Below are 57,671 nucleotides of genomic sequence, written 5' to 3'. Positions count from 1 at the left end.
GCCCAGACGCCGCCCGCCTCGATCCAGGCGATGGCGTTGGGCGAGTACCACGGGGCGAGCGAGATGTTGAAGCCGCCGTAGCCGTACAGGACGGTCGGGCGGGGTCCGGCCGCGCGGCCGGGCGCCGACACCACGAACATGTGCACGTCGGTGCCGTCGGCCGAGGTGTAGGTGACCTGCGTGGTGGTCAGCTGGGGCGCGCACGGCGCCCCGGGCGGACCGGCCCACCGGGACACCGACGAGTCCCGGGCGTCGAACCGGTAGACCGTGCCGGGGCTGGCGTAGTCGCTGTAGCTGAACCAGGCCTGGTCGGCCGGGTCCGGGCGGGCGCTCAGCGGGCCGATGCTGCCCAGGCCCGGCAGGGCGACCTTGGACAGTTCGACCCCGGTCTCCAGGTCGTGCACGGTCAGCTCGTCGATGGCGTGCCGGGTGGTGTTGACGAGCAGGACCGGCTGGTCCAGCGAGTCGCCGTCGAGGATCTCGTACCCGTTGAGCACCGCGTCCGGATCCTGGCCGACCAGGTCGGTCCAGTGCGCGTAGTCCAGGTGCGCCGGGTCGGTGGTGCACAGCCGCCAGCGCGGGGCGTCGCGGTTGGTACGCAGGTAGACCCGGTCGCCGTGGAAGTACGGGAAGGTCAGCGCGTCGACGCCGACCTGCAGCGGCCGCAGGTCCGGCGCGTCGGCGGGGCAGGCGGCCAGGTCGGCGATCCACACGTCGTTGCGCGGGTCGGTGCCCTGGTTCTCCTGCACCCACAGCCAGCGGCCGTCGGGGGAGACGCTGGGGTAGAAGTAGCGTCCGCGCGGCGATCCGTCGCCGAGGATCAGCGCGTCGGTGTCCGGGTCGGTGCCCAGGCGGTGCAGGTACACCCGGCGGTGCAGTTTCGGGTCGTCGCCGGGCACCGAGCCCGGCGCCAGGAAGCGCGAGTAGTAGAACGCCGAGCCGCCGGGCAGCCAGGCGATGTGGGTGTGCCGCATCCGGCCGATCGGCCCGTCGACGACCTCGCCGGTGGCGACGTCGAGCACGCGCAGCTGCGGCTCCTCGGTGCCGCCGACGCTCAGCGCGTACGCCAGCAGGGTGCCCTCCCAGGACGGGTAGAACCAGTCCAGGGTGGTGGCGCCGGACGGGTCCAGCGCGCCGGGGTCGATGAGCACGCGTTCGGTGCCGTCGGGCTCGATCACGTGCAGCACGGCGTGGTCCTGCGCGGCGGTGCGGCGCAGGAAGAAGCCTCGTTCGCCGTACCAGCGAGGGGCCGTCACGGCGCCGACGGCCAGCAGCTGCGCCAGCCGCTCGCGCAGCGTGTCCCGGTCGGGCCAGCCGGACCGCGCGGCGGCGAGCAGCTCGTCCTGCCCGGCCGACCAGGCCTGGGTGCGGGGGTCCGCCGGATCCTCCAGCCACCGGTACGGATCGGCGACCGACCGACCGTGCAGCTGTTCGACCAGGTCAAGCCGCGGCGCGGGGGGCGGATTGACGGAGGGTGTCGTGGGGGTGGACATAACGTCAAGTCTGCCCGACAGATGCCACGGTCTCGCGTGCCCATTTCGCGTGTGCGAACGGTGGCTCAGCGCGTGCGCGAACGGTGGCTCAGCGCGTGCGCGAACGGTGGTCCGGTCCCGGGGCGAATGGGCGATCAGCGCGCGGGGCCCGCGTGCGGCCCTTAGATTCAGACCTATGCGTGGACTCATCGTCGAGGCAGGACAGGCGGACTCGGCCCAGCTCGTCGACGACCTGCCCGAGCCTGACCCGGCTGAGGGCCAGGTCCTGGTAAGGGCACTGGCCGTGGGCATCTGCGGCACCGACCGCGAGATCATCGCCGGGGAGTACGGCGAGGCGCCCGGCCCCGACGGCCGCCTCGTCCTCGGGCACGAGTCGCTGGGCCGGGTGCTGTCCGACGACTCCGGCCGCTGGCAGCCCGGCGACCTGGTCGCGGGCATCGTCCGGCGCCCCGACCCGCAGCCGTGCCGCAACTGCGCGGCCGGCGAGTGGGACATGTGCCGCAACGGCCGCTACGTCGAGTGCGGGATCAAGCAGCGGCACGGTTTCGCCCGCGAACGCTGGCGTACCGAACCGGACTTCGCCGTCGGCCTGGACGAGTCCCTGGCCGAGGTGGGCGTGCTGCTCGAACCGGCCAGCGTGGTGGCCAAGGCATGGGAGCACATCGAGCGCATCGGCGCCCGCGCGGCCTGGGCGCCGGAGTCGGTCCTGGTCACCGGCGCCGGTCCGATCGGGCTGCTCGCCGCGCTGCTCGGCAGCCAGCGCGGGCTGGACGTGCACGTGCTCGACCGGGCCGAGAGCGGACCGAAGCCCGATCTGGTACGGCGGCTCGGCGGCACGTACCACACCGGCTCGGTGTGCGCCCTGCCGTTCGAGCCGGACATCGCGCTGGAGTGCACCGGCGCGCCCGTGGTCATCGCCAACGTGATCAGCCAGGTGGGGCCGAACGGCGTCGTCTGCCTGGCCGGGGTGTCCAGCGGCGGCCGCCCGCTGAGCCTGGACGTGGCGGAGCTGAACAAGGAGGTGGTGCTGGAGAACAACGTCACCTTCGGTTCGGTCAACGCCAACCTGCGCCACTGGGAGGCCGCCGCGGCCGCCCTGGCCGCGGCCGACCACGACTGGCTCTCGTCGCTGATCACCCGCCGCGTCCCCCTCACCGACTGGCGCGACGCCCTCACCCACCGCCCCGACGACATCAAAGTCACCCTCACCTTCTGAACGAAGGAAGGGCCCCTTCTTAACCGCCGTCTCGCGGGGCGCTCGCCATCGCGGGCGAGTTGATCAGGAAGCCGTGCATGCGACACGCCGTCGAACCGTGCCATAGGTTCATGATCAACGGGGTGGGGCGGTGGTGGTGGACAGGATGGTGCGGGTTACCAGGGTGGGGTTGTCGGACATGGGGACGTGGCCGCAGCGGGGGAGGGTGAGGTGGGTGGCTGTGGGGAGGCGGTGGCGGGCGGTGGTGGCCTGCCGGGGGAGCAGGATGCGGTCGCGGTCGCCCCAGGCGATGGTGACCGGGCAGGTGGGCTCGCCCCGGTACTGGTAGCCGGGGGCGGAGCGGGCCACGGCGCGGAAGCCCGCGCCGTCGCGCATCGCCAGGGCGTCGGCGGTGGCCCGTTCGGCGGTCAGCCGGCCGGGGCGGTGCATCAGCATGCCGAAGGCCAGGCTGCGGCCGGGCCGGGCGCTGAGGTGCGCGCGTACCAGCGTCGGCGGCAGCATCGTCCCGGCGCGCAGGGTGTGCAGCACGGTCAGGGCGTACCGGCGCTGCCAGGGCTGCCAGAAGCCGGCCGGGGCGAACGCGGTGGCCGACGCCGCCAGCCCGGCGGCGGCCAGCTCCAGCGCGATCGAGCCGCCGAGGCTGTTGCCCGCCACGTGCGGCCGGTTCAGGCCCTCCCGGCGCAGCCACTTCGCGATCAGCGCCACCAGCGGGGCCATGCCGTCGGGCATGCCGCCGTCGGGGACGGGCGAGCGACCGAAGCCGGGCAGGTCGATCGCGATCACCTCATGTACGGCGGCCAGCGGGTCCAGCACCGGCTCCCAGGCGCGCCAGTGGTGGCCGATGCCGTGGACCAGCACCAGCGGGCTGCCGCTGCCCCGGCGCTCGTACGCGATCCTCACCGTCGGCCCTCCTCCGCGCTGTGCGCCCCGAACGCCCGCCCCAGCGCGGCGACCTCGGCCTCCATCCGGGGCACAAGCTCGCCCGAGTGCCGGGTGACGGCGGCCCCGCCCAGCCGACTGTTGAGCACCGTACGCAGCGCCTGCACCGCCGCGATCGAGCGCGGCACGTACACCCGCCGCCGTCGCCGCTCCAGTCCGCGCACGAACGCCCGCGCGCACCGCTCCACCGAGGTGATCGACCCGACCGGCCACGGCATCCGCCCCAGCGCGGCCCGGAACGACGGCAGGTCGTCGCGGGCGTCGCGGACCAGGTCGGTGTCGATCCACCCCGGATGCGCGGTGCCGACGGTGACCCCGTGGTGGGCCAGCTCCAGCCGCAGCGCGTTGCCGAAGTGCTCCACCCCCGCCTTGGCGGCGCAGTACGCGGCCAGCCCCGGCAGCGCCGCGAACGCCGCCGTCGACGACACCAGCAGGTAGTGCCCGCGCGCGGCGATCACCGGCGCCGCCGTCGCGGCGACCGTGCGCATCACCCCGATCAGGTTCACCTGCACGGTACGGGCCAGCGCCTCGATGTCGCCGGTGGCGACCGTGCCGAAGCTGGCCACCCCGGCGTTGGCGACCACGGCGTCGATGCGCCCGAACCGCGCCAGCGTGCCGGCGACCGCCCCGGCCAGCGCGGCCGAGTCGGTCACGTCCGCCTCGTACCAGGCCGCCTCGTACCCGCCGCCGGTCAGCTCGGCGGCGAGCTCGCGCAGCAGCGCGGGCTCCAGCCCGACCAGGGCCAGCCGGGCCCCGCGGGCGGCGGCCAGCCTGGCCGTGTGCGCCCCGATGCCCCGGGCGGCCCCGGTGATGAGCACGGTCCGGCCCGCCAGCGGCCCGCTCATCGGCCACCGCCCGCGGTCGCGCCGACCGCCCGGTACGCCCCGGCGTCGAACCGGCGGGTGCGCAGCCAGTACGACCAGGTGTAGCCCGGCCACAGGGTGGAGTTGCGACCGCTGCCGTCCAGGTACCAGCTGCGGCAGCCGCCGGTGGTCCACACGGTCCCGCGCATGCGCCGGTCCAGCGCCGCGTTGTACTCCCGCTGCGCCCGCTCGGTCGGCTCGATCGGCACGCCGGTGCGGTCGAGGTGGCGCAGCGCGCCGAGCAGGTAGTCCAGCTGCGCCTCGATCATGAAGACGACCGAGTTGTGGCCCAGGCCGGTGTTCGGGCCCAGCAGCAGGAACAGGTTCGGGAAGCCGCTGACGGTGAGGCCGCGGTAGGCGTACATGCTGCCGCCCCAGTGCTCGGCCAGGGTGCGGCCGTCGGCGCCCCGGACCGTACGGGCCAGCGGCAGGTTGGTGACGTGGAAGCCGGTACCGAAGATGATCGTGTCGACCGGGTGCTCGCGCCCGTCGGCGGTGACCACGCCGCTCGGGGTGACCCGCGTGACCGCCTCGGTCACCACCTCGACGTTGTCGCGGGTCAGCGCCGGGTAGTAGTCGTCGGAGAGCAGCACCCGCTTGCAGCCCATGGTGTAGCGCGGGGTGAGCTTGGCGCGCAGCACCGGGTCCGCGACGGCGCGGCGCAGGTGGCGGCGGGCCATCGCCTGCCCGAACCGCATCAGCGCGGGCCGCAGGAAGGCGGTGCCCTGCGCCTCGCGGGCCCAGTAGACCGCGGCGCGGGCCAGCCGCTGCGCGCCGGGCACGTGCCGGAACAGGGCGCGTTCGAGCGCGGTGATGGGCCGGTCGCGGCGCGGCAGCACCCAGGCCGGGGTGCGCTGCAGCAGCGTCAGGTGGGCCACCTCGGGCGCGATCCGCGGCACGAACTGGATCGCCGAGGCGCCGGTGCCGACCACGGCGACCCGCCGCCCGGTCAGGTCCAGGTCGTGGCGCCAGCGCGCGGAGTGGAACAGCTCGCCCTGGAAGCCGGCCAGGCCGGGCAGGTCGGGGACGCTGGGCTCGGTGAGCGGCCCGCCGGCGGCCACCAGCACATCCGCCGTGTACGCCCCGTGCGAGGTCGCCAGCCGCCACACCCGCCGCTCGGCGTCCCACGCCGCCGAGTGCACCTCGTGCGCCAGCCGCAGGTGCGGGCGCACCCCGTGCTCGTCGGCGACCCGCCGCAGGTACGCCCAGATCTCCGGCTGCGGCGAGAAGCTGCGCGACCAGTCGGGGTTGGGCGCGAACGACAGCGAGTACAGGTGCGACGGCACGTCGCAGGCGCAGCCGGGGTACGTGTTGTCGCGCCAGGTGCCGCCGACGTCGGCGCCCCGGTCGAACACCAGGAAGTCGCGGTACCCCGCGCGGCGCAGCCGGATCGCCGCCCCGAGCCCGCCGAACCCGGCCCCCACCAGCGCGATCGCGGTATGGGTGGCGCTGCCGTCCACGGCTCACCCCCTCTCTCGAAGTCTGGCTCAGCCGTTGGTACCAGCCAGTACCACCGTCGCCGCCGAAATTACCACCAGGTAACAGAGCGCGGAAGGGGATGGGCGGCAGCATCGCCCCGGTACAGTCGGCAACCGTTCCAGCACCTCCGGAGGAGCCGTGGCCGCACCCACGAGAACGGCCGAGACCATCCGTCGCGACCTCACCGGCGCGCTCGCGACCTGTGTATCCGAGAAGGGGTACTCCGCCACCACCATCGCCGACGTCGTCGCGCTGGCCAGGGTGTCCAAACGCACCTTCTACGAGCACTTCACCGACAAGGAAGAGTGCCTGATGGCGCTCTACGAGCACGTCTGCGACCGGCTGATGCTGATCATCCGGGCGGCGGCCAGCGGCGACCAGCCGTGGCCCCAGCGCATCAGCGACGGCGCGGCGGCCTACCTCGGCGCGCTGGAGACGATGCCGTCGTTCACCCGGACCATGCTGATCGAGGTGCAGGCCGCCGGGCAGCGCGCGTTCATGCTGCGGCAGCGCACGCTGCAGGGGTTCGCGCAGACGCTGGTCGACATGGTCGAGATCGGCCGGCAGTACGATCCGCGGCTGGAGCCGCTGGCCCCGGCGCAGGCGCTGGCGATCGTGGGCGGCATCAACGAGCTGCTGCTGCACGCGATCGACCCGTACGCCCCCGTGGCGGAGCTGGACGACGGCCGCGACGGCCGGTTCGCGGCCCTGCACGCCGACGTGGTCCGCCTCATCGCGGCAGTCCTCAGCTTCCGCCCTGAAACCTCCACCGCCGCCCCCGGCTTCCGCCTCTGAAACTTCCACCGCCGCGCCTCGGATCGCCCCGCTCGCGGCCCAGCCGCCCGCCTTTTATCGACGCTGGCCTATCCAGGAGACGAATCTTGGAAATCCGTCTTCTAGATAGGCCAGCGTCAATTTCGGGCGGGGACGGACACCCGCTCGATCTGGGCCGGCCGGCTCCACCGTCGACGACGCCGAGGCCGGGCGCGCGCCTGCCGGCGGCCGGTGTGTCGTCCGTGGACGAGCCGCACGTGGCGCATCGCGACGGGGTGACCGAGCTGTGGATGTCCTTCTGCGCGACCCTGACGGGCGTCCTCTCGCCCTGATGCGGCAGCGTTCCGGCGCGCGAGGCGGTGCCGCCGGGGGCTACCGCAGGGCGGCATTCGTCGCTTTTGGGTGCCCGGAAACGGGGTCCATGGGAGCGCGACCACTGCTGGTCAAGGCTTTTTGCTCGAGTGCCGTGGAAATCGACGGACAGTGTTGTGTCGGCCATGTTTCCTGTGCGAGTATGAAGCCCGTTCGTGGGGAGCCGAACACGCGAACTCATCGCCGAGGGCAGCCCGATGTCTCATCGGGACGGCGGTGGCACGGACCGTGATGCGGTCGCGTGCGTCACCTAGCAACGCCCGGCCGGGCCGGGCACATCTGATCCATCCCGTGCTCTCGTGTGCGGCCATCCTCCCGGCCGTCCGTGGGAGCGCTACCGCGATCTCGTCCGGGATCGCGGGACCTGCCCAAGGAGATGGCAATGAAGTTCCCGATCAGGCTTGCCGGAAGGCGCAAGGTAGCCGCGCTGACCGGTGCGGGCGCCCTCGTGGTCGCCAGCCTCGTCACCCTCCCCGCGACCCTGGCGCACGCCGCGCCCGGTTGCGACATCACGTACACCACGAACGACTGGACCGAGGGCACCAACCAGGGTGGCTTCACCGGCACGGTCGTCGTCAAGAACACCGGTGACGCGATCACCAACTGGACGCTGAAGTTCGCCTTCCCGGGCGGTCAGACGTTCACCCAGGGCTGGTCGGCGACCTGGTCGGCCTCCGGCGCCAACGTCACCGCGGTGGCGCTGGACTGGAACAAGAACCTGGCGACCGGCGCCTCGACCAGCCTCGGCTTCAACGGCAAGTGGACCGGCAGCAACCCGAAGCCGACCTCGTTCACCCTGAACGGCGTCACCTGCACGGGCGGCACCACCACCAGCCCGTCGCCGAGCACCCCGCCGAGCCCGAGCGCCAGCGCGAGCCCCAGCGCCAGCCCGAGCCCGAGCGGCGGCACCAAGCAGATCATCTTCTCGCCGACCTCGACGGTCGTCGCCGAGGGTGCGAGCAGCGCGGTCACGGTCAAGCTGAGCTCGGCCCCCACCTCGAACGTGACGGTGGCGCTGGCCCGTACCGGTGACAGCGACATCTCCGCGCCTGCGTCGGTCACGCTGACCCCGTCCAACGCCGTCGCCGGCGTGTCCGTGGCAGTCGCCGCGGCCGAGGACGCCGACCAGACCAACGGCACCGCGACGATCACCGCGTCGTCCTCCGGTTACACCAGCGCCACGCTGGCCGTGACCGAGTCCGACAACGACTCGATCGGCAAGGTCGACAACCCGTACTCCGGCTCGACCGGTTACGTGAACCCGGAGTGGAAGGCCAAGGCCACCGCGGAGCCCGGCGGCAGCCGCGTCGCCAACACCTCCACCGCCGTGTGGCTGGACCGGATCGCCGCGATCGCCGGCAGCTCGACCAGCATGGGCCTGCGGGCGCACCTGGACGCCGCTGTGGCGCAGGACGCCGCCAACGGCGCCACCCCGCTGACGGTCATGTTCGTGATCTACGACCTGCCCGGCCGTGACTGCTCGGCGCTGGCCTCCAACGGTGAGCTGGGCGTCGACGAGCTGCCCCGCTACAAGACGGAGTACATCGACCCGATCGCCGCGATCCAGGCCGACTCGAAGTACTCGGCGCTGCGGATCGTCAACATCATCGAGATCGACTCGATCCCGAACCTGGTGACGAACCTGAACGTGGCGAAGTGCTCGACCATGAACCAGAACGGCGGCTACGTCAAGGGCATCGGCTACGCGCTGTCCAAGCTCGGCCCGATCGCCAACACCTACAACTACATCGACTCCGCCCACCACGGCTGGATCGGCTGGGACACCAACTTCGGCCCCACCGCCACCAAGCTGAAGGAGGCGGCGACCGCCGAGGGCAGCAACGTCAACTACGTCCACGGCTTCATCACCAACACCGCCAACTACTCGGCCCTGACCGAGCCGTACTTCACCATCAACACCTCGGTGAACGGCACCTCGGTCCGCCAGGCCAAGTGGGTCGACTGGAACTTCTACGTCGACGAGCTCACCTTCGCGCAGGCGTTCCGCGGTCAGCTGGTCTCGGCCGGCTTCAACTCGAACATCGGCATGCTGATCGACACCTCGCGCAACGGCTGGGGCAACTGCGTGCAGACCCCGTGCCAGTCGATCCAGACGACCCGGCCCACGGCCCCGTCGACCTCGACCAACGTGGACACGTTCGTCAACCAGTCCCGCATCGACCGCCGCATCCACGCCGGTAACTGGTGCAACCAGGCCGGCGCCGGCATGGGCGAGCGTCCGAAGGCCGCCCCGGCCACCGGTATCGACGCGTACGTGTGGGTGAAGCCCCCGGGCGAGTCCGACGGTTCCAGCAGCCTGATCCCGAACAACGAGGGCAAGGGCTTCGACCGGATGTGCGACCCGACCTACACCGGTAACGAGCGCAACGGCAACAGCATGACCGGCTCGCTGCCCAACGCCCCGATCTCGGGGCAGTGGTTCTCGGCTCAGTTCCAGCAGCTGATGGCGAACGCCTACCCGCCGCTGTCCTGATTCACTGACTTGGCGGTGGGAAGCCACTGACAGGTGAACGAAGGCCCCCTCTTCCGCTCGCGCGGGGGAGGGGGCCTTTCGTCGTACCCGATGGATCAGTGGCGCCGGCTGCGGCTCGGCCGCGGGCTGGGCGAATTCTCGGTGTCCGAAGGGCTCGGCTCCGCCGACGGCGTCGGCTTGGGCGTGGGCTTGGCGGTCGGCTTGGCCGAGGGCTTCGGCGTCGGCTTGGCGGGCTTGGGCTTGTCGTCCTTGCCGCCGCTCGGCTTGTCCTCGTTCTTGTCCTCGTTCTTGCCGTGATCCTTCTTGCCGTCGCTCCGGTCGTCGGAGTGCTCGTCGGGGCTCGGCGAGGGCACCGCGCTCGGCGACGGCGAGGCCGGCACCGGTTCGAGGCCGGGTTCGTCGCCGCGGTCGCGGTGGTCGGCGACGACCAGCGTCCGGGTCGGCGCCACGAACTGCTTGACCTCCAGCGGCCCGGAGCCGGTGGCCAGGGTGGCGGCCACGGCCCGGTAGACCTGCGGCAGCACCGCCGCGCCGACCTTGTCCAGCGGGCTGTCCGGGTTGGCGGCGATCGCCGCGGCGGCCAGCTGCGGCGTGTACGCCACGAACGTCTCGGTCATGTTGTCGGTGGAGCTGCCGGTCTTGCCCGCGACCGGGCGCCCGCCCAGCAGCTGCGAGACCGCCGTGGCCGTGCCGCCGTCGCAGCCGTGGTACGCGCTCTGCTGGCCCACCGGGCAGCGGGCCGCGTCGGTGGCGGCCCGCGCCACGTCGTCGGTGATCACCTGGCGGCAGTCGGGCCGCGCCACGTCCAGCTCCGCCCCGGCGGCGGTGGTCACCGAGCGCACCGGCACCGGCGTGCAGTACTTCCCGTCGGCGGCCAGGGTGGCGTATGCGTTGGCCAGGTCCAGCGGGGTGGTCAGCGAGACGCCCAGGGTGAACGAGCCCCAGCTGGCCGCGCTGCTGCGGGCCCGGTCGGCGTCGCCGGAGTCGCGGAACTGGATGCCCAGCCGCTGCGCCATCTCGACCGCCCGGTCGGCCCCGACCTGCTCCTCCAGCCACACGAAGTACGTGTTCACCGACCGGCCGAAGCCGGTCCACATGTTGCGCCTGCCGTCCATGAAGCTCGGGCTGGCGTTCTTGGGGCACCAGAAGCCGTCGCAGCTGGTGGTCTCACCCGAGTCCGGCCAGCGGGTGACCAGGCGGCTGGGCGAGTCGAAGCTGGTGTCCAGGGTCTTGCCCTGCTCCAGCGCCGCCAGCATGGTGAACATCTTGAACGTCGAGCCGGCCTGGTAGCCGTGCGCGGTGTCGGCCCCGGCGATCAGCTGGTTGACCGTGTTGCCGGGCTTGTCGACCGGGTTGTAGTGCCGGTTGACGGCCATCGCGAGCACCCGGCCGGTGCCGGGCTCGACCACGGCCATCGGCAGGGCGCGCTTGCTGGTGTACCCGTACACCTTGACGGCCTGCCGCTGCGCCTCGGTGGCGATGGCGGGGTCGAGCGTGGTGACGATGCGGTATCCGCCCAGCTTCAGCGCCTGCACCCGGGCCTCGGGCGTGTCGCCGAACGCGGGCTGCGACTTCCACCAGGTGCGGAAGTAGTCGCAGAAGAAGCCCCACTCGTTCTTCGAGGCGACGCAGTCGTTGGGGGAGGAGCCGCGCTTGAGCACCGGCGCGGTGGCCTGCGCCGCGTCGGCCTGCTGCCGGCTGATCGAGCCGGTGCCGACCATCGCGGCCAGCACGTACTCGCGGCGGGCCACGGCGCCGTCCAGGCCCTTGGTCAGCGGGTTGTCCGCCTCGGGGGCCTGCAGCAGGCCCGCCAGCAGGGACGCCTCGCCCAGGGTCAGGTCGGCGGCGTTCTTGGAGAAGTAGGTGTGCGCGGCGGCGTCGACGCCGTACGCGCCCGCGCCGAAGTAGGCGATGTTGAGGTAGCGCTCCAGGATCTCGTTCTTGGAGAGCTTCTGCTCCAGCGACAGCGCGTACCGCGCCTCGCGGATCTTGCGGGACGCGGTCTGCTCGGTGGCGGACTCGCGCTCCTCGGGGGTCAGCCCCGGGTCGTTCTTGAGCACGTTGCGGACGTACTGCATGGTCAGCGTCGAGGCGCCTTGCTCGACGCCGCCGCTGGCGCCGTTGGCGACCACCGCGCGCAGCACACCGCGCACGTCCACGCCGTGGTGGGTGAAGAAGCGGGTGTCCTCGGCGGCCACGACCGCGTCGCGCATCGCCGGGGCCACCTGGTCCAGGGGCACGTCGCGGCGGTTCTGGTCGTAGAACGTGGTGATCACGGTCTTGCCGTCGTTGGCGTACAGGTAGCTGGCCTGGGCGGTGGCGGGCTCGCGCAGCACCTGCGGCAGCGACTCGTACGAGGGCGCGGTCTGCTCGATGGCCCAGTCGGCCAGCGCGACCGCGGGGGTGGCGGCGACGGCCAGCACGGCACCCACCGCGACGGTGACCACGGCGATCTTGGTAAGTCGCTTGGCCAGGGGTTTTCGCGACATGAGAGCACCTTCGGGGGAGGGACGGGGCTGATCAAGACTGCCCCGTCCGCTCCGGTTCGCCTGGCATATGTGGTGCACATCGCATTTTTTGCATTTAGCACCCAACTCGGACTCTTCCCAGCCCAAGCCCATGTCGTCCGTCGGCGACCGCTGTTAGGAAGGGACCCTTCTACTACGGAATGCGATAAGAAGGGACCCTTCCTTACCTCAGAGCGTGACGGCGAGGCGGGGACCGCGGGTGATCGTGTGGATCACGCCGGCGGCGCGCAGGTCGGCCTCGATGGCGTCGTGCGGGGCGCCGTCGGGCAAGGTCAGCACCGACACGGGGGTACGCATCGACAGCTTCGCCTCGGACTTGGCGCGGCGCACCGCCTCGATCGCCTCGATGGCCGCGGCCAGCACCGCCGGGTCGCCCCCGGGGCCGAGTTCGTCGGGGGTGGGCCACGGGGCGCGGTGGATGCTCGCGCCGTGCCACCACGACCAGGCCTCCTCGGTCACGAACGGCAGCACCGGGGCCAGCAGCCGCAGCAGCACCGACAGGGCGGTACGCAGGGCCAGCCGGGCCGAGTCGGCGGCGGCTGCGCCGTGCTCGCCGTAGGCGCGCGCCTTCACCAGCTCCAGGTAGTCGTCGCAGAACGTCCAGAAGAAGCGCTCGGCGGCGGCCAGGGCGCGGCCCTGGTCGTACTGCTCCAGGGCCGTGGTGGCCTCGGCGAGCACCGGGCGCAGCGCGGCCAGCAGGGCTCGGTCCAGCGGCTCGGTGATCGCGGCTCCGGGTGCGGGTTCGCCCAGGCCGAGCACGAACCGGGTGGCGTTGAGGATCTTGGTCGCGAGGCGGCGGCCGATCCGCATCTGCCCGGTGTCGAACGCGGTGTCGGCGCCGGGGCGGGCAGCGGCGGCCCAGTAGCGCACGGCGTCGGAGCCGTACTCGTGCAGCAGCCCCACCGGGGTCACCACGTTCCCCACGGACTTCGACATCTTCTTGCGGTCGGGGTCCAGGATCCACCCCGCGATCGCGGCCGTACGCCACGGCAGCGCGCCGTGCTCGGCGTGGCCGCGCAGCACCGTCGCGAACAGCCAGGTACGGATGATCTCGTGCGCCTGCGGCCGCAGATCCATCGGAAACACCCGCGCGAACAGGTCGTCGTCGGCGCCCCAGCCGCCCGCGATCTGCGGGGTGAGCGAGGACGTCGCCCAGGTGTCCATCACGTCCGGGTCGCCGGTGAAGCCGCCCGGCACGTCGCGCTGGTCGGCGCTGTACCCGGGCGGGGTGTCCGAGCTGGGGTCGATCGGCAGCACGTCCTCGGCGGGGGTGATCGGGCGGCCGTGGTCGGGCTGCCCGTCGGCGTCCAGCGGGTACCACACCGGGATCGGCACCCCGAAGAAGCGCTGGCGGCTGATCAGCCAGTCCCCGGCCAGGCCCTGCACCCAGTGGTCGTAGCGGCTGCGCATGTGCGCGGGCTGCCAGTTCAGCTCCCGCCCCCGGGCCAGCAGCGCCGTACGCAGCTCAGGGTCGCGGCCGCCGTTGCGCACGTACCACTGGCGGGTCGGCACGATCTCCAGCGGCTTCTCGCCGCGCTCGTAGAACTTCACCGGATGCCTGATCGGCTCCGGGGTGCCCAGTAGCTCGCCGGTCTCGCGCAGCAGCACCGCCACCTGCTCGCGGGCCGCGGCGGGGGTCAGCCCGGCCAGCCGCGCGTACGCCGCCCGGCCGCTCTCGTCCAGGTGCGCCGGGGCCTCGGCCAGCAGCCGCCCGTCGAAGCCCAGCACCGGCCGCGTCGGCAGGTCCAGCTCGCGCCACCAGATCACGTCGGCGGCGTCGCCGAACGTGCAGATCATCGCGATGCCGGTGCCCTTGGCCGGGTCGGCCAGGGGATGCGCCAGCACCGGCACCCGGGCGCCGAAGCCGGGCGTGCGCACGCTCGTGCCGAACAGCGGCGCGTAGCGGGCGTCGTCCGGGTGCGCGACCAGCGCCACGCACGCGGGCAGCAGCTCCGGCCGCGTGGTCGCCACGATGATCGGTTCGGCGGCGGCGCCGTCGGGGTGGAAGGCGATCCGGTGGTACGCCCCCGGCCGCTCCCGGTCCTCCGTCTCCGCCTGCGCCACCGCGGTACGGAACGTGGTGTCCCACAGCGTCGGCGCCTGCGCCTGGTACGCCTCCCCGCGCGCCAGCGCCCGCAGGAACGCCCGCTGCGACACCGCCCGCGCCCGCGCGCCGATCGTCGTGTACAGCAGCGACCAGTCCACCGACAGCCCCACCAGCCGGAACAGCTCCTCGAAGGCGCGCTCGTCCAGCTCGGTCTGCCGGGCGCACAGCTCGGTGAAGTTGCGCCGCGACACCGGCACCTGCTCCCGACCGGGCTGCTCCGGCGGCGTGAAGTCCGGGTCGTACGGCAGCGACGGGTCGCAGCGCACCCCGAACCGGTGCTGCACCCGGCGCTCGGTCGGCAGGCCGTTGTCGTCCCACCCCATCGGGTAGAACACCTCGCGCCCGCGCATGCGCTGGAACCGGGCCAGCACGTCGGTCTGGGTGTACGAGAACACGTGCCCCACGTGCAGCGCGCCGCTGGCCGTCGGGGGCGGGGTGTCGATGGCGAACACGCGCTCGCGCGGCGCCGCGCGGTCGAAGCGGTACAGCTGGTCGGCGTCCCAGCGCTGGGACCACTTGGCGGCCAGCCCGTCGATCGAGGGCTTCTCCGGAAGGCTCATGACCTCACCTCGGTGGGTATGGCGCCCGTACGCGAGAGAGAGGTTGGGTGACCACCGCGCGCGTCGGGCGCGGTGATCGAAGGATTACGCGCGGCCCGGTTCGGCTACGCGTACTACCGACAGCGTCGATGCGGGGAGCGCGCGGGTCATGGCTCCTCCTTCGGCATCGGTCGGCGTTGCCCACGATGGTACCGGTGCGCCGCCGCCCGCGCACCCATGATCATGGAGGCCGCGCGTCGCGCTGGTATCCTGACTGTCTTGTGACCTCCGCTGACCTCGACTCCGCCGTGGCCGACGCCGCCGATCCGGCCGGTGTGCTGCCCGACGGCCGCCACCTGACCCGCATCACCACCTTCTACCCGCGCCGCGGGCGGGTGAGCGGGCGGCACGAGGACGCGCTGACCCGGCTGTGGCCGCGCTACGGCGTCGACATCACCGAACCGTGGACCCCCATCGACCAGGCCGCGCTGTACGGGCGGCGGGCTCCGCTCGTACTGGAGATCGGCTCCGGGATGGGCGACGCCACCGCCGCCATGGCCGCCGCCGACCCCGCCCGCGACTACCTGGCCGTCGAGGTCTTCCCGCCCGGCCTGGGCAACCTGCTGGCCGTCGCCGAGGCGCAGGACCTGCCCAACGTGCGGGTCGCCCAGGGCGACGCGCTGCACCTGGTCCGGCACATGCTCGCCGAGGGCAGCCTCGACGCCGTGCACGTCTACTTCCCCGACCCGTGGCCCAAGGCCCGCCACCACAAGCGGCGCCTGATCCAGCCCGACACCGTCGCCCTGCTGCGCTCGCGGCTGGCCGTCGGCGGCGTGCTGCACTGCGCCACCGACTGGGCCGACTACGCCGAGCAGATGGCCGAGGTGCTCGACGCCGACGAGGGCCTGGTCAACCTGTACGACGGCTTCGCACCGCGCCCCGCCCACCGGCCGCTGACCAAGTTCGAGCAGCGCGGCATCGCCGCCGGTCGGCAGATCTTCGACCTGCTCTACCGGCGCGGCTGAACCCCGTCCGGCACGCCCCGCGCGCGGGTGCGCGATCATCGTGCGGCCTGCTAGGCTCCTGGCCATGTACATGTGAGCGTGATCCAACGCGCCATCGGCTCGTCCGGACGGCCCGCCCGCGCGGCGGCCCGCCGATGACCCCCGACAGCGCCCGCGCACCCGACGCGCGCCGACCGGCGCCGCTTCGAGCCTCGCGGCCGACCCCGTACGGGGCAGCCGTGACCGCAGGGCTCGTCCTGACCCGACATTGCACGTCCGCTGCCCACCATGGCAGCCGTCGGCGTACCCGCATCCACAGGAGACACCATGCGTGAAGATCACAGCTCGCCGTCCGACGCGCCCGAGCCCGCCGAGACCGAGGAGCCCCAGCCCATGAACCGGGCCGAGCGCCGGGCCAAGGGCAAGGGCCAGGGCCAGCAGCAGGCCCAGGGCAAGCAGGCCTTCATCCCGAAGAAGACCCAGGGCGGCGGCCCCCGACTCTGGGCCAACCGCCGCGCGGGCTGACCCCCGTTCGCGCCCGTCCCGTAACGCCCCGCCCGCTTCGCGCCGGCGGGGCGTTCGTGCAGTTTCGGGGAAAGTGCGGGAATCTCGGGCGCTGTTCGTGCAGTTTCCCCGAAACTGCACGAGGGATGGGGAGGGGCGCGGGGTCGGGTCGGCGGGGATGTCGGGGGTGGTGCCTACAATCCGCCGACATGACGACACCGACCACTGTGGACGGGCCGGCAGGGGCGGCGCCCCGATGACCGCCCAGGCCACCTATGCGCAGCGCCTGGCGCGCATCGAGGCGCACATCGCCGCCCACGACCTGGCCGAGGCCGCGTCCGAACTGGTCAGTCTGCGCCGCGGCGGCGGCATGGCCGACAGCGCGGGCGCGTCCAGCCTGCCCGGCATGGCCGCGACCCTCCCACCGCCGACACTGATCGCCCTGGTGCGAGCCCTGCTGGCACACCGGGGAACCGACGGCGGCTGGCACACCGACGCCGTCCTCGGCGCGCTGTGCCCGCTGCTGCCGCCGGAGCTCCCGCCGGACCTGGTGCGCGATCTGCTGCTGTTCGCCGCCGACAGCGCCTACGACATGCCGGTGATGACCCTGGCCGGGCTCGTGGCCCAGCAACTGCGGCACGGCCCCCTCCCGCAGGCGCTGCTCGCGACCATGCACCGCCGCCAACGCGAAAGCCTCTGGCTGCGCCAACTGACCGCCCGCGCCGCCAACTCCCCCCACGACCCCACCTGAACCCCCACCAGCCGCCTCTCGCAGTCCGCAACCCCGCACCGGCAGTAGTCGGCAACCTGCACCGGCAGTAGTCGGCAACCTGCACCGGTATGAATCCGCAACCTGCACCGGTCGAACCTCAACGAACCCAGACCGGATCGCAACCGCCCCCGCCCCGCTCCCACCGCACCGCCGCCGGGCACCAGCCCGGCGGCCACCGCCTCGCTTTCCTCCGCCAGGAGCGGCTACGCCTTGCACTGTCGGCGCGAGATCGGCTTCCTGCGGGGTGAGCAGCTGCGCCCTTCTCGTCGGCGTGAGGTCGGGCTCCTGCATGGCGCGCAGCTCGGCTTCCTGCGGCGGCGAGCGGTCGGATTCCTGCGGGGTGAGCAGCCGTCAAGATCGCCGTAGTAGGTCACAACCTTCGGTGCGACGCCGCGTTGTGTCCGCAACCGTCGATCAAGCGGCGGATCAGGCTCCATGATCGGCCGTTGAGGGCGCCTCCTGGCGATCCGGGGTCAGCTCGAGCCATTCCAGGCCCGCTCAGGTCAGGTCAGCTCGGGCCGACTAGGGGCCAGGTCGCTAGCTCCCGCGCCCTGTCCGTCGGCAGTGCGGATCCTTGGTAAAGATCGGCGTTCCGCGCCGGATACTCGTGATCAGACGGGGATGATCGGTATATGGTGTCAGTCCGCGCGCTTCAGAGCGCACTTTTCACCGCACACGACGATCATCAGTGTGCTCCAGGTCATGATCGGCGTTCTCGGTCGATTCGTGGGGCAACACGCCGGGTGCGGAACGGGGACATCGCCCGAAAACAGCGATCTTCAGCCATCCCCGGCGGGCTGCGCCGTCCTCGTCCATCAGGAGCCGATACCGATGGGTTCGTGCGTCGGCCGGGTGCTCGCGGGTGACGTCGGTGGGTGGCCGGTCAGCGTTCGGTGCAGACGGCCGGGGCCATCACCATCCGGTCGGCAGCGTACGCGAGGGTGATGGTCAGGCAGTAGTCGCGGTTCGGCTCCAATCCGGGCACAGTGAACGTCTCCGTGCCCGCCGGCAGCGACTGCAGCGGTCGCATCGGCTGCCCCGCGAACGCGACCGACACGATCAGCGGAGCGGCCACGTTCGCGGGGTAGGTCCACGACAGCTGAACCTGTCGCCCTTCGTCATGCAGCGTCAGCCCGTACACGGCGGGCAGCGCGGAGGGGCCGACCGGGCCGGGTGACGACGTCGCGGCCGGTTTCTCGGAGCCGTTGACCAGGACCAGGGTGGCGACGACGGCGGCGATGGCCACCAGCGCCGCCGCCACGGCCAGCGCGGCGGCGAGGCGCCCCCGTCGGCGGGGGCCGCCGGTTCCGGCGCGGCCCGGATCATCGCGGCTGACGTCATCGCGACCCGGGCGCCGGTCGGGAAGCATCGGCTGACCGGGGAACACCCGCCGCTCGGGAAGCACCGGCTGACCGGCGGACACCCGCTGACCGGGGAACGCCGGCTGGTCGGGGAACGGGTGCCGGGCGGAGGACTCGGGCCGGTCGGTGACCGGTGGTGCGGCCGGATACCGGTCGGGTGTGACAGGCGCGGCCTGCGTGCCGAAGGCGGTGAGCACCGGCGCCGCCGCGGCGGTCGGCCCAGGGCGCGGTGACGGCCGGGAGCCCCGGCCCGAGGCCGAACGGCCGGTTCCTGGGGCGGGTTCGGGCTCGAATATCTCGTCGTCGGGCCAGTAGTCGGCGGAGACCCGGCCCACGTGCGGCGCGGCAGCCATCGGTGGCTGCGGTGGCGTTTCGGCGGCGGTCCAGTCGTGTGTGCCGCGCTCGTCCGAGTGCGGCCGCGGTGGCGCTTCGGCGGCCGTCCAACCGTGTGTTCCCCGCTCGTCGGGGTAGGGCTGGTGCGGGGTTTCGGTCCAGCCCTCCGTGTCGGTGTAGTGAGGTCGGTCGGCTGGCGCGGAGGCGTGGTACCAGGGCTCGGGTTCGCCGGTCCGGGACAGCGGCCAGGAGCCGGGCTCGGTGGCATGCCTGGAGTCGGGTCCGGTGGGCCAGGCGTCGGGCTCAGCGGGGCTGGGCGCGGCGTCCGGGTCGCCGGTGGCGGGCCAGGCGTCGGGTTCCGGGGACCGGGGTGGCGGCCAGGCGCTCGGCGGCTCGGGTGCGGCGGCGTACGCGGAGCCGGACGGCGGCGGTGGATCCTCGTCGTCGGGTCCGGCGGTGGGGTCGACGCCACAGTGGTGGTACGGATCGGCCGGGGCCCGGGTCGCCGCATGGAGCAGCCGGTGCAGGTCGTCCGCGGCGGCCAGCCCGGCGGTGTGCTCACGCGCCTGCGTCAGCAGCCGGTGCGCCTGGTCGAAGTCGCCGCAGTCGCGCCACATTCCGGCCAGCCGGACCAGCATCCGCACGGCGATCGGATGCCCGGCGCCGTGCCGGTGCTCGTACGCGGCGACGACGTCGCTGAGCTGGTCGCGGGCCTGCTCGCAGTGGCCCCGGGCGTGGTCGACCACGGCCGCGTCGGCGCGGGCGGCCAGGGTCCGGTCGCCGCGGTGCCCTTCGACCCGGGTCAGGTCCTCGACGAGCTGCGTGTAGAGCAGCCCGGCGCGGCGGAGCGCCCCGGTGCGGTGCTGGGCGAGGGCGAGCAGCCCCAGCGCGTGCAGGGTGCGCCGGTCGAACTCGCCGTGCTGGAGCCGCGCGGCGGTGTGCGCGTACGCGGCCCAGGTGCGGGCCGTGTGCGGCTCGTTGAGCTGCAGCATCACTCCGGCGTACAGCGCGGCGGAGTCCGCTTCGGATTCGTCGGCCGCGTGCGGATCGACGTGTGCGCGTGCCAGCTCGTCGCGCAGCAGCTGCTGTGCGGCGGGAAAGTCCAGCCGGGACACGAGCTGCCGGGCTTGAGCCAGCCTTCCCCCCTCAGGCATGCAGCCATCGTGCCCGCTGCGGCACTGTCTGTGAAGTAGGCTGCGTGATCGTGCGTTTCCTGGTGTACGGGGCCGGGGCCGTGGGCGGTGCCGCCGGTGCCCTGCTGCACGCGTCCGGCCACGAGACGGTGCTGCTGGCCCGGGGGGCCCATCTGGCGGCGATACAGCGGGATGGGTTGACCCTGGCCACGCCGGAGGGTCGCCGGACGATTCAGGTCGCTGCCTTCAGCGACCCCGCTGAGGTGCCGCATCCGGTGGACGCGGTGCTGCTGGCGATGAAAGGCAACGACACCGAGGCGGCGCTGCGCGCGCTGGCGGCGACGGTCGATCTGGCGACGCCGATCGCCTGCCTGCAGAACGGCGTCGCCAACGAGCGGGCCGCGCTGCGCCTGTTCCCCAACGTGTACGGGATCTGCGTCGCGTTCCCCGCCACCCACCTGGAACCGGGCGTCGTGGCGGCGCACGGCTCGCCGACCCCGGGCATCCTCGACCTGGGCCGCTACCCGTACGGCGCGGACGGCACGGCGCGGGAGATCGCGGGGGCGCTGCGTGACGCCGGGTTCGTGTCCGAGGTACGTCCGGACGTGATGCGGTGGAAGTACCGCAAGCTGCTGGTGAACCTGGCCAACGCGCTGGACGCGGTGTGCGTGCGGGACGAGCGGACGGCCGAGCTGGGGGAGCTGCTGCGGGCGGAGGCGGTCGCGGTGCTCGACGCGGCGGGGATCGACCACGCCTCGGCGGAGGAGGACCGGGTGCGCCGCGGCGACATCATCCGGCGGCACGACGTCCCGGGCACGCCCCGGGGCGGCAGTTCGTCGTGGCAGAGCCTGGCCCGGGGGACCGGCAGCATCGAGGCGGACTACCTCAACGGCGAGATCGTGCTGCTGGGGCGGTTGCACGGGGTGGCCGCGCCGTACAACGAGCACGCCCGGCGGATGGCGAACCTGTTCGCTCGGCAGGGGCGGCCGCCGGCATCGCTGCCGACGGCCGAGTGGGAGGCCCTGCTGCGGTCATGAGGTGGCGGGCCGCAGCGCGGCCGGGCGGGGTGCGGCCGGGCGGGTCGCCAGCCAGGAGCCGCCGAGGATGAGGGCGAACCCGGCCAGGGTGCTGGCGTGCATCGGCTCGCCGAGCAGCAGTACGCCGAGCAGCACGGCGACGGCGGGGCTGGTGTAGGAGACCAGCCCGGCGGTGCCGGACCCGGCCAGCGCGATCAGCCGGTAGTAGAGCAGGAACGCCGCGGCGGTGCTGAGCAGGCCGAGGACCAGCACCGCGCCGACGGCGGCGCCGCCGGGCAGCCGGGCCGGGGTGGTGACCAGGGCGAGCGGGGCCAGCAGGGCGGCGGCGATGCCGGTGGTGCCGGTGACCACGCCCAGCGACGGCACGTCGGCCAGCCGCTTCTTGACCAGGGTGGTGGCCAGCGCGTACGAGATCCCGGCCAGCAGCACCAGCCCGGCGCCCAGCAGCTGCGCGCCGCTGCCGCCGCCGAGGTCGAAGCCGACCGCCGCGGCCACCCCGAGCAGGCCCGCGAGCAGCCCGAGCAGCTTGCGCCGGTCGGTGCGCTCGGCCGGGTCGACGCGCAGCGCCAGCGCCGCGATGGCCAGCGGCTGCACGGCCAGCAGCAGCGCGGTGAGCCCGGAGCTGACGTGCAGCTCGCCGTACGTGATGAGCAGCTGCGGCGCGACCACGTGCACGACGGCGAGCAGGCTGACCGCGCCCCAGCGGCCGCGCAGCGGGGCCAGCGCCTTCGCCCGTACGGCGACGGGCAGCAGCACCGCGACGGCGATCGCGACGCGGCCGAAGGCGATCGCGCCCGGGGGCAGGTCGACGAGGGCGTACTTGATGAACAGGTACGGGATGCCCCACAGCACGGACATCGCGGCCAGCAGCAGCCAGGCTTGACGTTTCATGCGCTCAGCCTGCAAGCTCGCAGACATAAGCAGTAGTCGTCAACTGCTTCATGACCTTTAAGGAATACTGATGATCGACGTCCAGCGGCTGCGCATCCTGCGGGAGGTCGCCGCGCACGGCAGCTTCAGCCGGGCGGCGACCGCGCTGCTGCTCACCCCGTCGGCGGTCTCGCAGCACATCGCGGCGCTGGAGCGCTCGGTCGGCGCGCCGGTGGTGGCGCGCGGGGCGCGCGGCACCGAGCTGACCCCGGCGGGCCGGGTGCTGGTGGAGTCGGCCGAGGTGGTGCTGGCCGAGCTGACCCACGCCCGGGTGCGCCTGGACCGGCTCGCCGAGGCCAATCCCGACCAGCTCACGGTGGCCACGTTCATCAGCGGCGGGCAGCGCCTGCTGCCGCCCGCGCTCACCCGGCTGGCGCAGGCCCACCCCGGCGTGGAGACCACGGTGCTGGAGCACGAGCCAGAGCAGAGCCTGGCGCTGGTACGGCAGGGGAAGGCCGATCTGGCCCTGGCGTACCACTTCGACGGGCCGCCGCCGGTGCGCCCCGGCGACCGCTCCGGTCTGCGCTGGACCCCGCTGCTCGACGACCCGCTGTACGTCGTGCTGCCCCCGGGCCACCCGTTCGCCGACCGGGACCGCCTCGCCCTGGCCGACCTGGCCGAGCAGCGGTGGGTGCAGGGCTGCCAGAGCATCGCCGAGATGTTCGCCGGGTACGCCGCGATCGCCGGTTTCGCGCCCCGGATCTCCTGCCGCGCCACCGACTACGGCTTCGCCCTGTCCCTGGTCGCCGCCGGGGTCGGCATCGGCGTGGTGCCGTTCGTCGCGCTGGCCGCGGCCCCGCCGGAGGTGACCGCGCTGCCGCTGTCCGGTCCCGCCCCGACCCGCTACCTGGGCGCGGTGACCGCCACCCACCGCACCCGCCCCATCGCCGTCGACCTCCTCGACGCCCTCCAGCACGCCGCGGCGACCGTCCACCCGGCGACCGTCCACCACCTCGCGCCGCCCCGCCTCCAGCTCGCCCCGCGCCGCCAGCAATAGACGTCAGCCTATTGCATCGAATCCACGTAGATCGAAGTCGACGAGATGGGCCAACGTATATGCGAGACGAGCGGGGCAGGGGAGCGGCGCGATGGCGCGACAGGTGATCTCGGGGCTGACCGTGGCGGTGACCGGTGCGGCCCGGGGGATCGGGGCGGCCGTCGCCGCCGAGCTGGCCGTCGCCGGCGCCCGGGTGGTGCTCGGCGACCTCGACGCCACGGCCGTGGCCGCGACCGCCGCCGCCCTGCCCGGTGACGTGCTCGCCGTGCCGCTGGACGTGACCGACCCGGCCTCGGTCACCGCCTTCCTGGACCGGGCCGAGGAGGCCTTCGGCCCGGTGGACGTGCTGGTCAACAACGCGGGCGTGATGTGGGTCGGCCCGTTCGCGGCCGAGCCGCACGCGGCCGCCCGGCGCCAGTTCGACGTGAACGTGCACGGGGTGCGGCACGGCTTCCTCGCCGCCGCGCCGCGCATGCGGGCCCGGGGCCGCGGCCACATCCTGACCGTCGCCTCGGCCGCGAGCCGGATCAGCCCGCCCGGCGAGGCCACCTACGCCGCGACCAAGCACGCCGTGTACGGCTACGCCCTGGCCGCCCGGCAGGAGCTGGCCGGCACCGGGGTCCAGGTCACGGTGGTGCTGCCGTCGGTGGTGGAGACGGAGCTCGCGGTGGGCACCAGCCATGGCTCGGTACGCCGGCTGACCCCGGCCGAGGTGGCCCGTGCCGTCGCCGGGGCGATCCGGCGGCCCCGGTTCGAGGTGTTCGTGCCGGGGCGGCTGGGCCCGCTGACGCGGCTGCTGGCGCTGCTGCCGCAGGGCGGGCGCGACCTGGCGTACCGGCTGCTGGTGCCGGACCAGGTGGTGCTGCGCGACGACGCGGCCCGGGTCCGCTATCAGGACGATGCGGGACTGTCCGATCGGGATGCCCGATAGGGACGAACGTCTTGTGACCTAGGTCACCGAGATATTACCCTTCGGTAACCGTGTGCCCGCGCGGTAGCGGTACCCCGACCCGCTCCTGGTGCGTTGAGCACCGGAGACCGTACGCCCCCGTCTTCTCCGTCCCCCTGGAAGGCAGGCCCCCATGCGCCTCACGCGCCCGTCCCTCGTGCTCGCGGCCGCCGCCGCCGCAGTAATGCTGCTGGCCAGCCCGGCCGCCGCCGCCGTCACCCCGCCCAACTCCATGGCCAGCATGGGTGACTCGATCACCCGCGGCTTCAACGCCTGCGGCTGGTACGCCGACTGCACCGCCCGGTCGTTCAGCACCGGCAGCTACGCCTCGGTCAGCAGCCACTACTCGCGCATCCTGGCCAAGAACCCGACCATCAGCGGCAAGAACTACAACGACGCCAAGAGCGGCGCCAAGGCCGCCGACATGCCCGGCCAGGCGGCCACGGCGGTCAGCCAGAACGCGCAGTACGTGACGATCCTGATCGGCGCCAACGACGCCTGCACCGGCTCGGAGGCGTCGATGACGTCGGTCGCCTCGTACCGTGCCTCGATCGACTCGGCGCTGAACACGCTCAAGTCGGGGCTGCCCAACGCCAAGGTGGCGCTGATCTCCATTCCGGACGTCAAGCGGCTGTGGCAGGTCGGCAAGGACAGCTCCTCGGCCCGCTCGACCTGGTCGCTGTTCGGCATCTGCCAGTCGCTGCTGGCCAACCCGACCTCCACCGCCCAGGCCGACGTCGACCGCCGCGACCGGGTCCGCCAGCGCGTCGTCGACTTCAACGCCCAGCTCGCCCAGGCCTGCGCCGCGTACGGCCCGAACTGCGACTTCGACGACAACGCGGTGTTCAACTACCCGTTCGTGCTGTCGCAGGTCTCGACCTGGGACTACTTCCACCCCAACACCGCCGGCCAGACGGTCCTGGCCCAGGCCTCCTACGCCGCGGGCTTCGGCTTCTGACCGCGGATGGCACAAACAAAATCGACAACACTCTTTACTGTTAACTCTCTTAAACCCTAGGGTGTACCCAAGCTCATGAGCGCCTGAAGTCCCCAAGCTCGCCGTCGGGCGACGTGCTCCCCGAAGCCGTCGCCCGCCGCGCGCTACCCGACGAAAGGGCTCCCCCCGCCATGAGAAGATCCCTGCGCGCCGGTCTGGCCACCCTCAGCGTGGCCCTGATCGCCGGTGCCGCCTCCCTCATCGGATCCACCCCGGCGTACGCCGCCACCGCCGCCTTCACCAAGGTGCAGGACTGGGGCACCGGCTACGAGGGCAAGTTCACCATCACGAACAACACCTCCAGCACCATCACCAGCTGGAACGTCCAGTTCGACCTGCCCTCCGGCGCCACCATGGGCACGGCCTGGGACGCGGTCGTCACCAAGTCCGGCCAGCACGTCACGGCCGTGAACGCGGGCTGGAACGGCACCGTCAACCCCGGTGGCACCGCCTCCTTCGGCTTCAACGTCAGCGGCTCGGGCAACCCGCTGAACTGCACCGTCAACGGCGCCTCCTGCGGCGGCGGCACCCCGCCGTCCTCGCCGCCCCCGGCTGGGGTCCCCGGCAAGCCGGGCAACCCGTCGGTCGGCACGGTCACCAACACCTCGATCGCGCTGAGCTGGGGCGCCTCCACCGGCACCGTCACCGGTTACCGCGTGTACGAGGGCAGCACCGTCCGCGCCACCGTCACCGGCACCTCGGCGACCATCTCCGGCCTGGGCACCTGCACGGCGCACACGTACACCGTGAAGGCGTACAACGGCAACGGCGAGTCCGCCGCCAGCAGCGCCGCCTCGGCCACCACCACCGGCTGCACCACCAGCGGCTTCAAGGGCGCCGCGCCGTACTACTACGTCGGCTGGGGCAACCCGCCCAGCGTCAGCACGGTCATGTCGGCCACCGGCATCAAGTGGTTCACCATGGCGTTCGTGCTGTCCGGCGGCGGCTGCACCCCGGCCTGGGACGGCAGCCGCCCGCTGACCGGCGGCGCCGACCAGAGCACCATCAACGCGATCAAGGCGGCGGGCGGCGACATCGTGCCCTCGTTCGGCGGCTGGAGCGGCAACAAGCTCGGCCCGAACTGCTCCACCGCGGCCGCGCTGGCCGGGGCGTACCAGCAGGTCATCAACGCGTACAACCTGAAGGCCATCGACATCGACATCGAGAACACCGACGAGTTCGAGAACGAGGTCGTGCAGGACCGCATCCTCAACGCGCTGAAGATCGTCAAGCAGAACAACCCCGGCATCAAGACGATCATCACGTTCGGCACCTCGACCACCGGTCCGTCCTGGTGGGGCACCCGCCTGATCAACCAGTCGGCGGCGCTGGGCACCAACATCGACATCTTCACGATCATGCCGTTCGACTTCGGCGGCGGGGCGAACATGTACGCCAACACCGTCAGCGCCGCCGAAGGGCTGAAGAACGCCCTGAAGACGGCGTACGGCTGGAGCGACGCCACCGCGTACGCCCACATCGGCCTCTCCGGCATGAACGGCCTGTCCGACCAGCAGGAGCTGACCAGCACCGCGACCTGGACCCAGATCCGCGACTGGGCCAACAGCAAGGCCATCGCGCGCCTGGCGTTCTGGTCGGTCAACCGCGACCGGGGCTGCGCCGGCGGCGGCGTGGTCGCCAACTGCAGCGGCATCGCCCAGTCCGACTGGGACTTCACCCGCATCACCGCCGGCTTCACCCGCTGACGGCCCCCTAGATCCACTAAGTTGCCGGGCAGTCGGGCGTATCTCGACCCTCGATACGCCCGACTGCCCGGCAACATGAACGATCAAGGCCGGGGCGGGCCGGTTCACGGGAGATCGCCCGCGCGGGGTAAAGCGGACAATTAGTGTGAACGCATGGACCGCAGTGGCGAGCTCAGCTCGGCGCGCCGCAACGCCGTCTTCGTCACGGTCGCGCTCGGCATGCTGCTGGCCGCCCTCGACCAGACCATCGTCGGCACCGCGCTGCCCACCATCGTCGGCGACCTCGGCGGGGCGTCCCACCTCTCCTGGGTCGTCACGGCGTACCTGCTGGCCGAGACCGTCGCCACCGCGCTGGCCGGCAAGCTCGGCGACCTGTTCGGGCGCAAGACGCTGTTCCAGGTCTGCATCGCGATCTTCCTGGTGGCGTCGTTCTTCTGCGGCTTCGCCCACAACATGGCCTGGCTGATCGCCTGGCGCGGCGTGCAGGGCGCGGGCGCCGGCGGCATCCTGGTCACCGCGATGGCGCTGATCGCCGACTACATCCCGCTGCGCGAGCGCGGCAAGTACCAGGGCGCCCTGGGCGCCGTCTTCGGCGTGGTCACCGTGCTCGGCCCGCTGCTGGGCGGCCTGTTCACCGACCACGCGTCCTGGCGCTGGGCCTTCTACGTCAACATCCCGGTCGGCGTCGTCGTGATGATCGTCTGCGCGGTGTCGATGCCGAAGCTGCCGACCGTGGCCCGGCCGGTCATCGACTACCTCGGCATCGGCATGATCGCCGTCGCGTCGAGCTGCCTCATCCTGATGACGAGCTGGGGCGGCACCGAGTACCCGTGGGGGTCGGCCACCATCATCGGCCTCGGCGTCGGCGGCCTGATCGCGCTGGCCCTGTTCGTCTGGATCGAGCTGCGGGCGCGCGAGCCGATGCTGCCGATGCGCCTGTTCGCAAACCCGGTCTTCACCGTCTGCGGCATCCTCAGCTTCATCGTCGGCTTCTCCATGTTCGGCGCGCTCACCTTCCTGCCCACCTTCATGCAGTACGTCCAGGGCGCCTCGGCCACTGCGTCCGGCCTGCGCATGCTGCCGATGGTGATCGGCCTGCTGATCACGTCCATCGCCAGCGGCACCATCGTCGGCCGGACCGGCCACTACAAGTGGTTCCCGGTGGTGGGCGGCCTGGTCACCGCGCTGGGCATGTACCTGCTGTCGCTGATGGACGCCGGCACCGGCCTGGTGGCCGAGTCGGCGTTCCTGTTCGTCCTGGGCCTCGGGCTCGGCATGAGCATGCAGGTGCTCACCATCGTCGTGCAGAACACCGTCAGCTACCACGACCTGGGCGTGTCCACCTCCGGCGTGACGTTCCTGCGTACGCTGGGCGCCTCGTTCGGGGTGGCGCTGTTCGGCACCGTGTACGCCCACGCGCTCAACCAGCAGATCGAGCGGGTCGGGCCGCTGCCCGCCGGGGTGGACCTGCGCGTGCTGGAGAGCCCCGCCGGGGTGCGCTCGCTGCCCGAGCCGCTGCGGGCACTGGTCGTCGACGGGTACGCCGAGGCGCTGCAGACGGTGTTCCGGGCCGCCGTACCCATCGGGCTGCTCGCCGCCGCGGTCGCGCTGCTGCTCAAGCAGGTGCCGCTGCGCGACACCGCCCGCGCCGCCGCCACCGACCTGGGCGAGGGCTTCGGCATGCCGGACGCCGGCGACCGCGAGGAGAACCTGGAAAGGGCCATCGCCACGGTATGGCGCCACCGCGGCCCCACCGCCGCCCCCGGCGTGCTGGCCTCGGCCGGGATCTCCGGCGGCATCGGCCTGGCCTGGTGCCTGTCGCGGATCGTGCTGTTCGCCGAGCACTACGGCCGGGCCCGGGTCGACCAGATCGCCCGCCACTACCAGCTGCCGCCCCAGGTGCTGTGGCCCGCCTACCAGCGCTGCGTCGACGACGGCTACGTCACCTCGGCGGGCGGCGACGTGGCCCTCACCCCGCGCGGCGTCGCCGAGTACGACCGCATCGCCGCCGCCTGGCGCCAGTGGCTGTCCGGCGAACTCGCCGACTGGGAGGACGCCTCCGACACCGACTTCGCCGACGCGGTCCGCTCGGCGGCGCGCCAGCTGGTGTTCGAGGACCACCCCGCCCCCGCCCTGGAGTCCACCGCCCCCCACCCCCTCCGGGGGTAAGGAAGGGTCCCTTCTTATCGCTTTCCGTAGGTGAAGGGCCCCTTCTTAACGCCCGCCCCTGGTGCGGGACGGTGTGGCAGCCGTGTGGCGGAGATGTGAACCACGTCCGAACCTCGGGACGGGGCTTCGAGCAGGGCCGGGGCGCGTGCCAGGCTGACGGGATGAACTGGACCGGAGCGGTGGTGGCGGCTGTGGCGCTGGTCGCCGCGACCGCGGCCGGGCTGGTCCACCGTCGGCGCGCGGGTACCGTACGTCAGGTGTCGAACGACGACGGCCACGCGGCACTGCTCCGCGACCTCGGCGTCCCCGCGGGGACCGTCACCCTGCTGCAGTTCTCCTCCGCGTTCTGCGCGCCCTGCCGGGCCACCCGGGTGATCTGCGCGCACGTGGCCGAGGCCGTGCCCGGCGTCGCCCACGTCGAGATCGACGCTGAGAGCCGCCTGGAAGCGGTGCGGGCGCTGGACATCTGGCGTACGCCCACCGTCCTGGTCATCGACGCCACCGGCCGGATCGCCGGACGCGCCCAGGGCACCCCCACCCGCGCGCAGGTCATGGCCGCCGTGGCCCCGCTCCTTTCCGCCGCCGACATCGAGAAGAGCTCCGCATGACCGACCCGCGCGGCCCCCGCTTCGCCGCCGTCCTCACCACGATCGTGCTGGTGGCCGTCCTGCTCACCGGATCCGGCTGGCTGGTACTGGCGCAGGCGGCGGTGTTCGCGGTGACCGCCGCCTGGCCGCGCCTCGGCCCGTACGGCCTGCTGTACCGCGCGCTGGTCGCCCCGCGCCTGGCCCCGCCCACCGAGCTCGAGCCGCTGGCCCCCGTACGGTTCGCGCAGTTCGTCGGCCTCGTGTTCGCCCTGGTATCGGCCGCCGGGTACCTGTCCGGCGCCACCCTCGTCGGGGCGATCGCCGCCGGGTTCGCCCTGATCGCCGCCTGCCTCAACGGCGCGTTCGGCCTCTGCCTCGGCTGCGAGCTCTTCCTCGCCTACCGCCGCCTCACCGGCCACCCCCTAACCCCCCGCACCCCCACCCCCCAACCCCACCCCCGCCCTGCCGCACCCCCATCGCCCCGTTGATCATGAACTTATGGACGTGTTCGACGGCGTGTCCCCACCCCGGCACCGTGATCAACTAGTGCTTGACGCGGCGAGCGTCGCAGGGGCGTCTGTCCGCAATCGGTGATCTCCCCTGCGATGATCGCCCTGCGCGGCCAAACCCTGCGGTCGTAGCGCGCGAAGTGACCGCAGGCGGCGATCGGGGGCGTTGTGCGTGGGCAACCCTGCGGTCGCTGCGCGCGAAGTGACCGCAGGCGGCGATCGTTGTGCGCGGGCGAACGGTGCGATCGCAGCTTGCGAGGTGACCGCAGGCGGAGATCGCTGTGTCTGGGCAAACCCTTAGGTCGCAGCTCGTGGAGTGACCGCAGGAGGCGATCGTCAACATCGGGCGTCGCTCGATCGCTGGCGATCGTGGGCGCTTGACCGCGCATGATCGCGCTCGTAGGGCAAGCCGTGCGGTTCTGGCCGACCGACTGACCACAGGCGGCGACCATCGACGGTCGCGATCTCTCGATCCCGCTCTGCGATGGAAATGCGAACCGGCAGCGGACGAATCGGGCGCTCTGACTCCGAACCGATGCCGAATCGTCGGCGGAGCCCGGCCCGCGAAACCGCGAGGAAGTCAGCTGGCCCGCCGCACTCCGACCGAACGGCATCGATCGCCCGGCGCGATCGGCCGGCAGCGGAGCGGGGTCGGGTCGACACAGGTCTCGTTGGTCGGCTTCTCTCGATGGTCGGCGTTTGGCGTCGGGCTGTCGCCTGATGCCGCATGTTTCGGCCGGTGAGTGTGATCGTGTGCGGGTAGGTGCTCGGGATCGTCGGCGATCGGGCTGGCGCGGTTCTCGATGGTCGGCGTTTGATGTCGGGCTGTCGCCTGATACCGCACGTTTCGACCGGAGAGCGTGATCGTGCGCGGGCAAGCGCTCGCGGTCGCCAGCGATCGAGCGCTGCACGATGTCGACGATCGCCGCCTGCGGTCACTTCACGTGCTACGACCGCAGGATCTGCCCGCGCATGGCGATCATCGCAGGGAAAATCGCCCATTGCGGACAGCCGCCTCGGCAAACACGCGCCGCCAAGCCCTTGTCGATCACGGCGCCAGGGTGAGGACACGCCGTCGAACACGTCCATATGTTCATGATCAACCGGAGGCGAAGGGGCGGCCCCGCAGGCCGGAGGGCCTGCGGGGCCGGGGGTGGGGGTTAGGAGCGGCCGGGTTCGAGGCGGCGCATGGCTAGGCGGGTGAGGAGGGTGAGGACCACCAGCTGCACGCCGATGAAGATCATCGCCCGCCACCAGGTCTCGGTGCTGTGGGTGAACAGCGGGTCCTGGAACAGCTTGGGCAGCATCTTGCCCACGTCGGTCGTGGCCGCCGCAGCGCTGAAGCCCCACCGGGTCGGGAACACCCAGGCGATGATCTCCATGACCGGGCTGCCCGCGAGCAGGAACAGGCCGCCGGAGAAGACCAACTGGGCCATGACCACCACGACCATGATCGGGGTGGTCTGCTCGCTGGTCCGCGCCAGGGCGCTGATCAGCAGGCCGAGGACCGTCGACACGAGCGCGACCGCCACCATCGCGACGATGATCTCGAGGGTCTGGCTCGGGATCACCAGGAACTCCGACGGCGTGCCCTTGAACAGCGCGAGGTAGACGAAGAGCGCCACCTGCGCGGTGTTGATCAGGAAGAAGATCGTCAGCTTCGAGCTCAGGTACGCCGCGGCCGACAGGCCGACCGCGCGTTCCCGGGCGTAGATCGGCGCCTCGTTGACGATCTCGCGCATCGAGGCGGCGGTGCCGATGAAGGCCGCGCCGGTGACCAGCACCACGAGCAGCTGCATCGCCTCCAGGCTGATGATCTTCTGCATGGCCAGGCCGTGCTCGCCGGGGACGGTGTACGACAGCCCGGCCAGGATCAGCGGCATCGCGAGCAGGAACATGCTGAACCCGCGATCGGAGAAGATCACGTTCAGCATGCGCAGGCACAGCGTGAAGTACTGCCGGATCGGCGCGCTGGGGTTGCGGGCGAACAGCCGGAACGTGCGTTTGTCCATGTTCACGGTGCCCGGCTTGGCCGCGGCGACGTTGGGCCGGATGCGTACGCCGTTGGCGTCGACGGCGGTGGTGGCCGGTTCGGCGTCGTCGGCCGGGTTCACCGGCGGCAGCTCGACCGCGCCGGTGTCGAGCAGGGTGGGCTCGTCGGTGCGCTGGGCGGGGATCGACGCGACCGGGTCGGCGGCGTCGACGGCCTCGGTCGCGGCCTCGGCCTGCGCCGGGGCGGCAGGGGCCGCCGGGGCGGCGTCGCGGGTGACCGGGGCGACGGCGCTGACATAGCGGGCGTACAGCGGGGAGTTGCGGAAGGCGCGGGTCCACCGCTCCGGCTCGTCGGTGATCTTCGTGAACACGTCGGCGTAGTCCTCGGCGCCGAAGAAGTCAAGCAGCTGGTCCGGCGGGCCGAAGTAGCCCATGGTGCCGCCCAGGCACATGACCAGCACCCGGTCGCACATGTCCAGATGCAGCACACTGTGGGTGACCACGACGACGGTCTTGCCCTTGTCGGCGAGCTCGCGCAGCTCGGTCATGACGCCCTTGTCCAGCGCCGGGTCCAGGCCCGAGGTGGGCTCGTCCAGGCACAGCAGCGACGGCTCGGTGAGCAGCTCCATCGCGACCGAGGCCCGCTTGCGCTGGCCGCCGGAGAGCACGTCGATGCGTGCCTTGGCCCGGTGGGTCAGGCGCATGGTCTCCATGACCTCGTTGACCTTGGCCCAGCGGACCTTGCGCGGCACGTCGTCGGCGAAGCGCAGCGCGGCGGCGTACCGCAGGGCGGTGCGGACCTTGAGCTGCTTGTGCAGCACGTCGTCCTGGGGCACCATGCCGATGCGGTAGCGCAGCTGGGCGTAGTCGGCGTAGAGGTCGTGGCCGCCGTACCAGAGCCGGCCCTGGGTGGCCGGGCGCAGCCCGGTGAGCGCCTTGAGCAGGGTGGACTTGCCGCAGCCGCTGGGGCCGATGAGGGCCAGCAGGCTGCCCTCGCGCAGCGAGAAGCTGACGTCGTCGATGAGCACCTTCTCGCCCATGCGCACGGTCAGGTCGTCGGCGACGATCGAGGCGGGGCCGGTGTCGACGTGCTCGTGCAGCCGTACGCCGTCGAAGAGCAGCTCGTGGCGGCCGATCGACACCAGGTCGCCGGAGTGCAGCGCGGTGGCCTTGAGCACCCGGCGTCCGTTGAGGAACGTGCCGTTGCGGCTGCCCAGGTCGACGATCTGGTACGAGTTGCCGACCCGCCGCAGCTCGGCGTGGCGGCGGGAGGCCTGCAGGTCGTCGATGACTATGTCGTTGTCGCTGTCGCGTCCCAGGCGGGTGCGGGCGGCGCCGTCGGCGGCCGCCGGTCCGGAGCCGGCCGGCGCCGTGGCAGGCTGGGCGGAGGTGGAGGGGTCGTTGGACACCCGGTCATCCTTGCGGCAAGGTCAGCGCGGGGCAAGCGTCGTACGGCCGGAATAGGCCGCCGTCAGGAGCACGACCGGGGATGATCCGCCCGGGTGATTCCCGTAAGTGATCACGGCCACGATGTTCGGCAACGGCGAAGATCGGCGCTAAGGTGGTCGAGGTCGGTGCGTGGACAGTGTCCCCGGGCCTCAAATACAAAGCCTTCACGGAATACCGTACGGCTGGAGCCGTGTCGCGCCACTCGCCGCGAGGCGACCGCACGCACCGACCTTTACCTCTTCGAGCCGCGCCCTGCCCAGTGGCGCGGCTCTTTTCTCGCCGACCGCCCGCCCCGGATCCCGATCAGCTCCGGGGCGGGCGGTCTTTTCGGCACCGCCAGGCGATACTTCGGCGAGAGTACCAACAAAATAGCCCTCCATCCATACCCTGCCGAGTCGATTCCGGGGTGCCCGCCGGGGCCCCACCCAAAGATCTTGTCGATTCGCGGAACCCAACGGCATGTCTGTCGCGTGTACGCATTGCGATGCATGAGTACCTTGCGTCGTGAGTGGACAGTCTGTTTCAGACGCCGAATGGGGGAGCGCGCATGCGATCTCGACGGATGCTGGCCGGCATACTTGCCGCCGCCGTCGTCACATCGTTACTGGCCGGGGAGCCGGGCATGGCAGGGCCGGAACCGGCCGCCATCGCCAAGGGATCCGGGCAGCAGCAGGCTCAGGCAGTCGGACGCACGGTCACCCTGGTGACCGGCGACCGGATCACCACACACGGAGACGAGAGGATCAGCATCACCCCGCGCCAGGGTGTGCAGTACCTGCGCTACACCCGTGCCGGGCACCGCTACGTCATCCCGGCCGACGCGCTGCCGCTGCTGCGCGCCGACCGGCTCGACCTGCGGTTGTTCGACATCACCGGGCTGCTGGCGGCCGGCTACGACCGCCGCGAGTCGCTGCCGCTGCTGGTCTCCGGGGTCGGCAGCACCGCCGCCGCGCCCGCCGGGCTGACCGTCACGCGCCGGCTGCCGGTCCTGCGCGGGTACGCGGCCAAGGCGCCGCACGCCAAGCTCGGGTCGTACTGGAAGAACCTGAAGTCGGCCGGTTCGAAGTCCCGGGTGGCCAACCCGGGCAAGGTCTGGCTGGACGGGGTGCGCAAGCCCAGCCTCGACGTGAGCGTGCCGCAGATCGGCGCGCCCGCGGCCTGGGCCGCGGGCTTCGACGGCACCGGCGTGAAGGTGGCGGTGCTCGACACCGGCATCGACGCCACCCACCCGGACCTGGCGGGCAAGGTCGCCGCCGAGCAGAACTTCGCCGGGGAGTACGAGGACGGCCTCGACCACGTCGGCCACGGCACCCACGTCGCCTCGACCATCGCCGGTTCCGGTGCCGCGTCGGGCGGCAAGTACAAGGGTGTGGCACCCGGGGCGACCCTGCTCGACGGCAAGGTCTGCTTCGAGGGCGGCTGCGCCGAGTCGTGGATCCTCGACGGCATGCAGTGGGCCGCCGCCAACGGCGCCGACGTGGTCAACATGAGCCTCGGCGGCACCGACGGACCCGAGATCGACCCGATCGAGCAGGCCGTCAACGACCTGACCGCGTCGTCGAACATCCTGTTCGTCATCGCCGCGGGCAACGCCGGCGGCGACGAGACGGTCGGCTCGCCGGCCAGCGCCGACGCGGCGCTCGCGGTCGGCGCGGTCTACAAGAACGAGGACCTGGCCGAGTTCTCCAGCCGGGGTCCGCGCGTCGGCGACGCCGCGCTCAAGCCGGAGATCACCGGGCCGGGCGTGGACATCGTGGCCGCCAACAGCAAGGACGGCTTCCTGGGCGAGCCCGGCCAGCCGTACACCACGCTGTCGGGCACCTCGATGGCCACCCCGCACGTGGCCGGTGCCGCCGCGATCCTCACCCAGGTGCACCCCGACTGGTCGGCGGCGCAGCGCAAGACCACGCTGATCGGATCGGCGGCGCCGAACCCGGCCATCGACGGCCCGTTCGCGCAGGGCGCGGGCCGGGTCGACGTGGCGCGCGCGATCAACCAGCCGGTCACGGCCGAACCCGCCGTGGTCAGCCTGGGCCGCCAGGAGTGGCCGCACGGCGACGACACCGTCGACGTGCGCACGGTCACCTACCGCAACAGCGGCGCGGCCGACGTCACGCTGGCGCTGGCGCTGGACACCGCGGCTCCGGCCGGGTACTTCTCGCTCAGCGCGGGCACGCTCACCGTCCCGGCGGGCGGCACCGCCTCGGTGCAGCTCACCTCGGATGTGCGCACGGGCGCCGCGACCGGCTACTTCGGCGGCCGGATCACGGCCACCGCAGGTGCGGTCAAGGTGACGACTCCGTTCGCGGTCGACCGCGAGGAGGAGAAGTTCACCCTCAGCCTGCCGCACCTGGACCTGGCGGGGCAGCCCGCCGCGGAGTACTTCACCGTCCTGTTCAACCAGGAGACGGGCAAGGAGGTGGTGCTGTACGGCGCGGACGCCCCGGACACCGACGTGCGCGTCGCGGCGGGCACGTACCTGCTGTTCAGCTGGCTGCCGACCGAGAACGGCGTGACCCAGCTGGTGTACCCGCGCGTGGTGGTCGCCGGCTCGCGCACCATCACCCTCGACGCGCGCAACTCCGGCAAGTTCGACGTCACGATGCCCGACCCGGCCGCGGTCTCCATGTCGGCCGACATCACCGTGGAGTTCCCGACCGTCGACGGCGGCACGGCCGGAGTCGGCGCCTCGGTGGCGGACTTCGCCGAGCTGCGGTCCGGGCCGCTGGACGGTGAGCCCCTGCCGGGCCTGCTGTCCTCGGTCAGCGCCACGTTCGGGCAGTTCGTCGGGTCCGGCGACGAGGTGCGCGTACCGGTGGTCTACAACGGCGCCTGGTGGCAGAACGACCGGATCACGACCGGACTCGTCAAGCATGTGGCCACCGGCGAGCTGGCCACCGTGCGATCCGAGCACTACCAGCACGTCCCGGGTGCCCTGGGGCTGAAGGGCGCCCTCGCCCGGTTCCCCGGCGCGCACAGCGGCTCGGCGCTGCTGGTCGAGAGCCCGCTGCCGTTCTCCCGTACCGAGTACTTCACGGGGGACGTCACGTGGGAGCCACTCTTCGACGAGTTGCTGGTCACGGACGAGTCCTACACGTTCGTCCAGTCGCTGTTCTCCGCCGAGCAGACCTACCAGGCCGGCCGCACCTACCGGGACCGCTTCAACCAGGCGGCGTTCGGGCCGGTGCTGTCGGCCGACGAGGACTACGCCGACGTCGCCCGCATGGGCGACCTGCTGGTGGTCGGGCAGGGCCCGTACGGCGACGCCGCGGGTCACCCGGGTGCCGGCGAGTACACCTCGGGCCGCGTCGCGGTGTACCGCGACGGTGTGCTCATCGGGGAGGCCGCCGATCCGTGGGCCTTCATCGAGAACGTGCCCGCCGCCCCGGGCCGGTTCCGGATCGAGTCGTCGATCGAGCGCGGCGCCCCCGCGGTGCTGTCGACGAAGGAGCGGACGGTCTGGACCTTCCGCTCGGGCGGCGGCGAGGACCTGCAGCGCCTGCCGGTCACCACGCTGGGTTTCGAGCCCGCGCTCAGCGACCGCAACACCGCGAAGGCGGGCAGCCTGGCCGTCATCCCGGTGAAGGCGTGGCAGCAGTTCCAGTCCGGTGCGGGCAGCCTGCGCAAGCTCAGCGTGCAGGTGTCGTTCGACGACGGGAAGCACTGGGTCAAGGCGCCGGTGCTGCACCTGGGTGGGAGCTGGCTGGTCACCCTGCTGCACCCGAACAAGGCGGGGTTCGTCTCCATCAAGGCCGCCGGTGAGGACAGCAAGGGCAACACCGTGGAGCAGACGATCATCCGGGCGTACCGGCTGGTCACGTAACCGTTGAAGACGGCGGCGGGGACGGCCTTCGGGCCGCCCCCGCCGCTGTTCCATGTGCTACGGGCTGGTGCAGGTCAGCGTCGGCGGGTTGTTCGTGCCGGTGTGGCTGGCCAGGAACCCGAACGCGGTGCTGCCCGCGGCCGGGATGGCGGCGTTCCAGCTCACGTTCTTGAACGTGGCCACCGCCCCGGACTGGGTGTACGTGCTGCTCCAGCTCTGCGACACCACCTGCCCGTTGGCGAACGTCGCCTTGACGGTCCAGCCGTTGAGCTGGGCGGTGCCCGGGTTGCGCACCGTCACCTCACCCTGGAACCCGTTGCCCCAGCTGTTGGTGACCGCGAGCGTCGCGGTGCACGCCCCGGTCGGGGCGGGCGAACTCGGGGCCGGCGAGGCGGACCGCGACGGCGACGCCGAGGGCGAAGCCGACCGCGACGGGGATGCCGACGGCGAGGGGGAGCCCGCCGACGGCGACGCCGACGGGCCGGGGGACTGGCTCGGCAGCGGGTTGTTGATACCCGTCACCTGGCCGTTGCCGCCGTCGAAGACCACGTCGGAGCAGCCGTAGAAGGTCTCGGTGCTGTCCGAGCGCTTCCACACCGAGTAGATGACGTGGCGGCCGGTCTTCACGGGCAGGTTGCCCGACCAGTAGTAGTAGCCGTCCGGCGCCGGGCCGGACATCGGCGGGTGGTCCACGCTCAGGAACGGCTGCTCTTCCATGTCCGCCCAGGTCAGCGCCTGGTTGGGGTTGTAGCCGTCCTTGGTGATGTACAGGTAGAACCAGCCCGGGTGGGCGGCCCAGTTGCTGTAGCGCCAGTTGTGGTTGGCACCCGAGGTGAGGTGGGTCAGCGGCCAGTCGCTGCGCGGGGCGTCGAACCCGGCGTACTTGGTGAAGCCGCCGCTGCACAGCGCGCCGTCGGGGATGAAGCCGCGGGTGCGGCCCGCCCCGTCGGAGCGCAGCACGCCGAACCAGTCGTAGAACGGCTGGGTGCCGCCCACGGTCGCGGCGTTCTGGCAGGCCGGGTTGGTCGGCTTGATCTCGCCCGTGCTGCTCTTGCCGTCCACATAGCACAGGTAGGTGCGGCTGCCCGGGGTGAGCAGCGCTCCGTGCGCCGCCGCCGGACCAGGATTGATCAACATGGTCGCCACTCCGGCGGCCAGGGCTGCGGTCGCCGCGATCGCGGCCACCTTGAGTCTGTTCACGTGCTGTCCTTTCCAGCACGGATGCGCACCGCACGTCGGCGGGACGGGCCGTGCTGCGACTGCGGAGTCAAACCCTGCCCGGCACCGGACACGGTGCGGGCAGAGCGGGGACGGTCCGTCGCGTCGAACACGGCTCACGCGCGTGCCGCGGCGCGCCCACGGATGCCCTCGCGGCGCCACGGCATCGACATTGCACCATGTATGAACCGGTCAAGCAATGGTTGCGCAGTGCCATCACCTTTGCGACCATGTGCCGGTGTCGATGACCGCACTGCGCCGCAACACGTGGTGGGTGCTGCCAGAGCTGCTGGCGCTCGCCGTGGTCGCGGCCCTCTCCCCGCTGCTGCGCCCGGTCGACCTGGACGCCGCGCTGGCCGCGCGCGTGACCCAGGTGCTGGAACTTTCCACCCCGGCCGAGCACCACGACCACGGCCACGAGGTCAAGGCCGACGACCGCGTCATCTGTACCGCCGAGACGATGGGCTACGAGCCCGTCGACGCCCGCACCGTCGCCGAGGTGCGCCGCGTCTACGCGTACTACCTCTGCGCCGCCGGGTCGCCGGGGCAGCCCTGGGACTTCGCCTCGCGCATCTCCGGCCCGGTGGCCGTGGACCTGACCGAGCCGCCCGTGGTGCGCATCGCCCAGGCCGGGCAGGGCTACCCCGACCGGGTCCGCGCCCTGCTGCCCGACCGGTACGAAGCCCGCGCCTTCAACGGCTTCGTGAACCACGACCTGCCCAAGCGGGTCCTCGAACGCTACGAGGACGAGGTCGCCGACGCCTGACCGGCGCGCACTAGTGTGATCACCATGCGATTCGGGTTGTTCGGAACGGGCCACTGGGCCCAGGTGACGCAGGGTGCGGCGCTGGTCGCCCACCCGGAGGCCGAGCTGGTCGGCGTGTGGGGCCGGGACCCGGCCAGGACCGCCGCGCTGGCCGGGCGGCTGGGCGTGGCGCCGTACGCCGACGCCGACGCGCTCATCGCCGACTGCGAGGCCGTCGCCGTGGCGCTGCCGCCGGACGTGCAGGCGCCGCTGGCCGTGCGCGCCGCCCGCGCCGGGCGCCACCTGCTGCTGGACAAGCCGGTGTCGCTGACGGTCGCCGACGCCGACGAGGTGGTCGAGGCCGTCGCCGGCAGCGGCGTGGCCAGCGTCGTCTTCTTCACCGCCCGGTTCGACCCGGAGGTCGGCGCCGCCCTGGAGACCGCCGCGGCGGCCGGTGGCTGGAGTTCGGCCCGCGTCGTCATGTACGGCTCGATCTTCGCCCAGGGCGGCCCGTACGCGGGGTCGCAGTGGCGCCGCGAGCACGGCGGCCTGTGGGACCTCGGCCCGCACGCGCTGTCGCGGCTGCTGCCGGTGCTCGGGCCGGTGGCCGAGGTGTCGGCGCTGCGCGGCGCGCACGCGACCAGCCACGTGCTGCTCCGCCACGACAGCGGCGCGGTCAGCGTCATGCAGCTGACCCTGGACGCGCCCCCCGCCGCCCAGCCGTTCGGCTACCAGTTGTTCGGCGACGCGGGCGTGGTGGATCTGCCCGGCGGCTCCGGCGATCCCGTGGTCAACTTCGGCCGGGCGATAAACGAACTACTGGCCCAGGTGCGCGCCGGCCGACCGGGTCACCCGTGCGACGTGCGCTTCGCGCGCGAGGTCGTGGCCGTGCTGGATGCGGCGCAGCGCTCCGAAGAGGACGGTCGCACGGTCGCCGTACGGTGACCCGGGTGTGCGCAACGATCATGCAACTGTGTCTGCGGGGCCGTTGACACCGGTGCCGATCATGCCGGAACGTGCGGTGCGTGACCGAACACGATTTCCTCATGCGCGCCGGGGATCTGCTGGCCGGCCGCTACCGCCTGATCGATCGGATCGGCGCCGGTGGAATGTCGGTCATCTGGCGGGCCAAGGACGAGACGCTCGACCGGCTGGTGGCGCTGAAGGTGCTGGACCCGGTGCTGGCCGGCGACGAGCGGCTGCGGGAACTGGCCCGCCGCGAGGCGTGGGCGGTGGCGCGGCTGAACCACCCCGACGTCGCGGGCGTGCACGACTTCGTCCGCGACGCCACCGCGCACGGCGAGGAGATCGCCGTCATCGTGCTGCAGCTGGTCGCCGGTGAGCCGCTGGCCGACCGGATCGCGCTGGGGCCGCTGCCGTGGCGCGAGGCGGTGCGCATCGCCGGGCGCGTCGCCACGGTGCTGGAGGTGGCGCACCGCCGGGGCGTGGTGCACCGCGACATCACCCCGGACAACATCATGCTGCACGGCGAGCAGGTCACGGTGCTGGACTTCGGCATCGCGGCCCGGGTCGGCGAGCCCGACGACGACAGCACCGGCGCCAGCTTCGGCACCCCGGCGTACGTCGCCCCCGAGCGGCTCGACGGCACCCCCGCCCAGCCCGCCACCGACGTGTACGCCCTCGGGGTGGTGCTGTTCGAGATGCTCACCGGCCACCCGCCGTTCCGCGTCGCGGGCTGGGACGACGTCGCCGCCGACCACGGCCCGGTAACCGTGCCGCAGGTCCCGGGGCTGCCCCGCACGGTGGGGCGCCTGGTCGCGGAGTGCCTGGAGCGCGACGTCGCCCGGCGGCCCTCGGCCGCCGAGGCCGCGCGGGTGCTGCGCTCGGCGCTGCTCGGCAGCGGCCGCAAGCGACTCGTGCCGCTCGGGCTGACCGTCGCCGCGCTGGCCGCGCTGGGGCTGGCGGTATGGCTGCTGCCGCTGGACGACACCGACCGGCCCGGCGCCGTCACCGCCTCCCCGACGGTCTCGCCCAGCGCGGCGGTGGTGGTATCGCCGACCGCCGCCCCGTCGGCCTCGCCCAGCGTCGCGGCGTCGCCGTCGGTGCCGGCGAACTGGCCCACCGGCTACCCCACCAAGTCCCCGCCGCCGCCCCCGTCCCCGCTGCCCTCGGCGGCGGTGCTGACGGTGGCGCAGGCGCGCGACGCGGCGCTGTACACCCTGGAGCTGGCGCAGTCGCAGACGCAGGTGCGCTCGGACGTGGCGACCGACATCGCCAACGTGATCCGCAACCTCGCCCAGAACAAGCCCACCGGCGAGCTGCTGAGCCAGCAGCTGGCGAGCCTCTACTACAAGCTCGACCAGCGGGAGGACGAGGGCACCCTCGCGGCGGCGGCGGCGCAGCGGCTGCGTGGCGACGTGGCCGCGCTCGGCCGGGCGCTGGGCGCCTGACGGGCCGGACGGTCCTCACGGAGAGTAAGCATTGGGGGCCGGGCGACCACTGGTCGCCCGGCCCCGTCACCCGCCGGCGTGGACTCGGTGGTCGCCCACCGGCGGGGAAACTTTCACAGGCCGTTGGCCCGGATGACGCCGCTGTACCAGTCGGCGCTGTCCTTGCGGACCCGCTGCTGCGTGGCGTAGTCGACGTAGACCAGGCCCCACCGCTGGTCGTAGCCTTCCGCCCACTCGAAGTTGTCCATCAGCGACCAGACGTGGTAGCTCTCCAGGTTGACCCCGTCGGTGATGGCGCGGTGCGCCTCGGTGAAGTGGTCGCGCAGGAAGGCGATCCGGCCGTTGTCGCGGACCCGGCCGTCGCGGCCCAGGGTGTCCGGCGTGGGCAGCCCGTTCTCGGTGATGGTCAGGGCGATGTCGCCGTAGTCCTTCTTGATGCGCGTCAGGATGTCGTACATGCCCTCGGGGTAGATCTGCTGCCAGAACGCCTCGGTCGTCGGGTACCGGGTGACGGTGTCGCCCTCCGCGGTGACGTACAGCGGGGTGTAGTACTGGACCGCGAGCAGCTCCGTCGGCGAGTTGATGACCTGCAGGTCGCCGTCGAGGATGTACTTCTGCATCGGCGAGTACGAGGCGAGGTCGTCCAGGACGTCCTGCGGGTAGCTGCCCTTGAGGATCGGGTCGAGGTAGAGGCGGTTCTCGTACCCGTCGTGCAGCACCGTGCGGGCCTGGGCCTGCGGGCTGTCGTCGGCCGGGTAGCAGGGGTGCAGGTTGAGCGCGGGTCCGATCCGGCCGGTGGCGCCCAGGTGCGGGCGCATCGCCTGCACGGCCAGGCCGTGGGCGAGCAGCTGGTGGTGGGCCACCACGTACGCCGCGCCGGGGTCCTGCTTGCCGGGGGCGTGGGTGCCGGACAGGTAGCCGTTCTGCACGATCGTCTTGGGCTCGTTCAGGGTGAGCCAGTTGGGCACGACATCGCCGAGCGCCTGCGCGACCGTGGCGGCGTACTCGGCGAAGCGGTAGGCGGTGTCGCGGTTCTCCCAGCCTCCGAGGTCCTGCAGCTCCTGCGGGGTGTCCCAGTGGTAGAGGGTCACCATCGGCGTGACGCCGCGGTTGCGCAGGCCTTCGGCCAGGCGCTTGTAGAAGTCGAGGCCCTTGCGGTTCACCGGTCCGGCGCCGGTCGGGATGACCCGCGGCCACGACACGGAGAAGCGGTACGACTTCAGGCCCAGTTCCCGGATCAGGTCCAGGTCGTCGGCCCAGCGGTGGTAGTGGTCGGCGGCGACGTCTCCGGTCTCGCCGTTGCGCACCCTGCCGGGGATCCTGCAGAAGGTGTCCCACACGGACTGCCCGCGTCCGTCGACGTGTGCCGCGCCTTCGATCTGGTAGGCCGAGGTCGCGGCGCCCCAGATGAAGCCGTCGGGAAACCGCAGGGCCGGCGCCGCGGCGGGGGAGGGCTCGGTGGTCCCGTCCTCGCCGGCGTTCGGGGCGCCGGTGGCGACCGATGTGGAGGTCGCGGCGCCGCCTGGGGCGGCGCTTGGGGTGCCTGGCATGTGGTGCTCCTCAAATACTGGGAAAGGGCTGATCATGAGTGGGAACGCTCCCATGATCGGGTACAGTTGTCCCTATCCCGGTGACGGGTGGAGATGTGGTGTTCGGACTTTCGCAAAGGTGGCGCAAGTCTGGTGCTGATGGGCGTCAAGGCGGACAATGCATCCCGATGGTATGGGAGCGGGGAAGGGCAGTCCCCGCCCCCATCGGGTGCTCACGCCCTGTGCCTGCCGGGCGGCAGGGTCACGAGGCAGCGTGACGCGCGGGAGCCGTTGGCACGCGACGTAGTCGCGAGCTTCACCTCCTCTCCGGCACCCGGAGGGAGGTCGGTCGCCGGTCGTAGGGAGATCGGCGACCGACCGCCTCGGGGAGCGGCCGGCGATGGCGTCCGGGCGGGCCATCGACGGAACCAATTCTTACATTGATGAACATCCGTGGAAGCGTTCCCATGGACGTTTGTTGAGACGATAGCGACTCCTGGGCCGGAGGGGAAGACCCTTCATCGCTCCAGAATCTGTAGGCAACCACCTGGAAATCCTTTGCTGGTAACCGATGTGGCCGCTACCTGCGGAAGCGCTCCCACGGCTGAAGATCAATGTGTCGGGCGTGTTTCTACATTGACACGATGTCGGGCTTGCCCTGTTCCCGAGCCCTCCCTGACTGCCCGTTCCGTCCGGTATGGCGCGACCCGCGATCCTGGCGCCCGGTCGACTGACGACAGGCGGCCGATCCGGGCGGTGACCACGGTCGACTCCGTTCCTGGTCCTGCCGGTCGCCGTAGGGGCTGTAGGCGGTCGAAAGCTCGGATCCGGCCGAAGTGATCGTTACGAGCGGTCATAACCTCCGCTGTGGGCTCGGGTTCTGACCGTCGGCGGCGATCAACGCCCGGAACAGACCCGAAGATCGCCGCCCCCGGTCACAACACTGCACGGCTCATCGTCTGAAACCGACCTTCTGCCCGCAGAATCTGATCATCAGTGCCATCAGACGCCAGAGCTCACCAACGCTGGTCGGATCTCGGCGCCGGGTCGTAGACCGGGCGACCGCTCCGCCCGGTAACGGACCGCAGGAAGCGATCTTCAGGGACGGCGAGCCGGCGACACCTCGCTGGCGGTCGGGTGCGGCGTTCCGGATCCGGGTGAGCAGAGATCACCTCCGGCCCGATCCCGGTGCGAGCGCTGCCGCTGTGGTGGGCTTGGGTGGGCGTCTCGGCGACCGGTCCGATTCCGATGGAGCGCTGCCGCTGTGGTGGGCTTGGGTGGGCGTCTCGGCGACCGGTCCGATTCCGATGGAGCGCTGCCGCTGTGGTGGGCTTGGGTGGGCGTCTCGGCGACCGGTCCGATTCCGATGGAGCGCTGCCGCTGTGGTGGGCTTGGGTGGGCGTCTCGGCGACCGGTCCGATCCCGATGGAGCGCTGCCGCCGCAGCGGGTTTGGCGGGCCGCCTCGGCGGCCTGCTGCTGGGCGATGCGGGCGGGTTCATGCCCCGCGCACAGCCCAGGCCCGGCTGCCTCCGTCCGCCAGCGGCCTGCCCGCGTCCGGCAGGTGCTCATGGTCGTGCTCCAGCGAGGCGGTGACGCCGCCGCTGCTTCTGCTCCGGCGAGGCGCTGACGCCGCCGCTGCTTCGTGCTCCCGCGAGGCGCTCAGGTCGCCGCTACGCCGCCCGACCCACCCCCAAGGGGTGTGCCGTCTTCGATCGTCGTTCAGCGGGGCTTTGGCGCCCTCTAACCAGCCCGCCGCCGCTCCCTCCGACCGGACCGGCTCGCTCTCGCCGTGCCGGCCGCCGGAGCATGATGCAGTTTCGGGGAGACTGCGCGAATCCGGGCTCGGATTCCTGCAGTCTCCCCGAAACTGTGCGGATCTTGGCAGGCGGCCCGGAGCGGACCGCGAGCGGGGAGGGGGCGGGGCGGGGCGGGTCAGCCCTTGACGGAGCCCGCGAGCAGGCCGCGGACGAAGTAGCGCTGCAGGGACAGGAAGACGATCAGCGGGACGACGATGGAGACGAAGGCGCCCGCGGTGAGGCGCTGCCACTCGTTGCCGCGCGTGCCCGCCATCTCGGCGAGCCGGACGGTCAGCGGGGCGTTCTTCGGGCCGCCCGCGAAGATCAGGGCGACCAGCAGGTCGTTCCATACCCACAGGAACTGGAAGATGGCGAAGGAGGCCAGCGCGGGCACGATCAGCGGCAGCACCACGGACCGGAAGATCTTGGCGTGGCTGGCCCCGTCGACCTTGGCCGCCTCGACCAGGTCGCCGGGCAGCTCGGCCATGAAGTTGTGCAGCAGGAAGATGCCCAGCGGCAGCGCGAAGCAGGTGTGGGCGAACCAGACCGTGATGAACTTGGCCTCGTTCTCCAGCTCCCATGGCGGCAGCAGCTGGAACCCGTCGATCGCCACGCCCTTGTTGAAGAACTGCAGCAGCGGGATCAGCGCCATCTGCAGCGGCACGATCTGCAGCGCGAAGACGCCGATGTAGATCCAGTCGCGGCCGCGGAAGCGGGTCCAGGCCAGCGCGTACGCCGCCAGCGCGCAGAACGCCAGCGGGAACAGCACCGACGGGATCGTGATCACCAGCGAGTTGATGAAGAAGCTGGCCAGGCGGCCGGAGGAGGCCGTGGTGCCGAACAGCACCTCCTGGTAGTTGTCCAGGGTCAGCTTCGGGTCGCTGAAGAAGTTCCACCAGCCGTTGTTCTTGATCTGGTCCTCGGGCCGCAGCGACGAGACCAGCAGGCCGAACGTCGGCACGGTCCACAGCAGCGCGATCACCAGCGAGACGGCGCTGGCGGTCCGGCTGGTCAGCCGTTTGCGCACCCGCCCGGCCGGAGTGGCCGGCACCTCGGACTCCGGCCCTGCCGCGATCGTTTCCGTACCGGTGCTCATGCCGCCGCTCCGCTCCGCGGACCGCCGTCATAAGACACTTCAGTGCGCTGCAACATGATTCGCTCGATTCTCTCGCTCATCGCACTCCCTCCAGCCGACGGCGGCGCATGACCCGGATCTGGTAGATCACGATCGGGGCGACGAGGACGAACAGCAGCACCGCGAGCGCGGCGCCCTTGCCCTTCTCGTCGAAGCGGAACGAGTAGTTGTACATCTCGTTGGCCACGACGCTGGTGCCGAACTGGCCGCCGGTCATGGTGCGGACGATGTCGAAGACCTTGAGGGTGCCGATGGAGATGGTCACCATGACCACGACCAGCGCGGGCCGGATGCTCGGCACGGTGACCTGCCAGAACATCTGCCACGGGGTGACCCCGTCGATGCGGGCGGCCTCGACGATGTCGCCAGGGATGGCCTTGATCGCGGCCGACAGCACCACCATGGCGAACCCGGCCTGGATCCAGACCAGCACCGCGATCAGGAACAGCGTGTTCCACGGCCCGTCCAGCAGCCACTGCTGCGGCTCGCCGCCGAGCGCCACCACGATCTGGTTGAGCAGGCCGATCTGCTTCTCGCCCTCCTGGCGGTAGGCGTAGATGAACTTCCAGATGATGCCCGCGCCGACGAACGAGATGGCCATCGGCATGAAGATCAGCGACTTGGCGAACGACTCGAACCTGGCCCGGTCCACCATCACGGCGTAGACCAGGCCGACGGCGGTGGAGACGGTGGGCACCAGCAGCACCCACAGCACGGTGCTGAGCAGTACGCCGTACGAGACGGGGTCGGCGCTGAAGTCGGGCAGCATGCCCGAGGTCTTGTCCGTGAACATCCAGACGAAGTTGTCGAAGCCGACGAACTCGGTGGAGTCCTTGTTCATGAAGGCCAGGATCAGGGTGCGGATCGCCGGGATGATGAGGCCCACGGTGAGCAGGGCACCGGCCGGCAGCAGCAGGCCCAGCGAGACCCAGCGGTCCTTGCGGCTGGGCAGCACGTCCAGCACCAGCAGCAGCAGTCCCACCACGGCCGCGAAGGCGATGACGCCGTACAGCAGCATCATCAGCTTCGGGCCTTCGGCGGTGAAGTCGAAGTCCACGCGGTCTCCTCGTCGGCCGGTCGGAGGAAGACTACGCCGTGTGGGCCCGGTCGGACCCACACGGCGTAGTCTTCATGATCAAAGAATCACGCGGAACCGGTCACTTCGGCCAGGACGCCTCGATCGCGTCGAGAGTGCTCTTGGTGTCCTTGCCGTTGATCCACTCGGTCATGCCCTTCCAGAACGAGCCCGCGCCGACGGCCGCCGGCATCAGGTCCGACCCGTCGAAGCGGAAGACCGACTTCGGGTCCTGGAGGATGCCGACCGCGACCTTGTCGATCGGGTTCTCGACGTTGGCGACGTCCAGGCCCTTGTTCGCCGAGATCCAGTTCTTCAGCTTGGCGCGGCCGTTGGCCCAGTCCGAGGTGGCCAGGTAGGTCTGCACCGCCTGGACCTCGGGGCGGTCGGTGAAGGCGCCGACGAACTCGCCGCCGCCCAGCACCGGCTTGCCCATGGCCGGGTCGATGGCCGGGAAGTAGAACGCGAAGGCGTCGCCGTCGGCCGACACGTTGGTGCCCTTCGGCCACTGGTTGGCGTAGAAGGACGCCTGGCGGTGCAGCGCGCACTTGCCCTCGACGATGGGCAGGCCGCCCTCCTGGAACGCGGTGGTGGCGATCGACTTCACGCCGCCGTAGCCGCCGTTGACGTACTTCTCGTTCTTGAGGATCGAGCCGACCCGGTCGGTCGCCGACACGATGCGCGGGTCGTTGAACGGGATGGCGTGCTTGACCCACTGGTCGTACACGTCGGCGCCCTGGTCGCGCAGGAGCACGTCCTCGATCCAGTCGGTGGCCGGCCAGCCGGTGGCCTCACCGGACTCGATGCCCGCGCACCACGGCTTCATGCCGCTGGCGGCGATCTTGTCGCTGAGCTCGATCATCTCGCCCCACGTGGTGGGGACGGTCCAGCCCTTCTCCTTGAAGGTCTTGGGCGAGTACCAGACGAACGACTTCACGTTCGCGCCGAGCGGGGCCCCGTAGAGGGTGCCGTCGACGGTGCCGTACTTCAGCCAGTCGGGCGTGAAGTTCTTCTCCGCCATGGTCTTGGTCTTGTCGCCGGCGGCCTTGAGCTTGCCGCCCTTGGCGAAGAACTCCAGCAGACCCGGCTGGGGCATGAAGGCCAGGTCGGGCGCGTTGCCGCCCTCGACGCGGACCTTGAGCTGGGCCTCGAACTCGCCGGACCCCTCGTACTCGATCTTTACGCCGGTGCAGTCGGCGAACGCCTTCCAGGACTGCTCCAGCAGCCCGGCCTCGGCGTCGCGGATGGGGGAGTAGATCGTGACGGTCTTGCCGGCGATGCCGGTGTAGTCCGTGTACGCCGCGCACTCGGGCTTGTCGAGATTGCCGGTGGCGTCGGGCGTGTCCGAGCTGCCGCACGCGGCCGCGGACAGGGCCAGCGCGACCGCGCCCGAGAGGGCGAGCAGACGCCGGTGTCTGGTGGACATGGAGTTTCCTCCTCGATTTCGTTGTCGGAGCGCAGCCCGATTTGAGCCGGACTACACGCAACGTGACGCAAGATATGCAAACGCTTTCCATCTCACGCTGTCCAGCGCTCACCACAGTAAGGTTCGTAACGATTCGGAAACCAGCTCGCGTCCAGTGGCATGAGTAACTGGAACTACCAGGGTGCTTTCCCCCGGCGTGGTGAGCTACACTCGATCTCGGTTTTTGTGTATGTGGTTTGCTCGCGTTGCCCTCCCTTGGATTCACCTCCTGTGAGAGCCGCCGGTGCCGCTGCTCAAGTGGCCAACCCCCGCACGAGGTGTGCGGCGCGGTTCGTTTTGTGCAAGGAAATGGTGAAAATGGCTCAGGGAACCGTCAAGTGGTTCAACGCCGACAAGGGTTTCGGGTTCATCTCGGTCGACGGGGGCGGCGCTGACGTCTTCGTGCACTTCTCCGCGATCCAGTCCTCGGGCTTCCGCAGCCTCGAGGAGAACCAGCGGGTCGAGTTCGACATCGTGCAGGGCGCCAAGGGCCCGCAGGCCGACCAGGTCCGCCCGGTCTGACCGGCTGACCCCAGCTGAACGTGGACGGGCCGGTTTCGACCGGCCCGTTTTTCGTGCCCGGAGTATCTCCGCCGCCGCCGGAGCAGGCTACTATCAAACCAAGACGGACGTACGGTTTGCTGGAGCCGACCTTGGGGGGCGTGAGATGTGGAACCCGGACATCTACCTGCGGTTCGCCGACGAGCGGGGACGACCGTTCCACGACCTGGTCGGCCGGATCGCCGCCGCGGACCCGCGCGAGGTGGTCGACCTGGGCTGCGGGCCCGGCAATCTCACCGAGACGCTGGTCACGCGCTGGCCCGGGGCGCGGGTGCGCGGTCTGGACTCGTCCCCCGAGATGATCGAGAAGGCGCGGACGGACGGCGGCCGGGTCGGGTACGAGGTGGCGGACGTGCGCGACTACGTGCCCGGCCCCGACACCGACGTGATCACCACCAACGCCGTGCTCCAGTGGGTGCCCGGCCATGAGCGCCTGCTGACCGACTGGGCGGCCGCCCTGCGCCCCGGCGCCTGGCTGGCCCTGCAGGTGCCCGGCAACCAGGACGCTCCTGCCCACCTGGCCCTGCGGGAGCTGTGCGCGGCGCCCCGCTGGGCCGACCGGCTCGGCGGGCTCGACGACGCGGTCCGCCGCGTCCCCGACGCCACCGGCTACGCCCGCCTGCTGCGCGACGCCGGGTGCGACGTCGACGCCTGGGAGACCGAGTACCTGCACCAGCTGCCCGCGGACGGACCGGAGCACCCCGTGCTGACCTGGCTTAGCGGCACGGCGCTGCGCCCGGTCCGCGCCGCGCTCGACGACGCCGACTGGGCCGGGTTCCGGGCCGAGCTCCAGCCCGCGCTGGCGCGCGCCTACCCGCCGTACGCGGGAATCGTGGACTTCCCCTTCCGCCGCGTCTTCGCCGTCGCCCGCAAGCGCTGACCACCGGAGCCGGGCCCCCGGCCCGCACAGTAAAGTGCGCTCATGGCTGATCTTGCCGGTTTTGTCGCCGGGCTGCCCAAGGCGGAACTGCACGTCCACCACGTCGGCTCCGCCTCGCCGCACGTGGTGGCCGAGCTGGCCGCGCGCTACGAGGGCGACACCCGGGTCCCCGCCGACCCGGCCCTGCTCGCCGACTACTTCACGTTCACCGACTTCGCGCACTTCATCCAGGTGTACCTGAGCGTGGTGGACTTGATCCGCGACGCCGAGGACGTGCGCACGCTGACCTACGGCATCGCGCAGGACCTGGCGGCGCAGCAGGTCCGCTACGCCGAGCTGACGATCACGCCGTTCTCCAGCGTCCGGCGGGGCATCCCGGCGCAGGCGTTCTGCGAGGCGATCGAGGACGCCCGGCTCAGCGCCGAGCGCGAGCTGGGCACGGTGCTGCGCTGGTGCTTCGACATCCCGGGCGAGGCGGGCCTGGAGGCGGCCGAGCAGACCCTGCGCATCGCGCTGGACCAGCGCCCTGAGGGCCTGATCAGCTTCGGGCTGGGCGGGCCGGAGATCGGCGTGCCGCGACCGCAGTTCAAGCCGTTCTTCGACCAGGCGCGGGCGGCGGGGCTGCGCAGCGTGCCGCACGCGGGCGAGACCACGGGCGCGCAGACGGTATGGGACGCGCTGACCGAGCTGGGCGCCGAGCGCGTCGGCCACGGCATCCACGCCGCGCAGGACCCCCGGCTGCTGGCGTACCTGGCCGAGCACGCGATCCCGCTGGAGGTGTGCCCGACCTCGAACGTGCGCACCCGGGCGGTGGCCGAGATCGGGCAGCACCCGCTGGCCGCGATCGTGGCGGCCGGGGTGCCGGTGAGCATCAACTCCGACGACCCGCCGATGTTCGGCACCACCCTGAACCGGGAGTACGAGGTCGCCGCGGGCCTGCTGGACCTGGACGCGGCGGGCGTGGCCGAGCTGGCCCGCGCCGGGGTGCGGCAGTCGTTCGCCCCCGACGCGGTCAAGCGCTCGCTGCTGGCCGAGATCGACGCGTACGCCGCCTGATCAGACCTTGTGCAGGGTGCGCACCTTGCGCCAGACGGCGGCGTCCAGGGCGCCGGCGCGGTTCGAGAACGAGCCCGCCGGCACCCGGATCGGGTCGGTCAGGTCCAGGAAGCTGTCGTGGTCGGCGTCGGCGTCCCAGGTCCGGGTGGGGATCACGATGTGGTCGCGCCGGTGCGACTGGTCCTGGCTGGTGATCTTCAGGACCTCGTACGCCCTGGCGTCGCCGCGCAGCACCACGCAGGGGCGCACCTTGTGGCCGGTGCCGTCCTCGTAGGGCACGTCGGCCCACCAGATCTCGCCGGGCTGCGGTCCGCCGGCCGGCGTGCCGGGGCGGCTCGGCGCGCCCGGACGGCCGGGCCTGCGCCCGGGGCGGGTGGGAGTGGGGCGGCGGCGCAGCCACCACACCAGGGCGGCCAGCGCGAGCAGCGCGATCACGGCATAGGTCAACCACATGACCGCCGAGTCTAGGTGCGCCGCCCGGAGGCGGGGGCCGCGGCAGGGGTCAGGAGCCGGTAGGCGTCGTCGGGCGGGACGGGGCGGGAGAACAGGAAGCCCTGGCCGTAGCCGCAGCCGAGCTGGACGAGGCGGTCGCGCTCGTCGGGGGTCTCGATGCCCTCGGCGATGAGCTCCAGGCCCAGGTTGCGGCCCATCAGCACGATGGTGCGGACCAGTTCGCCGCTGCGCCGGTCGGTCGACAGCCGGGACACGAACGACCGGTCGATCTTCAGGGCGTCGATCGGCAGCCGGTGCAGCGCCTCCAGGGACGAGTACCCGGTGCCGAAGTCGTCGATGTAGAGCCGGCAGCCGACCTCGTGCAGCGCGTCGAGGATGTCGCGGGCCGGGCCGACGTTCTCCATCACCACGCCCTCGGTGATCTCCACGGCGAGGCTGCCCGGGGGCAGGTCGTGCCGGTCCAGCGCCCCGGCCACGTCGTCGAGCACGGTGCCGGCCCAGAACTGGCGGTTGGAGACGTTGACGGCGACGGACAGCCCGGCCGGGGTGCCCTCGTGCCGCCAGGTGGCCAGCCGCCGCGCGCACTCGTCGATGACCCAGCGCCCGATCGGCACGACCAGGCCGGTCTCCTCGGCGACCGGCATGAACTCGCCCGGCGCCAGCAGCCCGCGCACCGGGTGCCGCCAGCGGATCAGCGCCTCGAACGAGCGCACCGCGCCCGAGCGCAGCAGCACGATCGGCTGGTAGTGCACCTCGAACTCGTCGCCCTCGATCGCCTGGCGCAGCTCGGTCTCGATCTGCATCCGGCTGACCGCCCGGTCGTGCATGGTCGTGTCGAACATCGCGTGCCGGCCCTTGTGCGCCGACTTGGCCGAGTACATCGCGATGTCGGCGTCGCGCAGCAGGTCCTCGGCGTTGAGGTAGCGGCGGCTGCTCATGGTGATGCCGATGCTCGCGGTGACCACGACGTCCTGGCCGTGCAGCTGGAACGGCTGCGCCAGCACCCGGTGCAGCCGCTCGGCGACCTGCGCCGGGGTGTGCGGTGCGGCCACCTCGTCGAGCAGCACCAGGAACTCGTCGCCGCCGAAGCGGGCCACCGTGTCGGTCTCGCGCAGCGCCCCCTTGATCCGGCGGGCGACCTGCTTGAGCAGCCGGTCCCCGGCCGAGTGCCCCATGCTGTCGTTGACCACCTTGAAGCCGTCCAGGTCGAGGAAGAGCACCCCGAACGGGCGGCCGTGCGGGCGGCGGAACTGGCGCATCGCCTGGCGCAGCCGGTCCAGGAAGAGCGAGCGGTTGGGCAGGCCGGTGAGCTCGTCGTACAGGGCGGCGATGCGCAGCTGCTCCTTCTGCCGCAGCGACTCGCGCAGCAGCGCCTGCCGGTCCAGCGCCACGGTGAGCAGCGCCGCCCACTGGTTGTACGGCTCCCGGCCGGTCGCCCCGGTGGTGGACACCCGCTCCACCACGGCGAGCCAGCCCCAGTCGCTGGTGCCGTTCTTGACCGGCACCACGAGCGTCACCAGGTCCTCGCCGAGCAGCCGCGGCCGGCGCAGCAGCGGCGGCGGGAACTCGCTCACCGGCAGGGACGGCTCGGCGTCCGTACGCGGCGGGCGCCCGGCCTCGAACAGGCTGGCCACCTCCAGCACCGGGTCGGCCTCGGTCGGGGGCAGGCCGCCGGTCCACAGGCCGAGGCAGCCCGCGCGTACGCCGGTGCGGCCCAGCCACTCCAGCCGGGCCGGTTCCCGCTGCCCCCGCAGCAGGTCCATGCCGACCTCGTACTGCACGCTCAGGTGCTCGCGCAGGCCGGCGCTCTCGTGGAACAGGGTGCTGCCGCGCATCTGGGTCAGCGCCAGCAGCGCCGGGATGGCGCCCTTGCCGCGGCAGCGCAGCAGCTCGGCCACCTCGTACAGCACCTCGGCGCGGCCGCCGAGCCGCAGCAGGTCGGCGGCCGCCTCGGGCAGTTCGGCCACCGCTTCGGCGTGGGCCGGTGCGGGCGGGTCGGCACCGCAGCCGGGGTTCGGTTGCTCCACGGCGGCCGACACCACCTCCGCGGCGCGCTTCAGGATGATGGTGTCCGCCGCCGACAGGGTGCCGTGCACCGGCGTGACCAGCTCGGCGATCCGGTCCGGGAGGCGCTCGGGCCGGTCCGGCACCACCTGGGTGTGCGGCTCACCGGCGCAGCCGCACGACTCCCGCACGATCAGCGAGGTGGGCACGGTGATCCGGCCCTCGGGCGGCGGCTGGCCGTCGACGATCGCCAGCAGCGTCCGGGCGGCCACCTTGCCGATCATGTCCATGGGCTGCCGGACGCTGGTCAGCCTCGGGGTCAGGTACGAGGAGGAGCGGATGTCGTCGTAGCCGACCACAGCCTGGTCGTCGGGCAGCCGCAGGCCCGCCCGCTCGAACACGTCCATCAGGCCGGCCGCGTTCTCGTCGGTGGCGCAGACGATCGCGGTGGAGCGCAGGCCGTCGGCCAGCATCAGCTGGGCCGCCGCCGCGCCGCCGGTGGTCTGGTTGTCGGCGGTCGGGTACGCCAGCCGCGGGTCGGGTTCGAGGTCGTGCTGGCGCAGCGCCGCCCGGTAGGCGTCGTAGCGCTCGCGTACGTCGGCGGTGCCCAGGTGCCCGGTGAACGCGATCCGCCGGTGCCCGTGCGCGACCAGGTGCGCCACCGCCTCCCGGATGCCGGTGCGGTTGTCGGGCATGACCAGCGGCAGGTCCTGGCCGGGGATGGGCTGGCTGACCATCACCACGGGCAGCCCGGCGGCGCGCAGGTCGGCCAGGTAGCGGGGCGTCACGGCCTGCAGCACCACGATGAACCCGCTGGCCAGCCGCCACGCCACCGGATGCCCGAGCTCGCTCGGCTCGGTGATCTCGATGTGGTCGGTGCCGGCGTCGAGCGTCTGCACGGCGATGACGCCCGCGCCGGCCTCCGCGGCGGTGCCGGCGATGCCGGACAGCACCCCGCCGAAGTACCAGCCGCCGAGAAACGGCGACAGGACTCCAAGGGTGGCGTCAGTCGACACCTACAGACGGTACCGCGCCAACTCGGACATACTCCGGAAAAATGGGTTCAAGGCATCCGGAGCACCCACCGGTACGCCTGCACCAGGCCCGTGTCGAAGCTCGCCGCCGAGCCCCACAGGAACAGCCGGAACCGCCGGTACAGCGGATCGCCCCAGCGCCGCACCACCTCGTCGCGGGCCGCGTCCAGCCGCCGCGCCCACTCCGCGCAGGTCAGGTGGTAGTTGTGCCGGTCGTCGTCCACGCTGACCAGCTCGAACGGCGACCGGGCCACCTGCCGCAGGTACGAGTGCAGCACCAGCGGCGAGGACTTGCCCGGGTAGATGTAGCGGCTCATGAACGTGGACACCCGGTGCTTGGCCCGCATCGCCAGCGCGTCCAGGTACACGTGCCCGCCGGGGCGGACCAGCTCGGCGTACTTGCGCAGCGAGGCCCGGTAGTCGGGCAGGTGCTCGGTCACGCCCATGTTCACGATCGCGTCGTAGCGGCGCGGCGCCTCGTAGCGCAGCAGGTGCTGCCGGACCACCCGCGCGGGCAGCTGCTCGCGGGCGAACAGGTCGGACAGGTAGCGCTCGGACTCCTCGGCCAGGGTCAGCGTGGTGACGTGCACGCCCTGGCGGGCGGCGTACTCGGAGAAGGCGCCCCAGCCCCCGCCGACCTCCAGGATGTGGTCGCCGGGGGAGACCTTGAGCGCCTCCAGCGCCAGCTGCATCTTGCGGGTCATGGCGTCCTCGAGCGGCTCGTCGTCGCGCTCGAACACGCCCTGGGTGTAGCAGCGGTGCCGGGAGTCCATGAAGGTCAGGAAGAACTCCGACTCCTCGTCGTAGTGCGCCGAGATGGCGCGCCGGTCGTGCTCGGCCCCGCCGAACCGCAGCGCCGGGGCGAACCGGGCCACCCAGGCGATGGGGTGCCGGTCGTGGAACATGCCGCGGATCTTGAGCGCGGCCATCAGGTCGCCCTCGAAGTCCAGCCAGCCGCGCAGGTAGGCCACGCCGATCTGGAACTGGTCCAGCCCGGCCAGCGCCTTGGCGCCGCGCGGGTCGGTGACGGCGATGGTGAATGCGGGATCGCCGGTGCCGACGGTGTGCGCGACCGCCCCGTGGCGCACCGAGAAGGGGGTTCCGGCCCGGCCGGAGAAGTATTGCTGGAAACGACGGTCCAGCGTACGACCGAGATCAATACTCGTCATTGCGCCAATCTAACGGCGTGCAAACGCCCCCGAAAGGGGTCGCGGGTGAACGCGGCACGACAGGGGCCGCCGCGGGCACCGGCTGACCGGTAACCGGCATGATCGGTACGCCCGATAGCATGGCCGGAGCCGGACAAACCGCTGGGACCACTCTTTCAAGGAGATCATCGTGAGCGCACCGATCAGCCCGCCCGCCGCCGACCCCGTCGTCGTCGCGGCCGGGACGACGTGCGCCGACGCGATCGCCGCCGCGGGCCTGCCGGTCCACGGCGCCAAGGCGATCGTGGTGGTCCGCGACCCCGAGGGCCGCCTGCGCGACCTCGACTGGGTCCCGTCGGTGGAGACCTCCGTGGAGCCGGTCGCGATCGACTCGCCCGACGGCCTCAACGTGCTGCGCCACTCGACCGCGCACGTGCTGGCCCAGGCCGTCCAGGACATCTTCCCCGAGGCGAAGCTGGGCATCGGCCCGCCGATCGACAACGGCTTCTACTACGACTTCTCCGTGCCCAAGCCGTTCCACCCGGACGACCTGGACAAGATCGAGAAGCGGATGCAGGAGATCGTCAAGTCGGGGCAGCGCTTCCAGCGCCGCCGGTTCGACTCGCTGGAGCAGGCCAAGGCCGAACTGAAGGACGAGCCGTTCAAGCTCGAACTGGTCGACATCAAGGGCGACGCCGGCGACGACGTGATGGAGGTCGGCGGCGGCGAGCTGACCATCTACGACAACTTCGACGCCAAGACCGGCGACCGCCGCTGGGGCGACCTGTGCCGGGGCCCGCACCTGCCCAGCACCCGGCTGATCGGCGCGTTCAAGCTGATGCGCTCGGCCGCGGCGTACTGGCGCGGTTCGGAGAAGAACCCGCAGCTCCAGCGGGTGTACGGCACCGCGTGGCCGACCCGCGACCAGCTCAAGGACTACCTGAAGCTGCTGGAGGAGGCGGCCCGCCGCGACCACCGCAAGCTCGGCACCGACCTGGACCTGTTCAGCTTCCCCGACGAGATCGGCTCCGGCCTGGCCGTCTTCCACCCCAAGGGCGGTGTGATCAAGCGCGAGATGGAGGACTACGTCCGTGCCCGACACATCGAGGAGGGCTTCCAGTACGTCGGGACGCCGCACATCACCAAGGAAGGCCTCTTCCACACCTCGGGCCACCTGCCCTACTACAAGGAGACCATGTTCCCGCCGATGGACATGGAGGGCAGCGACTACTACCTCAAGGCCATGAACTGCCCGATGCACAACCTGATCTACCGGTCGCGCGGGCGGTCCTACCGCGAGCTGCCGATCCGGCTGTTCGAGTTCGGGTCGGTGTACCGGTTCGAGAAGTCGGGCGTCATCCACGGCCTGACCCGGGTGCGCGGCTTCACCCAGGACGACTCGCACTCCTACGTCACCAAGGAGCAGGCGGCCGCCGAGATCAAGCACCTGCTCGACTTCGTGCTCGGCCTGCTCAAGGACTTCGGCATCACCGACTTCTACCTGGAGCTGTCCACCCGCGACGACACCAAGCCGGACAAGTTCGTCGGCTCGGAGGAGGACTGGGCGACCGCGACCGCGGTGCTGGAGCAGTGCGCGGTCGAGACCGGCCTGCAGCTGGTGCCGGACCCGGGCGGCGCGGCCTTCTACGGCCCGAAGATCTCGGTCCAGGCCAAGGACGCGATCGGCCGTACCTGGCAGATGTCGACCATCCAGTACGACTTCAACCAGCCGCGCGGCTTCGAGCTGGAGTACCAGGCCGCCGACGGCACCCGCCAGCAGCCCGTGATGATCCACTGTGCCAAGTTCGGCTCGATCGAGCGCTTCATCGGCGTGCTCACCGAGCACTACGCCGGCGCCTTCCCGGCGTGGCTGGCGCCGGTGCAGGTGGTCGGCATCCCGATCCGCTCCGACGACGAGGCCGGGCACACCGCGTTCCTGTTCGACTTCGTCGCCCGCCTGCGCAAGGAGGGCATCCGGGCCGAGGTCGACGCCTCCGACGACCGGATGCAGAAGAAGATCCGCAACGCCCAGCAGCAGAAGATCCCGTTCATGGCGATCGTCGGCGACCAGGACCTGGCCGACGGCACCGTGTCGTTCCGCTAC

Annotated in this window: 39 protein-coding genes (2 of these 39 only partly in view); 22 read left to right on the top strand and 17 right to left on the bottom strand. The window is 71.8% G+C overall.

The window, feature by feature from the left end:
• Positions 1-1,493, bottom strand: the 5' portion of a protein-coding gene (locus QEZ54_RS15605) for a prolyl oligopeptidase family serine peptidase (protein ID WP_281305310.1). The gene continues 598 nt to the left of window position 1, outside the view; the window shows 1,493 of its 2,091 coding nt (coding positions 1-1,493); its start codon is at positions 1,491-1,493; its stop codon lies beyond the left edge, outside the window.
• A gap of 175 nt (positions 1,494-1,668) precedes the next feature.
• On the opposite strand from QEZ54_RS15605, the gene QEZ54_RS15600 reads away from it, so the two are divergent.
• Positions 1,669-2,709, top strand: a complete 1,041-nt coding sequence (locus tag QEZ54_RS15600) for a glucose 1-dehydrogenase (protein ID WP_281305309.1) — start codon at positions 1,669-1,671, stop codon at positions 2,707-2,709.
• Between the two features lie 114 nt (positions 2,710-2,823).
• Here the strand turns inward: QEZ54_RS15600 and QEZ54_RS15595 are convergent, their stop codons facing one another.
• The 3 genes from QEZ54_RS15595 to QEZ54_RS15585 are packed head-to-tail and all read right to left on the bottom strand — an operon-like array spanning position 2,824 to position 5,971.
• Positions 2,824-3,609: an alpha/beta hydrolase gene (locus QEZ54_RS15595; RefSeq protein ID WP_281305308.1), complete on the bottom strand. Its 786-nt coding sequence runs from the start codon at positions 3,607-3,609 to the stop codon at positions 2,824-2,826.
• A complete protein-coding gene (locus QEZ54_RS15590) occupies positions 3,606-4,493 on the bottom strand; it encodes an SDR family oxidoreductase (RefSeq protein ID WP_281305307.1) in 888 nt (295 codons plus the stop codon). The genes QEZ54_RS15595 and QEZ54_RS15590 overlap by 4 nt, the downstream gene beginning before the upstream one ends.
• Positions 4,490-5,971: an NAD(P)/FAD-dependent oxidoreductase gene (locus QEZ54_RS15585; RefSeq protein ID WP_281305306.1), complete on the bottom strand. Its 1,482-nt coding sequence runs from the start codon at positions 5,969-5,971 to the stop codon at positions 4,490-4,492. The genes QEZ54_RS15590 and QEZ54_RS15585 overlap by 4 nt, the downstream gene beginning before the upstream one ends.
• A 157-nt stretch (positions 5,972-6,128) precedes the next feature.
• Here QEZ54_RS15585 and QEZ54_RS15580 point away from each other — a divergent pair, with 157 nt between their 5' ends.
• Both QEZ54_RS15580 and QEZ54_RS15575 read left to right on the top strand, forming a co-directional pair.
• Positions 6,129-6,785 (top strand): TetR/AcrR family transcriptional regulator, encoded by a 657-nt coding sequence (locus QEZ54_RS15580; RefSeq protein WP_281305305.1) that lies wholly within the window; start codon positions 6,129-6,131, stop codon positions 6,783-6,785.
• A 733-nt stretch (positions 6,786-7,518) separates the two neighbouring features.
• Positions 7,519-9,630: a glycoside hydrolase family 6 protein gene (locus tag QEZ54_RS15575; protein ID WP_281305304.1), complete on the top strand. Its 2,112-nt coding sequence runs from the start codon at positions 7,519-7,521 to the stop codon at positions 9,628-9,630.
• Between the two features lie 95 nt (positions 9,631-9,725).
• Here the strand turns inward: QEZ54_RS15575 and QEZ54_RS15570 are convergent, their stop codons facing one another.
• Together QEZ54_RS15570 and valS are read right to left on the bottom strand one after the other, a co-directional pair.
• Positions 9,726-12,119, bottom strand: a complete 2,394-nt coding sequence (locus tag QEZ54_RS15570) for a transglycosylase domain-containing protein (RefSeq protein ID WP_281305303.1) — start codon at positions 12,117-12,119, stop codon at positions 9,726-9,728.
• Between the two features lie 207 nt (positions 12,120-12,326).
• Positions 12,327-14,825: a valine--tRNA ligase gene (gene valS / locus QEZ54_RS15565; RefSeq protein ID WP_281305302.1), complete on the bottom strand. Its 2,499-nt coding sequence runs from the start codon at positions 14,823-14,825 to the stop codon at positions 12,327-12,329.
• A gap of 314 nt (positions 14,826-15,139) precedes the next feature.
• On the opposite strand from valS, the gene trmB reads away from it, so the two are divergent.
• The 3 genes from trmB to QEZ54_RS15550 all read left to right on the top strand — a co-directional run bounded on the left by trmB (position 15,140) and on the right by QEZ54_RS15550 (position 17,063).
• Entirely contained in the window at positions 15,140-15,829 is a 690-nt protein-coding gene (gene trmB / locus QEZ54_RS15560; protein WP_281305426.1) for a tRNA (guanosine(46)-N7)-methyltransferase TrmB, read from the top strand.
• Positions 15,830-16,135: 306 nt separating this feature from the next.
• Positions 16,136-16,333 carry a hypothetical protein gene (locus QEZ54_RS15555; protein WP_281305301.1) on the top strand — a complete coding sequence of 66 codons (198 nt, stop codon included), beginning with the start codon at positions 16,136-16,138 and terminating at the stop codon, positions 16,331-16,333.
• A 235-nt stretch (positions 16,334-16,568) separates the two neighbouring features.
• Positions 16,569-17,063, top strand: a complete 495-nt coding sequence (locus QEZ54_RS15550; protein WP_281305300.1) for a hypothetical protein — start codon at positions 16,569-16,571, stop codon at positions 17,061-17,063.
• 904 nt (positions 17,064-17,967) lie between these two features.
• Here QEZ54_RS15550 and QEZ54_RS15545 read toward each other — a convergent pair.
• Complete coding sequence (locus QEZ54_RS15545; protein WP_281305299.1) at positions 17,968-19,932, bottom strand: hypothetical protein; 1,965 nt, start codon at positions 19,930-19,932, stop codon at positions 17,968-17,970.
• 50 nt (positions 19,933-19,982) lie between these two features.
• Between QEZ54_RS15545 and QEZ54_RS15540 the strand changes: the two genes are divergently transcribed.
• Positions 19,983-20,948 (top strand): 2-dehydropantoate 2-reductase, encoded by a 966-nt coding sequence (locus QEZ54_RS15540; RefSeq protein ID WP_281305298.1) that lies wholly within the window; start codon positions 19,983-19,985, stop codon positions 20,946-20,948.
• Here the strand turns inward: QEZ54_RS15540 and QEZ54_RS15535 are convergent.
• Complete coding sequence (locus QEZ54_RS15535) at positions 20,943-21,839, bottom strand: DMT family transporter (RefSeq protein ID WP_281305297.1); 897 nt, start codon at positions 21,837-21,839, stop codon at positions 20,943-20,945. The genes QEZ54_RS15540 and QEZ54_RS15535 overlap by 6 nt on opposite strands.
• Positions 21,840-21,909: 70 nt before the next feature.
• Between QEZ54_RS15535 and QEZ54_RS15530 the strand changes: the two genes are divergently transcribed.
• The 7 genes from QEZ54_RS15530 to QEZ54_RS15500 all read left to right on the top strand — a co-directional run bounded on the left by QEZ54_RS15530 (position 21,910) and on the right by QEZ54_RS15500 (position 29,771).
• Positions 21,910-22,875, top strand: a complete 966-nt coding sequence (locus QEZ54_RS15530) for a LysR family transcriptional regulator (protein WP_281305296.1) — start codon at positions 21,910-21,912, stop codon at positions 22,873-22,875.
• 91 nt (positions 22,876-22,966) lie between these two features.
• The gene (locus QEZ54_RS15525; RefSeq protein WP_281305295.1) at positions 22,967-23,806 is read left to right on the top strand and encodes an SDR family NAD(P)-dependent oxidoreductase; all 840 of its coding nucleotides are present in this window, start codon (positions 22,967-22,969) and stop codon (positions 23,804-23,806) included.
• A 151-nt stretch (positions 23,807-23,957) separates the two neighbouring features.
• Complete coding sequence (locus QEZ54_RS15520; protein ID WP_281305294.1) at positions 23,958-24,782, top strand: SGNH/GDSL hydrolase family protein; 825 nt, start codon at positions 23,958-23,960, stop codon at positions 24,780-24,782.
• 170 nt (positions 24,783-24,952) lie between these two features.
• Positions 24,953-26,527: a cellulose binding domain-containing protein gene (locus tag QEZ54_RS15515; RefSeq protein ID WP_281305293.1), complete on the top strand. Its 1,575-nt coding sequence runs from the start codon at positions 24,953-24,955 to the stop codon at positions 26,525-26,527.
• Positions 26,528-26,680: 153 nt separating this feature from the next.
• On the top strand, positions 26,681-28,696 hold the full coding sequence (locus QEZ54_RS15510; RefSeq protein WP_281305292.1) for an MDR family MFS transporter: 2,016 nt from the start codon (positions 26,681-26,683) through the stop codon (positions 28,694-28,696).
• Positions 28,697-28,857: 161 nt separating this feature from the next.
• Positions 28,858-29,304: a thioredoxin family protein gene (locus QEZ54_RS15505; protein WP_281305291.1), complete on the top strand. Its 447-nt coding sequence runs from the start codon at positions 28,858-28,860 to the stop codon at positions 29,302-29,304.
• A complete protein-coding gene (locus QEZ54_RS15500) occupies positions 29,301-29,771 on the top strand; it encodes a DUF4395 domain-containing protein (protein ID WP_281305290.1) in 471 nt (156 codons plus the stop codon). Before QEZ54_RS15505 ends, QEZ54_RS15500 begins: the two co-directional genes overlap by 4 nt.
• A gap of 1,181 nt (positions 29,772-30,952) precedes the next feature.
• Here QEZ54_RS15500 and QEZ54_RS15495 read toward each other — a convergent pair.
• The gene (locus QEZ54_RS15495) at positions 30,953-33,193 is read right to left on the bottom strand and encodes an ATP-binding cassette domain-containing protein (RefSeq protein ID WP_281305289.1); all 2,241 of its coding nucleotides are present in this window, start codon (positions 33,191-33,193) and stop codon (positions 30,953-30,955) included.
• A gap of 662 nt (positions 33,194-33,855) precedes the next feature.
• Between QEZ54_RS15495 and QEZ54_RS15490 the strand changes: the two genes are divergently transcribed.
• Complete coding sequence (locus tag QEZ54_RS15490; protein WP_281305288.1) at positions 33,856-37,056, top strand: S8 family serine peptidase; 3,201 nt, start codon at positions 33,856-33,858, stop codon at positions 37,054-37,056.
• 57 nt (positions 37,057-37,113) lie between these two features.
• On the opposite strand, the gene QEZ54_RS15485 is transcribed toward QEZ54_RS15490, so the two are convergent.
• Positions 37,114-38,256 (bottom strand): lytic polysaccharide monooxygenase, encoded by a 1,143-nt coding sequence (locus QEZ54_RS15485; protein WP_281305287.1) that lies wholly within the window; start codon positions 38,254-38,256, stop codon positions 37,114-37,116.
• A gap of 256 nt (positions 38,257-38,512) precedes the next feature.
• Between QEZ54_RS15485 and QEZ54_RS15480 the strand changes: the two genes are divergently transcribed.
• From QEZ54_RS15480 to QEZ54_RS15470, 3 genes are all read left to right on the top strand, one after another.
• Entirely contained in the window at positions 38,513-39,040 is a 528-nt protein-coding gene (locus QEZ54_RS15480; RefSeq protein WP_281305286.1) for a hypothetical protein, read from the top strand.
• A 24-nt stretch (positions 39,041-39,064) separates the two neighbouring features.
• Positions 39,065-39,964 carry a Gfo/Idh/MocA family oxidoreductase gene (locus tag QEZ54_RS15475; RefSeq protein ID WP_281305285.1) on the top strand — a complete coding sequence of 300 codons (900 nt, stop codon included), beginning with the start codon at positions 39,065-39,067 and terminating at the stop codon, positions 39,962-39,964.
• Between the two features lie 80 nt (positions 39,965-40,044).
• Positions 40,045-41,430 carry a serine/threonine-protein kinase gene (locus QEZ54_RS15470; RefSeq protein ID WP_281305284.1) on the top strand — a complete coding sequence of 462 codons (1,386 nt, stop codon included), beginning with the start codon at positions 40,045-40,047 and terminating at the stop codon, positions 41,428-41,430.
• Positions 41,431-41,543: 113 nt separating this feature from the next.
• Here the strand turns inward: QEZ54_RS15470 and QEZ54_RS15465 are convergent, their stop codons facing one another.
• From QEZ54_RS15465 to QEZ54_RS15450, 4 genes are all read right to left on the bottom strand, one after another.
• Positions 41,544-42,980, bottom strand: coding sequence for a GH1 family beta-glucosidase (locus tag QEZ54_RS15465; RefSeq protein ID WP_281305283.1), 1,437 nt, complete (start codon positions 42,978-42,980; stop codon positions 41,544-41,546).
• A gap of 1,912 nt (positions 42,981-44,892) precedes the next feature.
• Entirely contained in the window at positions 44,893-45,852 is a 960-nt protein-coding gene (locus tag QEZ54_RS15460; protein ID WP_281305282.1) for a carbohydrate ABC transporter permease, read from the bottom strand.
• Positions 45,853-45,928: 76 nt separating this feature from the next.
• Positions 45,929-46,948 carry a sugar ABC transporter permease gene (locus QEZ54_RS15455; protein ID WP_281305281.1) on the bottom strand — a complete coding sequence of 340 codons (1,020 nt, stop codon included), beginning with the start codon at positions 46,946-46,948 and terminating at the stop codon, positions 45,929-45,931.
• A gap of 100 nt (positions 46,949-47,048) precedes the next feature.
• A complete protein-coding gene (locus QEZ54_RS15450) occupies positions 47,049-48,392 on the bottom strand; it encodes an ABC transporter substrate-binding protein (RefSeq protein ID WP_281305280.1) in 1,344 nt (447 codons plus the stop codon).
• Between the two features lie 357 nt (positions 48,393-48,749).
• Between QEZ54_RS15450 and QEZ54_RS15445 the strand changes: the two genes are divergently transcribed.
• The 3 genes from QEZ54_RS15445 (at position 48,750) to QEZ54_RS15435 (ending at position 50,928) form a co-directional block, all read left to right on the top strand.
• Positions 48,750-48,953, top strand: a complete 204-nt coding sequence (locus QEZ54_RS15445) for a cold-shock protein (RefSeq protein WP_281305279.1) — start codon at positions 48,750-48,752, stop codon at positions 48,951-48,953.
• 145 nt (positions 48,954-49,098) lie between these two features.
• Positions 49,099-49,872: a trans-aconitate 2-methyltransferase gene (locus QEZ54_RS15440; protein ID WP_281305278.1), complete on the top strand. Its 774-nt coding sequence runs from the start codon at positions 49,099-49,101 to the stop codon at positions 49,870-49,872.
• 42 nt (positions 49,873-49,914) lie between these two features.
• Complete coding sequence (locus QEZ54_RS15435; RefSeq protein WP_281305277.1) at positions 49,915-50,928, top strand: adenosine deaminase; 1,014 nt, start codon at positions 49,915-49,917, stop codon at positions 50,926-50,928.
• Here the strand turns inward: QEZ54_RS15435 and QEZ54_RS15430 are convergent, their stop codons facing one another.
• Genes QEZ54_RS15430 through QEZ54_RS15420 form a run of 3 tightly spaced genes read right to left on the bottom strand, consistent with a single transcriptional unit; the run spans position 50,929 to position 55,588 of the window.
• On the bottom strand, positions 50,929-51,381 hold the full coding sequence (locus QEZ54_RS15430) for a type II toxin-antitoxin system PemK/MazF family toxin (protein ID WP_281305276.1): 453 nt from the start codon (positions 51,379-51,381) through the stop codon (positions 50,929-50,931).
• A gap of 11 nt (positions 51,382-51,392) precedes the next feature.
• Positions 51,393-54,401 (bottom strand): EAL domain-containing protein, encoded by a 3,009-nt coding sequence (locus QEZ54_RS15425; RefSeq protein WP_281305275.1) that lies wholly within the window; start codon positions 54,399-54,401, stop codon positions 51,393-51,395.
• 47 nt (positions 54,402-54,448) lie between these two features.
• Positions 54,449-55,588 (bottom strand): class I SAM-dependent methyltransferase, encoded by a 1,140-nt coding sequence (locus QEZ54_RS15420; RefSeq protein ID WP_281305274.1) that lies wholly within the window; start codon positions 55,586-55,588, stop codon positions 54,449-54,451.
• Positions 55,589-55,757: 169 nt separating this feature from the next.
• Between QEZ54_RS15420 and thrS the strand changes: the two genes are divergently transcribed.
• Positions 55,758-57,671 carry the 5' portion of a threonine--tRNA ligase gene (thrS, locus tag QEZ54_RS15415; protein ID WP_281305273.1) on the top strand. The gene runs 135 nt beyond the window's last position, so 1,914 of the gene's 2,049 nt are visible here — the first part of the coding sequence; it begins with the start codon at positions 55,758-55,760; its stop codon lies beyond the right edge, outside the window.

The organism is Catellatospora sp. KI3 (assembly GCF_029948125.1).
Taxonomy (GTDB): domain Bacteria; phylum Actinomycetota; class Actinomycetes; order Mycobacteriales; family Micromonosporaceae; genus Catellatospora.
Note: the sequence above shows the minus strand (reverse complement) of the source record. Positions and strands in the feature narration are given on the sequence as shown.

Bases quoted from the DNA above. Each gene is read 5' to 3' on its own strand.
- QEZ54_RS15555 (WP_281305301.1), top strand. From the start codon at position 16,136: ATGCGTGAAGATCACAGCTCGCCGTCCGACGCGCCCGAGCCCGCCGAG.
- QEZ54_RS15435 (WP_281305277.1), top strand. From the start codon at position 49,915: ATGGCTGATCTTGCCGGTTTTGTCGCCGGGCTGCCCAAGGCGGAACTG.
- QEZ54_RS15530 (WP_281305296.1), top strand. From the start codon at position 21,910: ATGATCGACGTCCAGCGGCTGCGCATCCTGCGGGAGGTCGCCGCGCAC.
- QEZ54_RS15490 (WP_281305288.1), top strand. From the start codon at position 33,856: ATGGCAGGGCCGGAACCGGCCGCCATCGCCAAGGGATCCGGGCAGCAG.
- valS (WP_281305302.1), bottom strand. From the start codon at position 14,825: ATGAGCCTTCCGGAGAAGCCCTCGATCGACGGGCTGGCCGCCAAGTGG.
- QEZ54_RS15430 (WP_281305276.1), bottom strand. From the start codon at position 51,381: ATGTGGTTGACCTATGCCGTGATCGCGCTGCTCGCGCTGGCCGCCCTG.
- QEZ54_RS15510 (WP_281305292.1), top strand. From the start codon at position 26,681: ATGGACCGCAGTGGCGAGCTCAGCTCGGCGCGCCGCAACGCCGTCTTC.
- QEZ54_RS15525 (WP_281305295.1), top strand. From the start codon at position 22,967: ATGGCGCGACAGGTGATCTCGGGGCTGACCGTGGCGGTGACCGGTGCG.
- QEZ54_RS15450 (WP_281305280.1), bottom strand. From the start codon at position 48,392: ATGTCCACCAGACACCGGCGTCTGCTCGCCCTCTCGGGCGCGGTCGCG.
- QEZ54_RS15460 (WP_281305282.1), bottom strand. From the start codon at position 45,852: ATGAGCACCGGTACGGAAACGATCGCGGCAGGGCCGGAGTCCGAGGTG.
- QEZ54_RS15500 (WP_281305290.1), top strand. From the start codon at position 29,301: ATGACCGACCCGCGCGGCCCCCGCTTCGCCGCCGTCCTCACCACGATC.
- QEZ54_RS15520 (WP_281305294.1), top strand. From the start codon at position 23,958: ATGCGCCTCACGCGCCCGTCCCTCGTGCTCGCGGCCGCCGCCGCCGCA.
- QEZ54_RS15420 (WP_281305274.1), bottom strand. From the start codon at position 55,588: ATGACGAGTATTGATCTCGGTCGTACGCTGGACCGTCGTTTCCAGCAA.
- QEZ54_RS15445 (WP_281305279.1), top strand. From the start codon at position 48,750: ATGGCTCAGGGAACCGTCAAGTGGTTCAACGCCGACAAGGGTTTCGGG.
- QEZ54_RS15465 (WP_281305283.1), bottom strand. From the start codon at position 42,980: ATGCCAGGCACCCCAAGCGCCGCCCCAGGCGGCGCCGCGACCTCCACA.
- QEZ54_RS15575 (WP_281305304.1), top strand. From the start codon at position 7,519: ATGAAGTTCCCGATCAGGCTTGCCGGAAGGCGCAAGGTAGCCGCGCTG.
- QEZ54_RS15515 (WP_281305293.1), top strand. From the start codon at position 24,953: ATGAGAAGATCCCTGCGCGCCGGTCTGGCCACCCTCAGCGTGGCCCTG.
- QEZ54_RS15600 (WP_281305309.1), top strand. From the start codon at position 1,669: ATGCGTGGACTCATCGTCGAGGCAGGACAGGCGGACTCGGCCCAGCTC.
- QEZ54_RS15535 (WP_281305297.1), bottom strand. From the start codon at position 21,839: ATGAAACGTCAAGCCTGGCTGCTGCTGGCCGCGATGTCCGTGCTGTGG.
- QEZ54_RS15440 (WP_281305278.1), top strand. From the start codon at position 49,099: ATGTGGAACCCGGACATCTACCTGCGGTTCGCCGACGAGCGGGGACGA.
- QEZ54_RS15550 (WP_281305300.1), top strand. From the start codon at position 16,569: ATGACCGCCCAGGCCACCTATGCGCAGCGCCTGGCGCGCATCGAGGCG.
- QEZ54_RS15590 (WP_281305307.1), bottom strand. From the start codon at position 4,493: ATGAGCGGGCCGCTGGCGGGCCGGACCGTGCTCATCACCGGGGCCGCC.
- QEZ54_RS15475 (WP_281305285.1), top strand. From the start codon at position 39,065: ATGCGATTCGGGTTGTTCGGAACGGGCCACTGGGCCCAGGTGACGCAG.
- QEZ54_RS15570 (WP_281305303.1), bottom strand. From the start codon at position 12,119: ATGTCGCGAAAACCCCTGGCCAAGCGACTTACCAAGATCGCCGTGGTC.
- QEZ54_RS15545 (WP_281305299.1), bottom strand. From the start codon at position 19,932: ATGCCTGAGGGGGGAAGGCTGGCTCAAGCCCGGCAGCTCGTGTCCCGG.
- QEZ54_RS15505 (WP_281305291.1), top strand. From the start codon at position 28,858: ATGAACTGGACCGGAGCGGTGGTGGCGGCTGTGGCGCTGGTCGCCGCG.